Origin of the sequence: Polyangium sp. 15x6 (assembly GCF_029960785.1) — a bacterium.
GTDB lineage: Bacteria > Myxococcota_A > Polyangia > Polyangiales > Polyangiaceae > Polyangium.
The window spans coordinates 1-57,671 of record NZ_JASBQE010000031.1 but is presented as its reverse complement, the minus strand read 5'-3'; the positions used below and the strand labels follow the sequence as shown (position 1 = coordinate 57,671).

Below are 57,671 nucleotides of genomic sequence, written 5' to 3'. Positions count from 1 at the left end.
CGCAAGCCGGCCTTTTTCCACGACCTCTTCCGGCGCCACGGGATCCGTCGGGTCCTCGAGTGTGGTTCGAACCTCGGCCTCAACCTGACCGACTGCGTCCGTGATGCGGACATGGACGTCTGGGGGATCGACATCCAGCGCGGCGCCATCCGCGACGCGTGGGCCTCGCATGCCGGCGGCAACTTCGTCGTGGGCAGCCTCTTCGACCTGCCCTTCCGGGACGGGCGCTTCGACCTCGCGTTCACGTGCGGCGTGCTCATCCACGTCCCGCCGGCGGGCATCCGGGACGCGATCCGCGAGATGCACCGCGTGAGCGGCCGCTTCTTGCTCTGCGCGGAGTACCACGACGATCAGGACGAGGTCGCCGTGCCCTGGCGGGGCCAGGCCGCGGCCCTGTTTCGGCGCAACTACAGGAAGCTCTTCCTCGAGATGTTCCCCGACCTCGTGGTGGTCGAGGAGGGCTACAAGGGGCTCGAGGAAGGGTTCGATCGCATCACGTGGCACCTCTTCCGCAAGCCCTGATCCTCACGCGGCGGCGCGCTCATGTTCGTTAGCAACGCCCACTACGGTCATCGGACGATCCTCAACCGGTACGGCGGGGTCCCCGACGGTACGCCCATCCCCGGCATGGTGGAGCACGGCTGGAACTACGACCTCGGGGCCACCCACGAAGACATCCTCCACCCGCTGCCGGACCCGTTTTACGTGTGGTCGGAGCGCAACCTGCGCAATTGCCGCAAGGCCGGGGGGCTCGATCACGTGGTGCCCCTCGGCGCGCCGTTTCTGTATCTGCCTCCGCTCGAAGAGAAGATCGAGGCCGAGCCCGGCTCGCTCCTGGTGATGCCCATCCACGGCTGGGAGAAGGCGCGGCTGCTCTGCGACTTCGATCAGTACGTGCAGGATCTCGCCGAGATCGAGCGCCACTTTCGGTCGATCACCATCTGCCTTTACTGGATCGAGCATCGGGAGGAGCGCTACCGGAAGCCCTTCGAGGCGCGCGGCTACCGGGTCGTCACCTCGGGGCCGCGCGACGATAACCCGAGCTTCCTCTACGACCTGCGCCGCTTGCTCCTGCGCCACGAGTACGTGTCGTCGAACCGCGCGCAGACGGCCACGTTTTACGCGCTGCACCTCGGCCGCAAGGTCTTCCTCCACGGGCCCACGGCCGGCGTCGAGCAGCGCCTCGATCCCTCGGGGCAGCTCTTTCACGCGTGGCAGAGCCTCGAGTTTCCCATGCTGATCTGGAAGAACTTCAAGGACGAGCCGTACCCCCAGATCGGCGCCGAGGAGCTCGGTGTCCCCTTCGTGCGCACGCGGCAGGAGCTCTGCGAGCTCTTCCTGTGGCAGCCCGAGCAACGGAGCTCCCTCGATGGGCACATGAGCGCCGTGAAGGAGCGGAACCGCGTGCGCATCCGCGCGCAGCGCATCCACGCCTGGCGGAGCGCGCTCGTCGCGCTCCCGTACATCGGACGTCACTTCGCGCGGGGGAAGAAATGAGCGAGACGAGCTCGTCGCCGAGCGACGCCGCCATCGAGGAGGATCTCGACCGGATCCGGCGCTTCTACCGGGACAAGTTCCTCCCCGCGAACGCGTGGTCGACGCTCCTGCCGCGCCCTTACCTCTACCTCCGTCAGCGCCAGCGAAGGCTGCGCGATACGCTCATCGCCTGCGGCATCGACACGCCCGAGCGGCTGCGCTCGATCGACGTGCTCGACGTCGGCGCGGGCACGGGGACGAACCTCGCGTGGCTCGTCGAGCTCGGCGTGGATCCCGCGCGCTGCACGGGCATCGATCTCATGCCCGAGAGCGTGGCCGTCGCGCGCGAGCGGCTGCCGCAGCTCCGCTGGCTCGCGGGGGATTTCTCCTCGGTCGACGTGGGCGGGCCGTTCGACGTCATCCTGCTCGTCGCGGTCCTCACGTCGATCAAGGACCCGGAGCTCAAGCAGCGGATCGTGGACAAGTGCCTCTCGCTCTTGCGGCCGGGCGGCGTGTTCTTCTTCTACGACTACATGAGCCGCAAGGACGAGCGCGGCTCGGACAACTACAAGCGCCTCTCGTACGCCGAGCTCGAGGGCTACCTCCGCGGCCGCAAGGCGCGCTGGTTCAAGCGGGACTACCTGCGCGCGTCGCTGGCCGAGTCCATCGTCACGCGCTTCGGCGTCACCGCCGCCGAACTCGTGCAGGCGCTCGGCGTCTTCAACATCGAGGCCTCGTTCGCCTACGTGCGCGTCTGATCCGCGTCCTCGCGGCGCGGCTTCTTGCACATGAGGAACTTGCGCGGGTGGATGCCGTAGCGCGTCCGCGTTGCTTCGTCGAACGTGCGCTCGACGTCGACGATCTCGATCTCGAAGCCGAGCTTGCGTAGTCGATCCGGCAGATCGTGGCCGTACCGGCGGCGATGCAGCGAGTCCTCGGGCCGCACCCTGCCGTACTCCTCGGTCGGCGCGTTCCAGTTCATCGCGTTGTCGAGCAGGCCGATCCCGCCCGGCGCGAGGATGCGGTAAAGCTCGCGCATCGCGCGCTCGTCGTCCTCGATGAGGTCGAGCACGTGGAAGCAGACCCAGAGGTCGAAGGTGTCATCCGCGAACGGCGCGGCGACGAGGTCCCCGCGCACCATCGCGTGCTTCGCGTAGAGGTCGAACGAGACGTAGTCGACGTCGTCCGGGAAGAAGCGGCGCGAGTTCGAGAGGGGCCCGATGTCGAGCACGCGGCGGCGCTTCTCGCCGAAGAAACCGCCGAGCGCGTCCCGGCAGAAGAGGGGCAAGAGGCGGACGCGATCGGTCGAGCCGCACGCGTAGCAGAGCGTGTCCTCGCGGTAGTTGTCGACGTAGTAGATCGGCCCGAAGCGCTCGCCGGTCCAGCCGCAGAGCGTGCAGACCCGATCGCCCTCGCGGCCCCGGAGCGCGCCGCCGATCTCGCGGCCGAGCGCGCGGAAGGCGCGGACGCCGTTCTCGACGCCGTCCTTGCGCCCGAGCTTGGCGAAGCGAGCCATCGCGACGCCGATCGAGGCGGCGCGGCCGAGGTAGGCGCGCGCGCGCACGAGCGGGCCCGGATCGGGGAGGGAAGTAGTCACGGAGCGCCGTCTACCCAATCGCGCGCCGCGCGTCGACGCGTTTTCTCGCGCCTCAGGGCTCGCTCTTCCGCCGCTCGTCGTAGAGACGCCGCGCCGCAGCGAGCAGCCGATCGCGCTCGTTCTCGGCCGGATCGTCGGTCACGAGCTCCACGAGCGCCGCGAGGATCTCCCCGACCACGGGCCCCGGCGGGATGGCGAGCTCCCGCATGAGCTCGTTTCCCCGGATCTTCAGGTCCTTCGTGCCGAGCGCCGTGCCCGCCGCGAGCAGGCTCGTCGCGCGCGCCCGCAGCTGCTCGATCGCCTGCACCTCGTCCGTCGCGTCGCGCCCCTTGCCGCGCACGTCCGAGAGCGCGAGCGCGTACAGATCCGGCGCGAGATCCGGCGTGACGCGCCGGATCCAGCGCCGCACGGCCGCGTCGGTCCAGCCCTCGTCGTAACAGATGAGGTGATGCCGGACGAGCGCGGCGATCCGGTCGCGCTCCTCGTTCGAGAAGCGCAGGCGGCCCAGGATCTCCGTCGCCATCTCCGCGCCGATCTTTTCGTGATCGTAGAACGTGTAGTCCTCGGTCTTCTCGGAGAACGCGCGCGTGCGCGGCTTGGCCACGTCGTGCAGGAGCGCCGCCACGCGGAGCAGCGGCACGGGCTCGCTCGCGTCGAGGCAAGCCATCACGTGGCCCCAGACGTCGAACGCGTGCCACTTGTTCTGCACGCACCCGACGCCTTCGAGCAGCTCGGGGCAGGTGATCTCGAGGACGCCCGTGCGCCGCATGGCCTCGAACGCCACGCTCGGCCGCCGCGCGCGCATGCTCTTCAGCCACTCGTCGCGCACCCGCTCGGCGCTCACGCGGCGGAAGGTCACGAGCGATCGCGGCTCACCCATCGCGCGCTCGGTGTCGGGATCGATCGTGAACTCGAGCGTCGCCGAGAAGCGCGCGGCGCGCAGGATCCGGAGCCCGTCCTCGCCGAAGCGCTCGCGCGGCTCGCCCACCGCGCGCACCACGCGGGCGTCGAGATCACGCTTGCCGCCGAACGGATCGATCAGGTGGCCGTCCACGGGATCGAGGGCAATCGCATTCACCGTGAAGTCGCGCCGCGCGAGATCCGCGCTGATGTCATCGACGAACTCGACCGAGTCGGGCCTTCGCCCGTCGCTGTAGGCGCCTTCTCCGCGCAGCGTCGTCACCTCGTAGTGCACGCCGCGCAGGAGCACCGTGACCGTGCCGTGCTGCAGGCCCGTGGGGATGACCTTGCGGAACATCCGCATGACCTCCTCCGGCCGCGCATCGGTCGCGACGTCCCAGTCCTTCGCGGGCTCGCCGCGCAGGAGATCCCGCACGCAGCCGCCCACGATCCAGCCCCGCTTGCCGTTGTCGCGCAGGCGGCGGCAGATCCCGAGCACGTCTTCGGGGACCTTCTCGATGAGGTGAGCGACGCCTTCCACGGCGCTCGGCTTTACCACGCTTCGGGCGCGGCGATACCCCTCACGGCTTGTTGCTGCCGCCGTGGTAGATGTCCACGATGTCGCCGCCGCTGTTGCCCCCGGAGCTGCCCTTCTTGTTCGTGGGCAGCGGGCCGACGTGCGAGCCGCCGGCCTTCGTGGTGAGCGGGCGCGCGGTCCCGGCGTCGGCGGTGGCCGGCGTCGTCCCCGCGATCGCGACGAGCTTGACGGTCTGCTTGTCCTGCGAGCCGTCGAGCGTGATCGTCTGCGAATCGTAGCCCTTGGCCTTCACCTCGAGGGTCACGGGTTTGCCCGGCTCGACCTCGAAGTTCGCGGGGAACGTGAGCAGCTTGCCTGCGTACGTCGTCGACGCGTTGGCTTCGCGCGGATCCACGTCGACGAGCACGATCTTCTTCGCAGCGCTGGTGGCCGTGGGCGCGGGCGGAGCCGCGGCGGACTGCGACGTGACCGCGCCGGGATCGGTCTTCTGCGCCGGGCCGCTGAGCAGGATGAGCACCGTGCCGAGCGTCGCGCCCATGACCGCCGCGCCCACCGCGACGAACCGGAGCCAGGGCGATTTCTTGGGTTTGTCCGCGACCCCGTCGGGCACGGAGGCCGAGAGCCCGTCGGGACGCGAGGCCATCTCCGCGACGGCCTCGGGCACGTGGCCCTGCTGGAAGCGCTGCAGATCGTGCGCGAGCGCGGCCATGTCGGGGTACCGATCGTCGGGCACCTTCGAGAGGCACTTGAAGATGATCGCCTCGAGATCGGCCGGGCACGGGGGATCGAGGCCGAGCTTCGCCAGCGGCGTGGGCGGCTGGTACATGTGCTGGCTCAGGATGCCCATGAAGTTGTCCGCGACGAACGGGAGCTGACCGCTCACCATCTCGTAGAGCATGATCCCGAGCGAGTAGATGTCGGTGCGGTGATCGAGCGGCGCGCCCGCGGCCTGCTCGGGCGACATGTAGTGCGGCGTGCCGAACACCGCGCCTGCGCGCGTGAGCTTGTTGTCGCCGCTCGTCGCGACCTTCGCGATGCCGAAGTCGAGGATCTTGACGAACTCTTTGTCGATCCCGCGCTGGATGATGAAGATGTTCTCGGGCTTGAGATCGCGGTGGATGATGCCGCGCTCGTGCGCCGCCGCGAGGCCGTTCGCCATCTGGATCGCGATCTTCGCGATGAGATCGGTCTCGAGGCGCTTGGCCTTGTCCTCGTTCAGCTGGATCAGGCTCTTGCCGTCGAGGAACTCCATCACGAAGTACGTCGAGCCGTCCGGCAGATCCCCGAAGTCGGAGATGTCGATGATGTGCGGGTTGCCGATGCTCGACGCGGCGCGCGCCTCCTGCAGGAAGCGCTCGAGGATCTCGCGATCGCGCGCCATGTCGGAGCGCAAGACCTTCACCGCGACCTTCTTGTCGATGACCTTGTGGCGGGCGAGGTAGACGAACCCCATGCCGCCTTCACCGAGCAATTTCTCGATCTTGTAGCGGTGATCGAAGGTCGTGCCGATGTACGGATCCTTCGAGCCGGGCGCGCGCTCCGCGTCGACGTGCGTGGGCGGCGGGATGTCGGGGTCCTGATCGCCGCGGCGCGACGCAGGCAAGAGATCTTCGTACGATCGGCGCGAGATCGGCTGCGGATCGTCCGGGTTCGAGCTGAGCCTCTTGCGCGGGGCTTCGCCGTCGGGCACCGAAATGCGGCTCCGACGCGCGCCGGTGTCGATCTCGATCTGCGACCTCGCGAGCATCGCGAGATCCGCATCGAGCGTCTCCTCTTCGATCTGGATCACCGGCGGCGGCGCGGGGATCGAAGGCGACTTCGGCATCGCAGGCGGCGGCACGCTGGCCTTCGGCGGCGGCGGCACGCTCGCAGGGTTTTTCGCGGCCGCGGGCGGCGCGGGCGGCGCGGCGGACGGCTTCTTCAGCGATGGCAGCGTCGCCGGGCGCGGGATGCCAGGCGCCGGGGGGCGCGCCGATCCTGCCGGGATCGGCGGCACCGGAGGCGGCGGCTTCGTCCCAGCGGCGGGCGCGGGCGGAGCGGCGGGTTTCCCGCCCCCAGGCTGGGGCGAGCTCCCCGCTGCGACTTTGGGAACCGCAGGCGGCTTGGGCAAGGCAGGGGGCTCGTTGTCCGGAGGAGACATGCAGGAGATCGCAGATAGATCGGGAAGCTAGGGGCCATCGTAGCAGGACGCGGCGAGCACGAGAAGAGCGTGGAGGACGTCTGTCCGGTCCAGGCAGGATTGGCTTTCAGGGACGATGTTCGGGCATCCCCCGAAGCCCCCTCACCGTCACCCCGACGCGCTCCCGTGTCCGCCCCGAAGCTCCCACGTGCTGCACCGCGCCCGTTCTGCTAGAGGCTCCGCCAGATGGGCTACCCTATCGAGGTTGCGCTCCGATACCTGGGGAGCAAGAAGCGCGCGTTCATTTCGGTCGGCACGGCCTTCGCGATCCTGGGCGTCACGCTCGGCGTGGCTGCGCTCGCCACCGTCATGAGCGTGACGGGCGGCTTCCAGGCGCAGTTCCGCGAGAAGGTCCTCGGCGTGAACGCCCACGTGCTCGTGCTGAAGTACTCCACGGATTTCCGCGAGTATCGCTCGATCATGGAGCAGGTCGGGAAGGTCCCCGGCGTGCTCGCGGTGGCGCCGTTCAGCATCAACCCGATGATGCTGACGCACGGCGACGCGACGGCCACGGGCGTGCTGCTCAAGGGCGTCGATCCCGCGACGAGCCTCGGCGTGGGCATGCCGGAGGGGTCGTCGTTCGTCCTGGACTTGCCGAAGCAGGTGAAGTTCGGCTCCCTCAACGGCCTGCGCCTGCCCGGCGCAAAGCCGCCCGAGCGTAGGAGCAGCGGGCCCGAGCTGCCTCCCGTGCCCATTCTGCCGGACAAACGGGCGCTCGATCAGGACGCGGGCGCAGACGGCGGCTCGGGCACGCAGGGGTTGCTCCGCGCGATCGAGGAGGATCTGCGCAAGGCCGAGAAGGCGCCCGCACCCGACAAGGAGAAGCTCGAGCCGAGCGGCGGGGGCATCGAGGAGATCCTCGCGATCGAGGCCGGCAAGCTCGGCGGCGCGGACAAACCGGCGGACGACAAACCCGGCGCGGACAAACCGGCGGACGACAAGGCCGCCGCGGCGGACGACAAGCTCGCCGCCAACGCGCCCGTCGGCTCGGTCGAGCCCGAGGGCGGCTACGCGAGCAAGCTGCCGGACGACGACGACGTGCCCAAGGAGGTCGATCCCGACCTCTGCGCCGATCCGGCCGAGGTCGCGAAGCTCCCCGGCATCGTCGTCGGCATGTCGCTCTCGAAGACCTTGAAGCTCGAACTCGGCGATTGCGTCACGGTCACCTCGCCGACGATCGGCTACTCGTACTCGGGCGGGTCGCTGAAGCCGCCCGTGGCCAAGCGCTTCCGCGTCATCGCGCAGTTCGAGGCCGGCTTCGATCAGTACGACTCGAAGCTCGTCTACACCGACCTCTACGAGGCGCAGGCCTTCTACGACCAGGGCGACACGGTCACCGGCGTGGAGATGAAGGTCGACGACATCGACCAGGCCAAGCCCATCGCCAAGCAGATCAGCCAGAACCTCGCCAGCGGCCTCTACCACACGATGGACTGGGAGGAGCTGAACCACGGCCTGTTCACGGCCCTGCTCATCCAGCAGATCCTCATGAGCGGCGTGCTCGCGCTGATCATCGTCGTCGCCGCGTTCACCGTCGTGGCCACGCTGATCATGGTCGTGCTCGACAAGACGAAGGAGATCTCGGTCCTCAAGGCGATGGGCGCGACGGACGGGGAGATCCTGCGCATCTTCCTCTACCAGGGCGGGATCATCGGCCTGCTCGGCACGACGTTCGGGCTCCTGCTCGGCGTCGCCGTCTGCAAGGGCCTGCTCGTCTACGGCTTCCCGCTGGATCCGAAGGTCTACTTCATCTCGGAGCTGCCGGTGCAGGTGCGTCCGCTCGAGTTCATCATCACGGGCGCCATCGCCATCGTGATCTGCCTCGTCGCCACCATCGTGCCGAGCCTCTACGCCGCCCGCCTCCGCCCCGCCGAGGGCTTCCGCGCCCAGTAGCGATCACGCGCCGAGCGGCAGCGTGAACGAGAACGTCGTCGTCTTGAAAGGCTCGCTCTCGACCCGGAGGACGCCGCCGTGCGCCTCGACGAGGCCGCGGCAGATGTAGAGGCCGAGCCCGAGCCCCTTGATCCGGGACGTGCTCGCCATCCCCCGCTGAAAACGCGAGAAGAGCCGCGGCATGAGCTCGGGGTCGATCCCCGGCCCCTCGTTGCACACGCTGAGCGCGACCTCCGCCGACTGCACCCGCAGCCGGATCGCGATTGGCGTCCCGGGCTTGCCGTACTTCACCGCGTTCGAGACCAGGTTCTCCACCACCTGCTGGATGCGCCCCGCGTCGACGTGCACGAGCGGCACGTCCCGATCGATCGAGAGCCAGACGCGCGCGCGCGCGTCCTCGTCGGCCATGTCCTCGACGATCTGCCGGAGCAGGGCCGGCAGGTTCGTCGGGGCGCGGACGAGCTCGAGCTTGTGCGTGTCGAGGCGCGACAGGTCCGAGAGATCGTCGGTCATGCGGACGAGCCGCTCGGCGCTCGCCCGGATCCGCTCGATCTTGAGCTTCACGGAAGGATCGGTGACGCAGCGGACGAGGTGCGCCGCGGTCGCGAGGATCGTGGTGATGGGCTGCCTGAGATCGTGCGCGACGATGCTCGTCCACTCCTCGCGCAGGCGCGCGAGCTCCTTCATCGCCGTGATGTCGTTGAAGAGGACCACCGCCCCCTGGATCGCGCCGCTCTCGTCGCGCACGGGCGAGGCGTTGACCAGCGAGTGCATGCAGGTTCCGTCGGGCCGCTTCAGGATGAGCTCGCGGCCGACGATCACCTCGCCCGCCATCGCGCGCTCGACGCTCAGTTCGCCGGGCTCGATCGGCGTGCCGTCCGGGCGCGTGACGAGCTTCCGCAGGTCGTCGAGGTTCGGCGTGGCGTCGACGAGCTCCCCGAGGATCTGGTCCGCCATGCGATTGCGCGTGACCCGCGGCGACGTCACGCCCTCCCAGAGCTGGATGCCGATCGGCGAGCTCTCGATGACGGCTCGGAGCCAGCGGCGCTCGTCCCCGAGGGCCTTGAGCAGCGCCTCGCGCTCGCGCTCCGCGCGGCGTAGCTCCGTGATGTCCTGCACCACGCCGAGCACGCTGAGCGGCTTGCCCGCCTCGTCCCGCGTGAGCTCGGCCTCCATCCGGACGATCCGGAGCTCGCCGTTCGGCCGGACGACCCGGTGCTCGCACGCGAAGCGCTCGCCGTCCTCGACGAGCGAGCGGAAGCCGAGGAGGACCCGCATCCGGTCCTCGGGCAGGAGCACGCTCGCGAGCGTCTGCGGCGGCTCGGGGCCGGCGCGCGGCGGCAGGCCGAAGATGCGGTAAACCTCTTCGGACCAGGACGACACGCCCGCCTTCGCGTCCCACTCCCAGTGGCCGACGTGCGCGACGCGTTGCGCCTGCGCGAGGCTCTCGCGGCTCCTCCGGAGCGCCTGCTCGGCACGGCGCTGCTCGGTCACGTCCTGGAGCGTGCCGACGACCCGCGCGGTCTTGCCCGCGGCGTCGCGCTCGATGTCGGCCTCCTGGTGGAGGAGCCGCTCCGCGCCGTCCGGGCGACGGATGTGGATGTCGACCGACAAGCTCCCGCCAGTCTCGAGCGCCGCCTCGTAGGCCGCGCGCAGGCGCGCTTGTTCCTCGGGGGTCATCCGCGCCGCGAAGATCGCGTTCGCCTCCGCGAGCGTGCGCGGGGTAGGGGAGGGTTCGAGCCCGAGCAGGCGGTAGTACTCGTCCGACCAGACGACCTGGTTCTCTTTGATGTTCCAGTCGAGGCTGCCGACACGCGCGACCCGCTGCGCGCGCGCCAGGCTCTCGTGGTTCCTTCGGAGCTGCTCCGCGGCGCGGTTTCGCGCCGTCACGTCGTGGAAGCCCGCGACGTGGCAGCCGGGGACCACGTTCGCCCGCGCGTGGCACGCGACGTCGATCGTGCTGCCGTCGCCCCGGACGAACGTGAAATCGCCGGTCAGGATGCCTTCGACCAGGAACTCGCGCCAGAGCTCCTCGAAACGCGTGGTGCCGTGGGCGGGCGTGATTTCGTGGATCGTGAGGCCCAGGATCTCCTCGCGGGTCCGGCCGAGCAGGCTGCAGGCCGCGGGGTTCGCCTCGACGAACCGGCCGTCGTCGTTCGCCACGAGGATGCTGTCGAACGCGGCGTCGAAGAAGCTTTGAAACGCATTCTGCCAGGCCTCGGCATTCGCTTCGGCCTCGGCTCGCGCGAGCTTCTCTTCGAGGACGCTCGCCGCGAGGATGGCCAGGGCTTCGAGCGCGCCGCGGGACCTTGGGCTGTTTGGTCCCGACAAACCCGCCACGAGCGCGCCGGCGCGTCCGCCGGGGAGGGCGACGGGCGCGGCAATGAAATGGCGCGCCCCGCTCGCCGCGTGGGCCATGCGGACGTCCTCGGGAGCGGCGGGCGCCTCGGCGTCGACGTCCTCGGTCGTGCCGTCGCGAGCGACCCGAGCGACGAGGCTCGACGCGCCGGGGGCGATGCGGTGGAGCGGAGGGGGCCATTCCGGCGGTCCGCCGCGATGGGCGACGAGCTCGAGCGCGCGCCTCGCGTTCGGCAGGTAAAGCAAGAGAACATTGGCGTCGAGCGCGCGGAGCGCCGCCGTGTACAGGCGCTCGAAGGGCTCTGCCACGGATTCGCGGGTCCAATCACGCGCGGCAGAGCCCTCCATGGCGTGCGGCCCGAAGGCTTTGCCCATCCACGCTGGCCCCGTTGTTCCCCTCCACTTGCTCACGTGAGCGCCGCTAGTTTGCTGAACGAACCACGAACCTAACACAAGCGGAATCGTTCGAGAACGACGCGGTCGAACGGGCTTGTCGAAGGTTTGGACCGCGTCCATCGCCGGGGACGGCGGCTCGGCGGGCGCGCGGAAAGGCGCTTCAGCCGGGTCGGTTGTAGTTCGTGTCTTCGAGCAGGATGACGTTCGTCTTCGAGCGGGTCTCGCCAACGTTCGTCACGTAGACGGCGGGCTTGTCCTGGACAGGGCAGACCTTTTCGCAGGCACCACAGCCGATGCAGAGCGAGGGGTCGACGTGCGGGCGCTGCACGTGCACGGTGGTCATCCCGGGCTCCTTGCCGTCCTCGCCCGCCATGGGCAGGCGCTTCGGGATGTCGACCTCCTCGACCCAGATGGCCTTGGGCGAGGTGGGGCAGAACTCTTCACAAACGATGCACGGCGTGGCCATGGCCCAGGGCAGGCAGCGGCCCTGGTCGTAGAACGCGGTGCCGATCGAGATGGCCTTCTGGTTGATGCCGAGCTTCTGGTCCTCGGTGATCTTCTGGATTGCGCCGGTGGGACAAACCTGGCCGCAGAGGACGCAGGAGTGCTCGCAATAGCCGATGCGCGGGATGAGGATCGGGGTCCAGATGCCCTCGACGCCGGCCTCGAAGAACGCGGGGTGCAGGGCGTTGTTCGGGCAAACCTTCATGCATTCGGCGCAGCGGATGCAGCGCTCGAGGAACTCGCGCTCCTCGACCGAGCCCGGCGGCCGGATGACGCGGTGGTCGTAGTTCGCGTCGATGACGTCGGCGATGCGCATCGCCGGGATGACCACGGCGCCCGCCGCGGCCGAGGCAATGGCGGTGCGGCGGCCCGTGTCCGGCTTCGAGATCGTGCTCTTGCGGGTCGGGAGGAAGCGGAACTTGATCACGTCCTCCGGGCAGGCATTCTCGCAATTGAGGCACATGTGGCACTCGTCCTGGCGCCACTTCACGCCTCCCTGCGGCGAATCCGCGCCCTGGCAATGCACGAGGCAGAGATTGCAATCGGTGCACTTCGCGTGGTCCTTCTCCATGCCGAAGAGCGCGAAGCGGGCGAAGACGCCGAGGAACGCGCCGAGCGGGCAGAGGACGCGGCACCAGAACCGCGGGATCACGCGGTTCATGAACAGGATCGCGACGAGCAGGATCCCGATGAACCAGGTCTGGTGGAAATAGAACTGCTTCGATTGCCAGACGGTCTGCGCCAGGAAATCCTGGGCGCTGTCGGCGGCGGCCTGCACGGGGCGAATGCCGGTCTGGCCCGTGGCCATGCTGGCGACGCCGGTGATGTATTGGAGGGCCGGGACGACGGCGAGGCCGATCGCGCGGACCGCGACGCAGATCGGATCGAAGAGGCCGCCGATCGCGCTGCCGGCGACGCTCGCCGCGAGGAAGGCGTAGAGCAGGTAATACTTCACCTGCTGGCGCGGCGCGGTCTTGTTCGATTCGACGCGCTTGTTGCCGCGCAAATAACGGGAGGGGAAGATCCAGCCGAAGAAATGGTGGAGCGTGCCGAACGGGCAGATCCACCCGCAAAAGACGCGGCCGAAGACGAGCGTGACGCCGAGGAGCCCCACGGACCAGGCGAGCCCGCGGTAGACCGTGTGCGTCGAGAGCAGCGTCATCGCCGCGACGAACGGGTCGGCGAGGAGGAACGCCTCGACGGGCAGGGGCAGGCGCACCGCCGTCTCGGCGGACGCGAACGAGCCGCGGAACGCGGTCTGGAAGAGGAAATAAAGAAACAGCGCGAGGAAGCCGGCCTGCGAGACGCGACGCACCCAGACGAGGATGCGGATCGACAAACGCGCCTCGATGCCCGAGCCGGCGCGCCCTTTCACCTTGGCGGGTTTTGCAGGCGGCGCCTTGGCCGTTCCGACGACAGCGGGAGCGGCCATCGTCAGACCTCCACCCAGCGCAGGTCTTTCCAGTGCATCGTGCCGAGCCCGCGTTCGTGGGCCATGCGCAGGTACGGGATCTCCTCGGGCGAGCGGCCGACGAGCTGGCAGCCGTACGCGTCGACGGCGACCTGATCCGTCGAGGCGAGCAGCGTGCGCATCTCCTTCGCGTCGGCGATGTTGCCGCCCTGCGGGCCGTTGCGCACGAGGACGCGCCAGGCGTCGACGATGGTGAGCGTCGGCTGCATGAACGTCGCGAGATCCGCGATGGAGACGTCGATGTTCTGGTGCAGCCGGTTTCTGCGTCCGCCGAGCGAGCCGTACCAGTTTTTCATCGCCGCCGTGTACTTCGAGAGGTTGTGGTGCTTGGCGATCGGGACGTTGATGACCTTGTCCGCGTTGATGAGCGGCGTGTAGACGGGCCACTCGTCGAGGACCTCGCCCTTGAGCCGCATGCCGCGGAACCGATGCGCCGCGGGGAGCACGACCTCGGCGCCGACGTCGTACGCCGCCTTCCAGATGCCGGAGCGCTGGAAGCAGCGGTTCGGCTCGTTGCACGAGGCGTCCGTGACCACGACGCGCTTGGCGCCCGCGTCGTAGGCGAGCTTGACCACCTCGGCGACGACGCGCGGGTTCGTGTTCGCCGCGTGGATGGGGGTGCGATCCCAGCCGATGTTCGGCTTCACGACGACGATGTCGCCGCGCGAGATGAAGCGGTTCATGCCGCCGAGCGCGGCGACCGCCTTGCGCACGAGCGCCTCGGGCTCGGCCTCGTTCTTCGCGATGACGAGCTTCGGGAGCTCCGCCGGGGCGTCCTTGAGCCGATAATCCCGCGTCTGGGGCCGATCCTTCGAGGGGCCCTCGGTGATCGAGCCGCGATCGAAGCGCATCTTCGCGAGGGCCCCGGCCCCGCCGAGCACGAGCCCCACGGCGGCGAGGCGCTCGATCATCTCACGGCGCGAAATGTTACGCATCGGAAGCTTTCCTACGGATAGCAAGGCCGCGCCGGTGGAACAAGCGGGCCGCGCTGCGGAGAAGCTAGTGGGGGGAGCAAGGGTCGTCGATGAGGATCGACCGCGGGAGAGTGGCTACGGCGCAGGCGGCGCAGGCGGCGCAGGTGGAGGCGGCGGAGGCGCTGGAGGCGGCGGAGGGGGAGGGGGCGGTCCCACCGAGGCGATCGACGTGACGGCCGGCGAAGGCGAGACGGAGGCGGAGCTCGCGGGGCTCGCCGCGCCTGCCCCGGAAGATTTCACCTCGGCGCGGAGTTTGTCCCGTTCGTCGCTGCACGCCTTCTGCTCGGCGACAGCGCGATCCCGCTCCTCGGTGAGCTTCTTCAGCTCCTCGGCCTTCTTTTCGGCGAGGGTGCGCTGCTCGTCGCGTTCGCCACTGAGGGCGACGCGCTGTTTGTCCCACTCGGCCTCGCGGCGCTTCCACTCGGCCTCGGCCTTCTCGGCGGTCTCCTCGCAGGTCTGCAGGCGCGCGGCGCCCTGATCGCGGACCTTCTTGATCTCGATGGCGCAATCGAGCTCGCTGCCCGACTCGCAGAGCTTCATCTGCGCGTCGAGCTGCTCCTCGAAGAGTTTTTTGTCCTTGCTCGCGGACGCCTTGCACTTGTCGACGTCCGACATCGCCGTCTTGTAGGAGGCGTTGCAGATCTCGATCTGATCGAACCGCCGCGCGCCTTCGGCCCGCGCGCGTTCGAGCTCCGTCGCGAGCTTCAAGGTTTCACGCTTGGAGAAGGCGACGACGGCGCCGGCGGCGGCGAGCAGCAGGAGCGCGCCCGCCGAGACGCGGAAGGCCTGGAGCGAGGCGCGTTGCTTCTGGCGCTGTCGCTCCTCGGCGCGGGCGATCTCGCGCTCCGGTTCGAGCAGGACGTCGAGCTCCTCCGCGAGCTCGCTCATGGTCGGACGTTCGCGTGGATCGTGCGCGAGCCACCGCGCGAGCGCCCGATCGATGAGCTCGCGCGCCTCGCCCCGCACCTCGGCGAGCGTGCCGTCGGGCAGCGGATGCTTCGCGCGGACCTCGAGCGCCTGTTCGAGGTCGTCCATCGTGTTCGCCGTGGAACCCGGGTACCGATCCTCGCCGACGAGCGAGACGAGGAGCGTCGCGGCGAGGCAGTACGTGTCCATCTTCTCGCTGATGGGCAGAGCCGCGAGGTTGCCCCTCATCGCGGCGAGCTGCTCGGGCGAGGCGTAGAGCGCCGTGCCCGCGACGAACGTGCCCTCGCGCTCCGCCGCGACGCCGAGGTCGAGCAGGATCGGGTGCACGCGCCCGCCGAACGTGGCCAGGAAGATGTTGTCCGGCTTGATGTCCTGATGCCGAAGGCCAGCCCCGTGCAGCGCTTCGAGGCCGCGGGCGATCGCCAGAAAAACGTCGTGCGCCTCGCGCAGCCCGAGCGGACCCCGTTCGAGCCGCTCGGCGAGGGTCTCGCCGCGGTAGACGGGCATCGTGAGCCACACGTACTCGGGCGTCGTGCCGTGGTCCTTCATCTGGACGACGTTCGGGTGGCCGACCGTCGCCAGCATGACGAGCTCACGCTCGACGTTGCGCCCGGCGAAGTGCGAGCGCGGCAGGATCTTCAGCGCGACCTGGTGCTCGGGGACGTCCTCGCGCTGGGCGACGTAGACCTTGCCGAACATGCCGGCGCCGAGCAGGCGCTTCAGCCGGTAGACACCGCCCACGACGTCGTCGATGGTCGGCATGACGACCACCGAAGGAGGGCTTTGGCTCTCGTGCGGGGGGGCCCCGGCCCGCTGGGAGTCGTCCACGACGGTCACGGCGTAGGCGTGCACGGTGACGGTGGCGCGGAGGTTCGAGCTCTTCACGGCGAGGACGAGCGTACCGCGAGGCCTCCCCGCGCCGCGAGAAAGCAGCAGCGCGCCCCGCCCTGGCTCGGCGCGTGCAAGTCCCTCGGGCAGGCCCCGGCGGCCGAGCAAGGAGGTGCCGCCGAGGGGCGAGATCTCCCTGGTTGCGCGGCTCGGGGTGAGCTTGCAACCTGCGCTCCCCAGGGAAAAGGAGCATTCATGACGACGGGAGCGAACGAGAAACTGCTGGTCCCCATCGACTTCGAAGCCGCCTCGGCCAAGGCGCTCGCGCTGGCGAAGGATCTCGCCGCGCGCCTCGGAGCCGAGGTCGTGCTGGTGCACGCCTACCAGCTCCCGGTCTACACGTACCCGGGCCTCGAACCGACGCTCTTGCCCGGCTTCCACACGGAGGTGGCCGCGGCGGCGCAACGCGCGGTGGATCAACTCGCGAAGCAGGAAGGCGTGGCCGCGGTGCTGCGCGAGGGCGATCCCGCGACGGAGGTGCTCGCGGCGGCGGAAGAGCTCGGCGCCACGATGATCGTCATGGGCACGCACGGGCGCACCGGCGTCGCACACCTGATCCTCGGCAGCGTGGCGGAGAAGATCGTACGGAAGAGCCCGGTCCCCGTGGTGACCGTGCGGGCGGACTGAAAGACCCGGGGGGGCCTTCATGCCGCAGTACCGTGTCGCGGATCTCGGTCTCTTGCCGAACGTCCTCAGCGCGCTGCGCCTTCCGCTCGCGGCGGTCTTCCCGTTCGTCGTCGACGACGTGCGGGCCGCGCTCGCCGTGCTGTTCGCGGCCGCGCTGACGGACGTGCTCGACGGCTGGCTCGCGCGGCGCCGGGGTCAACTCACGGCGGTCGGCGCGGTCGTGGATCCGATCGCGGACAAGGTCTTCGCGGTGACCGTCGTGGGCACCTTGCTCTACACGCGGCGTATGCCCGTGTGGGCGCCTCTGGCCTTGCTCTCGCGGGAGATCCTGGAGGCGCCGCTGCTCGTGTGGGTGCTCGTGAGCCCGAGGTTCCGCGGGGCGCGGCGGGCGGGGGCGCGGTCGAACGTGCCTGGCAAGCTCGCGACCTGCGTGCAGTTCGTCGCGGTGGTCACGGCGATCACGGCGCCTGATCTCGTGGAAGGGATGCTCGTCGCTTCGGCGTGCGCGGGGACCTTGGCGGGCGTGTCGTACTGGACGCGCGAGATCGATCGGGCGCGGAAGCTCGCGGGCGGGGCGCCGCGCGGCCCCTGAGGCGAACGAGCCCCTTCGCTCGCGACGCGGGCGCATGTAACGTGCTGGTCGCCACACCAAGGTGCCTCCTCGACCAGGACGAACGATGCGACCGAAAGTGCTCCTCGCGCTCTCCAGCGTGATTCTCGGGCTCCTGCCGGCTTGTTACGCGGGCGCGCAAGCGCGGTCGTACGCGCCTTCGCGATCCATGGCCGACGCGAGCGTGGCCGAGGAGATCACGGTCGCCGGCGCCGTCGAAGGCGCGGGGGAGGCGCTCACGGCCAGCGGCGGCGATGAGGATGGCATCTCGTACGCGAGCACGACGCCGGGCAGCCTCGCGCTGGGCCTGCGCGCGGCGGAGGCGAACACGGCCCCCGCGGCGCCGCCGCCCCCGCCGCCCCCGCCGTCGGGGGGCAAGAAGGACGAGGCGCCCGCGAAAGAGTCGCCCGTGGGGGGTGAAACAAAGCCGCGCGCGGAGAATACCGGCAAGCAGCTCGAAGGCGACGGCACCGTGGCCGTCATGCGCGCGCCGATGCTCGTCTACACGGCCCGCGTGAACATGGCCGTCTACGAGGTGAAGAGCTCGCTCGGCGAGGTCGAGTCGCTCGCGCGGAGCCTCGGCGGCTTCCTCGCGCGGAGGAACGATCAGTCGATCACGATCCGCGTGCCGGCCGCCCGCTTCGACGAGGCGATCCGGCGCATCGAGAAGCTCGGCGACATGCTCTCGCGCGACGTGCAGGTCGAGGACGTGACCGAGGAGTACCACGACACCGAGATCCGCCTGAAGAACGCGCGCGCCGTGCGCGAGCGGCTCGAGCAGCTCCTCGCGAAGGCGACGAAGGTCGAGGAGTCGATCCAGATCGAGAAGGAGCTCGAGCGCGTGGCCGAGACCATCGACCGGCTCGAAGGGCGCATGAAGTTCCTCCGCGATCGCGCGGCGTTCTCGACCATCACCGTGACGTTCCAGCCGCAGAGCTCGGCCGAGCTCGGCAAGCGTCGCTTCAACCTGCCCGTGCCCTGGATCTACGAGCTCGGCCTCGGCCGGCTGCTCAGCCTGTGACGGAGTATTTCGTGCGAGCTCGATTTGACTCCATCGCTCTGTTCGCTCTGCTGTTCGTCTCGGCCTGCCGTCCCTTCGAGCCGGCCACGCCGCCCGGCTTCGTCGAGCTCGAAGATCGGTATGGCCGCGCCGAGTACCGCGCCACGACGGCCGACGGCGTGGTGCTCGGGGTCCGCGCGTTCGACAACGATCCCAAGGGCGAGCGCGCCTTCTGGGTGCGCGCCCTGGAGAACCGCGTGCGCGACATGGGCGGCTACGCGCTGCTCGAGAAGCGCGAGGTCAAGGATCGCGCCGGCCTCGCGGGGACGCAGCTCCGCTTCGGCCACGACGAGGGGGACGAGCCGTACCTCTACTACCTCACGATCTTCGTGACCGACGATCGCGTGTTCGTCCTCGAAGCGGGCGGGGCTCGGCCGCAGATGCAGCGGCTCGCCGAGCAGATCGACTGGTCGGTGAAGAATTTCCTCCATCACTGATGGGCCCCCGAGCGCGGACAGTCGCCTTGCTTGCGCTCGGCCCCTTTGCTACCCCGCGTCTGGTGCGTCACCTCCTCCCGTCCGGCCATAGGCTCGATCGCCCGCGGCCAAGGTCGCTCGCCGGCGTCGCGTTCCTCTTGCCCGCGCTCCTCCTGCCCGCGCCCGCGAACGCGCACGGCGGAGGCGTGGCGAGCCCGCCGATCGAGGTCCCGCCGCCGCCGCCGGGCGACGGCGCGACGGCGCTCCAGATCCTCAAGGACGTCGAAGCCAAGGCCCAGGATCCACGCTCGAAGAAGGCGGTCGCGGACGCGGTCACGCGCTCGAAGAAGGCGCTCGAACGGGCGCACGGCGCGCGCGCGTCGGGGGACGCTCCGCACGCGCGGCTCCTCGACGGGCTCGCGCTCGAATGGGCGGAGACGGCGAGGGATTTGCTCCGCGCGGCGGAGGCCGAGCAGGCGGCCGCGGCCGTCGCCGACAAGGCGAAGGAAGCCTCGACGCAGGCCGAGCGCGCGCGCGCGCTCCTCGAAGAGACGCAGGCCCGAAGAGGCCGCGCCGAGGCCGAGCTCGAGCGCGCGACGGCCGAGGAGAAAGAGGCCCGCGAGGCCGCCGGGAAGGCCGAGGACGCGCGCATCGCCGCGGGCAAGGGCAAGGACAAACCGGCCAAGAAGGACGACGCCAAGGCCCCGAAGAAGGCCGGCGGCGGCGCGGCCGCGGTCCCCAAGAAGGGGAAGGGGAAGTGATGAAGCGAATGCTCCTCGCGGCGCTCGTCGCGCTCGCCTCGGCGTGCGCTCCGGTGCCGCGCCCGCCGATCCTCTCGGAGGTCGATGCCGTGCAGCAGGGCGCAGCGGCGAAGGAGGCGCGTGATCTTGCGCCGCTCGCGTATGCGCGCGCCGAAAAGCACCGGAAAGAAGCGCACGCCGCATACGAGGCCGGCGACGTCGCGGGCGCGCAGCTTCACGCCGAGTGGGCGCTCGCCGCGTACGCCCACGCTCACACGCTTGCCCGCGTTGCGCGCGCGGAGACGGACGCAAAGAGCGCCGAGGCCGAGCTTGCCTCGCGACAGGCCGAGCTCTCGTCGCTCGACGGTGAGCAGAGCCGCGCGACCGCCGAGGTCGCGGCGCTCGAAGCCCGCATCAAGGTCGCCCGCGACGCGCAGCCCGTCGCGCCGTCCGGCCCCGCGGATGCGGCGCGCGAGAAGGCCCGCGTCGCCGCGGCGCGCTCGCTCGCCCTCGAAGCGCGCATGCTCTGCACGGCGGCGCGCCTGCTCTTGCCCGAGGTCCCGGCACCGAAGGCGGATACGCCCGCGCCCATCGGCGCGCCGACCCGCGAGGCGCTCGTCGCCGAGCTCGACGAGGCAGAGCTCATCGTGAAGAAGCTCGACGAGTCGCTCGCACAGGCGGGCCCTGCGCCGATCGATCTCGCCACGCGCGGCCGCTCGACCTGCCTCTCCGCGCTCACGGGCATGCGCCGCGCCATGACCCCGGTCACGCGCGCGCCCGGCGCGGGGGACGCGCTCCTCGGCGAGATCTCCGCCACGCGGGCGTTTTCGCCGTCGCGCGACGATCGCGGCATCGTGATCACGCTGCGCAACCTCTTCGCCGGCGACAAGCTCACGCCCGCCGCGACCGAGCAGATCACGCGGCTCGGCAAGCTCGCCGCGCAAAACCCGCGCTTCCCGCTCGCGGTCGTCGTGCATCAGGACAAGGAGCCCTCCGCGAAGGAGCAGGCGGCCGTGAAGGCGCGCGCCGATGCCGTCGCGACGGCGCTCCGGGGGGCGAACGCGCCGCGCGTCGACGTCGTCCTCGCGGGCGCGGCCTCGCCCGTCGTGGATCCTGCGGGCAGCGATCGGGCGCGCAACGCGCGCGTCGAGATCGTCTTCGTCACTCCCGAGACATTCTAGTAGCATGCACCCGCGCGCGCGTTTTTGCGCATGAGGTCCCGATGCGTTCGAGCTGGCTCGCTTCTCTGATCGTCCCTGCCGCCCTCGTGGCGACGCTCTCCGGGTGTGAGGACAACAGCAAGGAGCAGGAGCAGGCCGCTGGCTACGTGCTCGACAAGCTCGTGCCCGTCGCGAACGAGGACGCCGCGCAGGTGCGCCGCGGCTTGCCCGAGGGAGCGAAGAAGCTCGGCGAGATCGTCGACAGCGATCCCGGCGCCAACCTCGTCGCCCTGCAGAAGGCCATCCGTGGGGCGCGCGCGTCGGTGAAGGACCTCGACATCGCGAAGAGCACGTTCTTCACCTTCGTCGATACCACGGGCATCGCGCTGCGCAGCGAGGCCGACCCCGATCTGCTCGCGCAGAAGTCGGTCCTCTCCTCGTTCCCTTCGCTGAAGAAGGCGCTCGAGCCGAGCGCGGGCCTCGTCGAGGCGTGGGGCGAGATGCAGGAGATGCGCGGCGTGCGCACGGGTCCCGACACGCAGTGGGTCGCGGCGCATCCCGTGAAGGACAAGGAAGGCCAGGTGAAGGGCATGTTCGTCACCGGCTGGTCCTTCCGCCGCTTCGCGCTTCACCTCGAGGAGATGGCGAAGCGCGAGCTCCTCGATCGCGCCGCGCGCGAGAAGCAGAAGAAGGTCCCCATCGTGTACGTCTTCCTCGTCCGCGACGGGAAGGCCTACGGCGCGCCCGTCACGCCCGACATCAACGCGCAGGCCGTCGAGGGACTGGATCTCGCGAACAAGACGCAGAGCGGCCCCTTCCGCGGCACCATCGAGATCACGAACCGCTCGTACGGCGTCGCGGCCCAGCGCATGCCCGATCTCGGCGAGGGCACGATCCTCTCCGTGATCGCCTCCTCGGTCTGAAGCGTGGTTCGTCGTGGCGAGCGATCCCCCGCCCGCGCCTCCGGCCCGTGATCCCGCGGCGAAAGCGCCGCGCAAGCCTCGCTCGCGTCGTCGTCGCATCGCCGCGCTCGTCGTCCTCGCCGTCGCGCTCCTCCTCGTCCTCGATCAAGTCGGCGTGCGTGAGCTCTCGGGCCGCGATTTTCCGCAGACCGACCCGCTCTCGCCCACGCTCCGCGCGCACGTCGAGACGCTCGCCGCGCCCGCGTGGGGCGGCCGCGTTCCCGGCACCGAGGGCAACGCCGCATCCGCGCGTTACCTCGCCGACGCGCTCGCCGCGGCCGGCGTAAAACCTTTCCCGTCGCTCGGCGGCTACCTCGCGCCGCTCGCCGAGCCAAGCTCGCCGCTCGGGCACAACGTGCTCGGATGGATCCCGCCCGAAGGCCCCGGCGAGCCGCGCGGCACCATCGTCCTCGGCGCGCACTTCGATCACCTCGGCCAGACCGACGAAGGCCTCCTCCTCGGCGCCGACGACAACGCTGCGGCCGTCGCCGTCCTCCTCGGCGTGATCCCCTCGCTCCTCACGCAGAGCCCGCGCCCGTACGGCATCGCGGTCGCCTTCTTCAACACCGAAGAGTCGCCCTACTTCAACACCCCGCGCCAGGGCTCGCAGCGCTTCGTCGCCACGCTCCCCAAGGAGATCGGCGGCTTTGCCTCGATTCGCCTCGCCCTCGTCATGGACCTCATCGGCGGCGTCGTCTGGCGCCGCACGGCCGACACCATCTTCGCGTGTGGCGCCGAGAAGACCCGCGGCCTCCCGGCGATCGTCGACGCTGTCCGCGAGCCTCGGCTCGACGTTCGCCGCCTCGGCATCCACGCGGTCGAGAACATCCCCGGCTACGCGCCGCAGCCTTTCTCCGACTACGACGTCTTCCGCGACCACGGCGTCCCGTTCCTCTTCCTCTCGAGCGGCCGCACACCTCGTTACCACCGCGCCTCGGACCTACCGGACACGCTCTACTACGACCGCATGGCGCGCACCTCGCGCTGGATCGCCGCGCTCGTCGCCGCGCTCGCCGCGTCGCCGCCCGCGTTCTCCTTCGACCCGCGCGGCGAGGACTTCGCGGCCGATCGCGACACCCTCCGGTTCGCCTTCGACGCGGCCGCCAAGCCGTGGAGCTCGATCCCTGGCACGAGCCCGATCTCCGCGGTGCGCATCCTCGGTGATCGGGGTCGCCTCGATGCCATGGCCGAGCCGGGCCACGTGTGGACCCCCGAGGACGCCCGGGCGATCGAGCGCGCGAGCTTCCGCCTGCAATGCTTGCTCTATCGTTTTCCGGTGTGCTTCACGCTCTGATCGCTTCGTGGTACGTTCGGCCCCGGAGATAACTCGAGACGATGCCCGCGAACATCGACCAGATGCTCAAGGTTTGCCGTGAGGTGATCGCTCCGCTCGTGCGTGCGGATCAAGGCGAGCTGTACCTCGTGGCGGTGGAGCCCGACCAGATCACGCTCCACCTCGCTGGGATGTGCGCGGGTTGCCCTGGCGCGAACCTCACCACGAAGGGCGTCATCGAGCCGGCCGTGCATGCGGTCGCGCCCTCGGCGCGTGTCGTCGTGACGAGCGGCATCCGCATCCCCGAAGGCGCGTCGCTCGTCACCTGAGCGACGCGCCTGCGGAGGTGACGCTGATCCCCCTGAAAAGCGAAGGGCCCCGCGTTTGGCGGGGCCCTCGTCGGCTCACTTCTTCTTCTTGTTGTCGGCGGGCGGCGGAGGCGCAGGCTCGGGGTCGGGCCCGCGGATCGCGGCAGCGACGGCAGGATCGATGGCGTCCTCCTGCTTCGGCTTGTTCGGACGCAGCGACTCGATGTTCTGCAGCGTCGCGTTGTCCTCGTACGCGATCGCGATCGCCGTCTCACCGCGCTCGATGAGGCGCACGTGCGTCGTCGCGTCCTTCCAGTCGATGACGGTCGCGAACCATCCGAGGTCCGGGTTCGGCGGGATGATCCGGCCCGGCGTGCCGTACGTCGTGGAGAGCTTGACCGCGGACTCCTGGAAGTTCGCGCCGAGCGGCCCGCCCTTGGAGAGCTTGATCTCGTCGATGATCTTCCAGAGCTTGTCCTGGATGAAGAAGAAGTGACGCGTCGGCTTGTCTTTGCGCGAGAGCGTCAGGATCCACTCTTTGTTGAGGTAGCTGTATTCACCGCGGAGCGCCGTCGAGTCGAGCGCCGTGGGCAGCTTGCCGAACTCGATCTTGCTGCGGCGGAAGGCGTTTTTCTCTTCCAGGAGCGCCGCGTCGAGCTCCCGCATCTTCACGCCGGGCGAGACCTTCTGGTAGAGCGGCTTGTATTCCTCGTCGAGCTGCTTGTCGATCGCCTCGCCGACCTGCTTCGTGTTCATGCCCCACTTCAGCGAAGTGGGGTCGAGCGCGATGGGCTTCTTGGCGACGGCCGGGCCCGTCATGGCGGGCGCAGCCGCCGCTTTCTTCTTCGCCTGCGCCTCGACCACCACCGGGGTTGCCGTCGCCGCGAGGCCGAACGTGGTCGCGAGGAGCGCTGCCCAAAGCTTGTTCACCTTCATCTCCAATCCTCCGCCCCGCCGGCCCGCGGCCGGCAACCGGGATCTACCAGATTCTGCGGGAAAAGGGGCCCGCCGAGGTCTTCGGGGGGTTGGACGGAGCCCGCGCCGGATCGATGGAAAAGGATCCGATCGAGGCAGGAGCCTGCCAGCACTGACAGATCGGAGGGGACGTGCTACGTGCAGGCCCAATGGCGCAGCCCTCGACGCGAACGGCCAGGCGGGCCAGAGCGGTCGCGTTCGGCGCGGCCCTCGGGGGGCTCGTGTCCGGGTGCGGCGCCGCCGGCGTCCAGGGCGATACGACCACCCCCGCGCATCCCGCCTGGCTCGGGCACGACCGGGTCCTCTTCGACGACGTCGTCGACGCGGCCGCCCTCGGCCTCGGCGCCGACGTCTCGAACGCGCAGAAGGATCCTCTCCTGAAAGAGCGGGCGCGTGGTTCCGAGCTCGTCTCGCGGGTGCGCGTGAGCACGGTGACCGTGGAGTCGCTGGCCGAGGTCCGCACCTACCGCCTCGTCCTCCAGGTCGTCGCGCCGCCGTTCGGCACGCCGGCCTTCGAGCAGACGGCGTTCGAGCTCGTCATTGGCCCAACGGCCCCGTCCTACGGGGTCGCGCAGGCGTTCGACATGCGCCTTCGTGGCGCGTCGTTCATTGGCTTTCTCCGTCGCTTCGCCGGCGAGGGGGACGAGCCGAGCAGGCTTCACTGGCACCTGTCGCCGGACACCGCCGAGGTGGCGGCTGCCGTGACGGATGCCCTCGCCCTCGCGGAGCTGTCGGGATCGTGAGCAACGTCGGCATCAAAACGTTGAAGGAAGTCGAAGGGATGCGAGCCGCGTGCCAGATGGCCGCGGAGACGCTGCTCGACGTCGGGGAGATGATCCGCCCGGGGATCACCACGGAGGACATCAACCGCTTCGTCCACGACGACACGGTTCGGCGCGGCGGCTGGCCCGCGCCGCTGAACTACCACGGGTTCCCGAAGAGCGTGTGCACCTCGGTGAACGAGGTCGTCTGCCACGGCATCCCGGGCGCGCGGGTCCTCGAGCCCGGCGACATCATCAACGTCGACGTCACCACGATCTACAACGGGTTTTACGGCGACACGTCGGCGACGTTCTACGTAGGCAAACCCTCGTCCGCGGCCAAGCACGTGACCGAGGTGTCGCGGCGCTCGCTCGAGCTCGCGATCGCGCAGGTGCGCGAGGGCGCGCGGCTCGGGGACATCGGCGCGGCGATCCAGGAGTTTGCCGAGGGCGAGGGCTGCTCGGTGGTGCGCGCGTTCGTGGGGCACGGCATCGGCCGGGTGTTCCACGAGGCGCCGCAGGTCTCGCACGTCGGCAAGCGCGGCACGGGCATGCGCTTGCGCGCCGGGATGTGCTTCACGATCGAGCCGATGATCAACCTCGGCCACCACGACGTGGAGGTCCTCTCGGACAAGTGGACGGCCGTCACCGCGGATGGATCGCTCTCCGCGCAGTTCGAGCACACGCTGGTCGTGACGAAGAACGGCTGCGAGGTGCTCACGCGTCGGAGCAGGAAGCTCGCGAACAGCGAGATCTTCGGGGACGTGTTTTCGGTCGCCGCCGCGGCCACGACGCGCTAACGGACCTTCGGTCCCATGTCCCTCGATGAAGCTGCGCGTGGCCGCATTGCGCCGTACGTCTCCAGCCTGACCGACGACGTTTTCGCACTCTCGGGTTTGCCCGAGGAGGTGATCGCCGTCCTCTTCGCCTACTACTCGCGCAGCCGCGACGACCTGCGGACGAACCTCGCGCGCCTGCTCGCGGATCAGGAGCTCGACGTCGAGGAGGGCGTGACGACGCGCCCCTCGTTCGGGCTCGCGACCGAGAAGGCGCGCGCGTTCCACGAAAAGTGGGTCGTTGGCTACGGGCACGCGTCGGTCGCGGAGCACGCGGTCGTGCACCTCGCGATCGAGAACGTGAGCATCGTGGCCTCGAAGGTGATCGAGGACCTCAGGCTCGGCTCGTACACCGAGAAGAGCACGCGCTACGTGGTCTTCGATCGGAACAGTTTCGTGAACCTGCCCGAGCTCGAAGGGTCATTGGGCCAGACGTACCGCGCGAGCGCAGAGCGCCTTTTCACGACGTACGTCGATCTCATGGCGCGTGTGATGGATGCGCTGCGCGTGCGCGTGCTGCGTCCGCCGGGCGCGTCGGAGGCAGCGCATGCAGCGGCGATCCGCGCGCATGCCTGTGATCTGTTGCGCGGGCTCCTGCCGGCCGGGACGCGGACGAACCTCGGTCTCACCGCGAACGCGCGCGCGCTCGAAGCGCTGCTCACGAAGATGCTCTCGCATCCGCTCGCGGAGGTCCGGAAGATCGCGACAGGCATGCACGCGGCCGCGCGCACCGTGACGCCGACCCTCGTCAAGTACGCTGCGCGGAGCGAGCACCGATCCGCGCAGCGGGCCGACGTGGGGGACAAGCTGCGCTCGATCTACGATCCCGGCCCCTGGGACGCCGGCGCGACGAACGTGGTCGGGCAGCCAGTGCGGCTCGTGCGTCACGATAAGGACGCGCTCGAACGGATCGTGCTCGCACTCGCGTACGACAGCAGCGAGCCGAACGTGCACGCCCGCGGGCTCACGGAGGCGATGCGGCACGCGACGTCGCGCGAGCTCGAAGACGTCGTGCGCGCGTCGCTCGCGCGTCGCGGCGCGTACGATCCTGTGCCGCGTGGCTTCGAGGCGACGACGATGACGTTCGAGCTGATGCTCGATTACGGCGCGTACCGAGATCTGCAGAGGCATCGCATGCTCCTGCCGGCGACGCAGCGGCTCACGTGCCGGCTCGGCTTCGAGACGCCCGCGGAGCTCGAGGAGCTCGAGCTCGCTCGGGCCTACACGGACGCGATGGTCGCAGCGTGCGACGCGTGGGAGGTGCTCGAGAGCCAACGGCCGCTCGAAGCGCAGTACGCGGTGCCGCTCGGCTTCCGGATCCGCACGCTCTGGACGCTCAACCTGCGCGAGCTTTTCCACGTGATCGAGCTGCGATCGGCGCGGCAAGGGCACGCGAGCTACCGGCGCATCGCGCAGGGGCTCTTCCGCGCGGCGATCGCGGTGCACCCCTGGCTCGAAGGTCTCGTCCGCGTGGATCTCGGCGACTACACGCTCTCGCGCGCCTGACCCCCACGGGATGCGCGGGGCGTTGCCCCGCACCCCAGCAGGGGGCTGTCCGCCCCCTGCACCCCGGACCAGCGCAAGCGCTGGACTCGGGGTCGATGAACTGCGCGATGCGCAGTTCATCGAACAGAGGCCGTGGCAAGACCACAAAGGCCTTGCCCATCGAGACAACAGCGCTGCCGTACGTGCTGGGGACGCCTTCCCTGTCGACAGCGCGCATCGCGCGCTGTCGCCCCGGGTCCAGCGCTTGCGCTGGTCCGGGTCCAGGGGCGGATAGCCCCTGGTCGGGTCCGGGGTGAAACCCCGGCGCTACGCTGTAGAAGAAGCGCGGCCCTTGCCGCCGCGCTTCGGACTCGCGGCGGCGGCCGCCGAACGCGCCTTCGCCTCGTCCAGCATCTCGGAGGCCGCCTTCAGCGCGCTCGGGCCGACCTTCGCGCCCGCAAGCATGCGCGCGACCTCCGCGACGCGATCTTTGCCTTCGACGCGCTTGACCGTGCTCTTCGTGATCGGCCCGTCGACCTGCTTCGACACCACGAAATGCGCGTCCGCGAACGCCGCGATCGTGGCGAGGTGCGTGATGCAGAGGACCTGGTGGTGCCGCGCCACGTCCGCGATCGCGCGGCCGATCTTGTCCGCCACCGCGCCGCCGACGCCGGCGTCGACCTCGTCGAACACGTAAAGTCCCGCCGGCCCCGACTCCGCGAGCGTGCGCTTGAGCGCCAGCAGCGCGCGCGAGAGCTCGCCGCCCGAGGCGATCTTGCGCAGCGGGCGCGGCTCGATGCCCTTGTTCGGCGCGATGAGGAACTCCACGCGGTCGATGCCGTCGCGACCGAGACGCGCGCCGTCGACGACGAGCTCCGATCGGTCACCCGAGAGCGGCGCGACGTCGACGATCACGCGCGCGCCGCCCATGCCGAGATCGGCGAGCTCTCCGCCGATCGACGCGCCGAGCTTCTCGCCGGCCTCGCGCCGCTTCTGCGAGAGCTGCCGTGCGCGCTCGCCTGCCGCGCGCAAGAGCCGATCGCGCTCGTGCTCCAGCGCTTCGAGCTTCGTCTCCACGTTGCCGAGCCCTTCGAGCTCCGCCGCGATCCGCGATCGCGCCGCGAGCACGTCGTCGACCGTGGGCCCGTGCTGCCGGAGCAGGCCTTCGAGCCGGTACATGCGGTCCTCGATCTCCGAGAGCCGCGACGGGTTCGCCTCGGCGCGCTCGGCGTATCGATCGACCTCGCGGGCGATCTCGCGAAGCTCGGAGAACAAACCATCGAGCGAGTTCGCCGTCGCCTCGAGGGATGGATCGAGATCCGCGGCGGCGCGCAGATCCTTCGAGAGCTTCGCGAGCTCGTCGCAGATCGCGTGCTCGCCCTGATCGAGCCGCGCGGCGGCGTGCTCGGTCAGCTCGCGCAGCCGGCCGGCGTGGCGCAACCTCTGCCGGTCGGCCGCGAGCTCTTCGAGCTCGCCGGGCCGCGGGGACACCGCGTCGATGCCCTGGAGCTGGAAGCCGAGGAACGCCTCGCGCTCGGCCCGCCCGCGCTCGGCTTCGCGCACCTCGCGGATCTCGGCGACGACCTTCTCGAGCTTCTCGACCTCCGCGGCGAGCGCCTCGCGTGCGGTCGAGAGACGGCCGAAACGATCGAGGTAACCGAGGTGCGTCGAGGGATCGGTCAGCGCGACGCTCTCGTGTTGCGAGGCCACGTCGCAGAGCTCCGACGCGAGCGCTTGCAGCTCGCCCGCGGTGCAGAGACGCCCGTTCAGGTACGCGCGCGATCGGCCGTTTTGCTGCACCACGCGGCGGATGACGAGCTCGCCGCCGGAGGACACGCCGGCTGCTTCGAGGGCCGTCGCGAGCCGCTCGCTGCCCGTCACATCGAAGAGCGCTTCGACCTCGGCCTCGTCGGCGCCGGGCCGCACTTGCTCGGCGTTGCCGCGGCCGCCGAGCACGAGCGAGAGCGCGCCGACGACGATCGACTTGCCCGCGCCGGTCTCGCCGGTGAGCACGTTGAAGCCAGGCTCGAGGCGGAGCTCGAGCGAATCCATGAGGACGAAGTTCTTGACGCGGAGGGCGACCAGCACGGGGCCGGGAGGATAAAGAACGCGGCGAGAAACGTCGACGCGTTCCGCGCGACGATCAGCGGATCGTGACCGACTTGCTCACCGTCACGGGATCGCCGGAGAACGGCGGGACCGAGGCGCTGCGGAACGCCGCGGCGATGCAGCCGCCGGTCGGCGTGCCGGCGAACGGCGGACCGTTCACCTGCGCCTTCGTGGCGCGGCCGGACGGGGCGAACGTGACGCTCACGCGGGCGGTGCCGCTCGGATCCGTGGGCGCCCTGCAGCCCGCGGCCCTGCCGGCGGCGGCGCCGAGCGCGGACGACGCGGCGCCCCTGTTGAACTCGTTCCCGCCGCCCGAAGGCGCCTCGGGCGCAGCGGGCTTGCTGTTCGCCGCGGCCATCGCGGCCGCGAGATCTTGCGCCTTGTTCCCCGATGCCGCCTCGTTCGGCTTCGTCTCCGGCGTCTTCTCGGCCGGTTTGTCGCCGCCCGCCGCGGGTTTGTCGCGACCATCGCCCTTCGCCGCCGCCTCTGTCGAAGAAGGGGCGCGTTTGTCCGCGGGCGCCTCGGTGCCAGCCTTCGACGTCGGGGTGTTCGTGGTCGGCGTGGGCGCCTGGTTCGTGTTCGCCGTCTGCAGCGCGGGCACCGTGTCGTTCGCCGGGCTCGGCGAGGTCGTCGACTCGATCCCCACCGCGGCCGTCGGCTCCTCGGTCGTCGTCGACGCCTGTTGCACCGCGAAAAACACAAGACCCGCGAGGGCCGCGACCACCACGACGCCGATCCCGAGGCGCTTGCGATCGAGCTTCCCGCTCGCGGCCGCGACATCGACGTCGAGATCGATCGCGTCCATCGACGACTTCGTCGCAGGCGCCGGCGGCGCCGTGATCGGCGGCGCGGCCAGGTAGAGCGCTCCTCCGCTGTTCGCCGCGTCGGCTTTTCCTGCGGCGGCCTCGGCCGGCTTCGGCGCGGTCGTGAGATCCTTGCCGAGTGCGGACACGCCGAGCGCCGACACGTCGGGCGCCACGAGCGGCGTGAGCGACTGGTTGTTGAAGAGGCTGCTGCTCAGGTTGAACAGATCCTCGTCGACGATCTTCCGGCTGCGGCTGATCTCGCGCGGATCGGGTTTCGAGCCGCGCTGTGCCGCCTTGTCCGCGGGTTTTTCCGGGGCGGCTTCGGGCTGCGCGTGCTTGGCCTCGTGCTTCTCGACGTCGAAGACCTCGAAGAACGAGGGCCTGTCGTCGTCGTCCTTCGACGTCGTCGTGCTCTTCGTCGTGGTCGGGACCGGCTCCGAGGTCTTCGCGAGCGCGGGCTGCGAGGCCGCCTTCGCGCGCGGCGCCGGCGGCGGAGGTGGGATCTTCGGGTTGTCGGCGCCTGCGAGCGCGGGCGGCGGCACCGTCACGACCTCGGCCGACACGTCGAGGTCGAAGACGCTCGTCCGCTCGGGGATCGACTTCATCGTCTCTGGCGGAATCTCCACGTTGCCCGCCGCCGTCGTCGTGTCGTTTTTCTTGTTGCTCATCGTGGAAGAACCTCGTCGCCGTCGGGTCCGGCCCCCGAGACCCCGGAGATCCAGTGCTTTTCGAGCCAATCGAGCGCGACGTCCGCGCTGCGGAGCGCCGCGTCGACGGCCATCACTTGCGGATCCGGCGCGCCCAGATCCTTGGCGTAGGCGCGCGCGTAGAGGATCCACGTCGAGAGCTCGTAGTGGTGCAGGAGCGGCCCGAAACGATGCGTGTCGAAACGCGCGATCCTCTCGGCGGCTTCCTCGACGGAAGGCGCGCGCACGAGCGCGGTGCTCGCGTCGAAGAGCAGCTCGCGCAGATCCTCGAACGCCTTGTCCGGGTCCTGCGACACCTCGTCGAGCATCGCCTCGAACGCGTCTTCCGGCATGCCGGCTTGCTGCGCGACCTCGGCCATCGCGGGCACCTGCGTCTCGAGAAACGCGGCGTCCGGCGCGTGGCCGAGCAAGCGACCGACGAGGTAGAGATCGAACGCGCTCGCGATCGACTCGCCGAGCAGGAGCGCCTCGGGGCTCTGACTCGCCGTCGTGCCGAGCGCCTCGAGCGCGCGACGCGTGACGTGATGCCAGCCCGCGTGCATCACCACGTCGGCGTGGATCGCGTCGCCGTCGAGGACGTCGCCGGGCTGGTCGGGCGACCAGAACGTGAGGTTCAAGAAGAGCGCGCGATCCCACCGCGCTTCCGGCGTGCCGGGCTTCGGCACGAGAAAAGCGACGTGGTCACGCACGAGCGCGCGCTTGAGCTCGGCGTACAGGCCGATGTGTCGATACGAGCGCTCGTCCTCGATGCGGAGATTGTCGAGCGTGAAACGTTGAAGTCGCACGGGAACCCGCGTTCAGGCTACGCGGACATCGGCTCCGGATCGAGGCCCACGCACGTCTGCCACGATTTCCTCTCGGGGCTCGTGGTACCGGCCGAGTTGCCGGTGGAGGATCAGCCGGAAGAGGAGCACCACGCCCACATCGTCGATCCAGGTGATGAAAGGCACGGCGTCGGGCACGAGATCGAGGGGCCAGACGCAGTAAACGACCGAAAGGACGACCAGCGCCTTCGCCCAGAGCGCGGCTTCCCGGTCGCGGAGCAGCCGCCAAGCCGCTGGCGCATCCCGGAGAAGGGGCACGAGCGCGAGCCCGCGAGCTTTTCCGGAGACCTTCTTGCCTTCGAGCTTCTGCGGGCGCAGGTCGGTGGTCTTTTTCACGACGGCCAACATGATTCCGCTGCGCGCGGCCGCAAGGGGCGGGCGCAGGATCGCCACGGGGCCACGCTTGAAAGTCCGTGCTGGTCGGGCATGATGCCGGTCCGACCTCGCCGGGGCCAATGCCCTGACATAGGTCGTCTTCGAGGAGGCATGTCTTCATGATCCGGCTGCGGTCTTTTCTTCCGTTCGTGCTCGCGCTCGCTCCCCTGGCCGTAGGCTGTAAGAAGGACGAGCCGCCCGCGCCCGCGCCGGAGGCGAAGCCGTCGACGGCGGCGCTGCCGAGCGGGAAGGGCAAGCTGCCGCTGCGCAGTCCGATCGCGCCCGTCCCGAAGTTCGACCCGCAGGCGATGAAGGACTACCGCCTCGAGGTTTGTTACTTCGGTACGCTCACCCTGCGCCAAGCGCGTGACGCTTACCTCACGAGCCTCGGGAAGGACGAACCGAGCGAGAAGAAGATCCCGAGCTTCGGCATCCCCGGCTCTTCCATGCCGCCGGCCCCGCCCACGCTTGCGGCTCCGCCGAAGCCCGGCGGCTCCGCGGCGCCCTCGGCCGGCCCCGCGCCCTCGGCCGGCCCCGGCCCCTCCGGCGCGCCGAGCGTCCACGCGGGCCGTAAGATGGCGGAGATGGGCATGCGCGCGCCGCACGAGCGCAACGCGCGGGCTTGCACCGTCGCCGCCGGCCTGAAGGAGCCGCCGATGCCCGACGTCGACGCGGCGCTCGCGACGTTCGCCCCGTTCTCCCTGGAGCTCAGCCGCAACATCGCCGCGGCCAGCGTGTACTACCAGCGCGAGGAGTACTCGAAGGACAAGTTCGAGCGCGGCAAGGAGCTGCACAAGAAGCTCGTCGCCGACTTCGCCAAGCTCGACGAGACCGCCGACAAACTCGGGAGCACGATCGCCGCGTGGCGCAAGGATCACCCCGTCGACATGGCGAAGCTCGACGAGGGCGAGCGGCTCGTGCTCACGGCCTACGAAAAGGCGCGCACGCTCGTCCTGTCGGTGCTCGCGAAGAAGATCGACGCGGCCGCCTACAAGGAGGGCGTCGCGGCGCTCGCGAAGGACATCGAGGCCATCAAGACGTTCGGCACGAACAACCCGAACGATCCGTGGGCGAAGATCACGGTCCCGCCGCTGAGCGCGTTCCAGAAGGCAGCCGAGGAGGCCCAGGCGAAGATCAGCGACAAGGGGATCGAGCCCGACGCGTTCCTCTCGCTCGTCAACGGGTTCACGTCGGTGATCGAGGCGAAGCACCGCGCGCTCTCCCGCTCGCTCACCGCGAAGGGTCAGGTCGTCGAGCCGAAGGCGGGCCCGCCCATGCGGCAGATCCCGACGCCGGGGCAGCAGGTCGAGCATCCCGACGATCACGCCGGCCACGCGCATTGAGGCGAGGGTCGCGGGGGCGGGCTCTCGGGCCCGCCTCAGCGCTCGCCGCGATGCCTCGAGATCGCGAGCCGATAAAGCGCCTCGTACTGGCGGCTCGCGTAATCCCAGCCAAACGGTTTTTTCATGGCCCGTCGCTGCATCGAGCGGAAATGCTCGGGGTGCTCGCGGTAGATCCATACCGCTTCGAGCACCGTGTCCGCGAGCACCGAGGGCGAGAGGTCGAGGAACTTGAAGCCCGTCGCCATGTGCTCGACCGTATCGTCGAGCCCGCCCACCGCGCGTACGACGGGCAGCGTGCCGTATCGCTGGCTGTAGAGCTGATTCAGCCCGCAAGGCTCGTACCGCGACGGCATGACGAACAGATCCACGCCCGCCTCGATGCGGTGCGCGAGCGCGTCGTTCATGCCGATGTATGCGCGGAATCGATCCGTCGAGTGGCTGAGCCGCTTGAAGAGATCCTCCGCCCAGCCTTCGCCCGATCCGAGCACCACGACCTGCACGTCGTGGTTCAGTAGCGTGCCCAGCGCGCCCGCGAAGATGTCGATGCCCTTCTGGTGCACGAGCCGGCTGATGAGGCCGATGATCGGTACGTCGGGACGAACCGGGAGCCCCATCTCGCGCTGGAGCTCCGCCTTGCAGAAGGCCTTCCCTTGTAGATCGTCGGCGTCGAAATGCGCGGCGAGGTGCCGATCCGTCGCGGGGTTCCAGATCTCGTCGTCGATCCCGTTCAGGATGCCGAGCACGTCGCCGCCGCGCTCGCGCAAGGAGCCTTCGAGCCCGTGGCCTCCCTCGCTCGTCTGGATCTCCAGCGCGTACCGCGGCGACACGGTCGAGAGCATCGTCGAGAAGTTGATGCCGCCTTTCAGCAGGTTCAGCCGATCGTAGGACTCGAGCGCGCGGTGGTGGAAGACGTCCCAGCCGAGGCCGGTCTGGTAGAGCTCGTTTTTGCCGAACCAGCCCTGATAGCCCATGTTGTGGATCGTCAGGACCGACGCGGCGCCGCCGAGCGGGGAGCGGGCGTCGAGCGTCTTCATGTAAATCGGCACGAGGCACGTCGGCCAGTCGTGCACGTGCACGACGTCGGGGATGAACCCGAGCGCGAGCGCGAGCCGGAGCGCCCCGCGCGAGAGGAACGTGAAGCGCGCGAGGTTGTCGCGGTAGTCCCCGTTCGAATCGTTGTAGATGCCGCTGCGATCGTAGAGCTCGTCGTGCTCGAGCAGGTACACGCGCGACGTGCTCTCGCCGAGCCGCGCCTCCCACACCGCGCCCCACGCTTCGCCGCCGCCCACGGGCACGCCGAGCGAGATCGGCAGCCGTTTGGCCGGGTGTTTCTTCGCCACGCGGTAGCGCGGCATCACCGTGCGGACGTCGTGTCCGCGCGCCGCGAGCGCGATGGGGAGCGCGCCGGCTACGTCCGCCAGGCCTCCCGTCTTGGCGAAAGGGACGCACTCGGAGACGACGTTGAGGATGCGGAGGCGGGGCATGCGTTCAACCGACCGACGGTGCCGGCAGCCTACCACGGCTCGCCGCGTTGACGATCTTCACGAGCCTGTCGATCGAGCGTTCGAGTCCGAGCGCCGAGGTGTCGATGATGTGGGCCGCGCGCTCGTAGAGAGCCCTTCGCGCGCGCAGGATCGCGCGGAGCTCCTCCATCGCCGCCGGCCGGCTCGCCATCGGCCTCGCGTCCCCCTGATCGATCACGCGCTGAAAATGGTCTTCCGGGCGCGCGCGCAGCCACACGGTCACGGCCTCGCGGCAGAGCAGCTCGAACGTCTCGTGATCGGTCACGAGGCTGCCGCTCGTCGCGACGATCCCGCGCACGCCGCGCGCCACGAGCCGCTCGAGCTCCTCGCGTTCGAGCCTGCGGAAGTACGCGGTCCCGTGCATCTCGAAGATTTCAGTGAGGCTCATACCGGCCCGCGTCACGACGAGGCTGTCGAGCTCCACGAAGGGCAAACCGAGCCGGGCGGCCGCGCGGCTCCCGAGCGTGGTTTTTCCCGCCCCACGCAGGCCGAGCAGCGCCACGAGCGGGCCCTTCTCCGCCGCGCGCGGCGGCTCCGTGGGAGCACTCGCGAGCAGCGTCGAGGCGGTCGTATCGAGCGCGCGCGCGATCGCGTCGAGGCGAACCACGGACACGTTCGCCTTGCCGCCCTCGACGAGCACCAGAAAGCGCTCGCTCACGCCCGACGCGGCCCCGAGATCCCGCAGCGTCAAACCCGCCGCGCGCCGCCGCTCGCGCACCCGCTCGCCGAGCGCCTGCAAGAGGGGCGAGCCTGTGCCTTCCGCTTCCTCTGCACCCGCGTCGGGCTTCTTTCGGGCCGCCACGTCATGCACTATATTTCATGAACCAAGATCCAACAAGCAGTATATTGCTTGACACTCCATCGCCCCGGTGGTGGAGTTTTCGGCGATGGGCATCGAGAGTGAAAGCAGCGGGGCCAAGGCGCCCGCCATCCGTTTCGAGACACATCCGAGCCGGTACAAGCACTGGAAGCTGTCGTTCGACGGCGCGATCGCGCGGCTCGTGATGGATGTGGTCGAGGAGGCGCCGATGCGCCCCGGCTACACGCTCAAGCTGAACAGCTACGACCTCGGCGTGGACATCGAGCTCGCGGACGCGGTGGAGCGGCTGCGCTTCGAGCATCCCGAGGTGAAGGTCGTGATCGTCACGAGCGGTCAGCCGCGCATCTTCTGCGCCGGCGCGAACATCTACATGCTCGGTTCGTCGACGCACGCCTTCAAGGTCAACTTCTGCAAGTACACGAACGAGACGCGCCTCTCGCTCGAAGAGGCGTGCAGCGAGAGCGACCAGCACTACGTGGCCGCGCTGAACGGCGTGGCCTCGGGCGGTGGTTACGAGCTGGCACTCGCGTGTGAGAAGATCCTGCTCTGCGACGATGGATCGAGCGCGGTCTCGTTCCCAGAGACACCGCTGCTCGCCGTGCTCCCGGGCACGGGCGGGCTCACGCGCCTCGTCGACAAACGCAAGGTCCGCCGCGATCTCGCCGACGTGTTCAGCACACTCGCCGAGGGCGTTCGCGGCAAGCGCGCCGAGGAGTGGCGTCTCGTCGATCGTTCGATCCCGAAGAGCCGCTTCGATCAGGGAGTGATCGAGGAGGCAAACGCGATCGCCGCGCGCACGAAGGACAAGCAGGGCCCGGGCGTGACGCTGGTCCCGCTCGAGGTGAAGCGCTCCGAGGACGGCAGCAAGTCGAAGGCCGAATACAAGTACGTCACGCTCGTCGTCGACAGCCAGACGCGCGTCGCCGAGCTCGAGGTGCGCGCGCCCGAGGGCGCGCCGGAGACCACCGCGGAGGCGCTGCACAAGAGCGGCTCCGACGTGTGGGCGCTCCGCGTGTTCCGCGAGATCGACGATGCGCTGCTCGATCTGCGCTTCAACCATCCGGAGGCAGGCCTCGTGCTGCTCCGGACGAAGGGTGATCCCGAGGCCGTGCGCGCCGCGGACAAGGCGCTCCACGCGCTGCGCGACGACTGGTTCGCCCGCGAGATCCTGCTCAAGATGCGCCGCACCCTGAAGCGCCTGGATCTCACGGCGCGTAGCGTGTTCTCGCTGGTCGAGCCCGGCTCGTGCTTCGCGGGCAGCCTGTTCGAGCTGGCCCTCGCCGGCGACCGGACGTACATGCTCGACGGCGGGGACGAGCCGCCCGTGATCGGCCTCTCGCCGCTGAACTTCGGCCCGTTCCCGATGCCGAACGGCCTCACGCGCCTCGAGACGCGATTCCTCCACGATCCTTCGGCCGTGAAGCGTCTGGAAGGACAAACGTCCTTGGTGGACGCAGAGAGCGCGGCAAAGCTCGGGCTCGTGACGTTCACGCCCGACGAGATGGACTGGGACGACGAGGTGCGGATCGCGGTCGAGGAGCGCGCGAGCCTGTCGCCCGACGCGCTGACCGGGATGGAGGCTTCGCTGCGCTTCGCCGGGCCCGAGACGCTGGAGACGAAGATCTTCGGGCGTCTCTCGGCCTGGCAAAACTGGATCTTCCAGCGCCCGAATGCGGTCGGCGAGCGGGGCGCGCTCACGATGTACGGCCGGCCCGAGCGACCCGAATTCGACTGGAGGCGAACGTGAGCTCTGTCGTCAATTCCGAGCGTATTCCGAACAACGTCGATCTCGCGTCCGACAAGAAGCTTCAGCGGGCGCTCGAAGCCTGGCAGCCGCGGTTCATCGACTGGTGGAAGGAGATGGGTCCCGAGGGCTTTCAGGAGGACCAGATCTATCTCCGCACGGCCGTGAGCGTCGATCACGAGGGCTGGGCCCATTTCGACTACGTGAAGATGCCCGACTACCGCTGGGGCATCTTCCTCACGGATCCCGTGTCCGATCGAAAGATTGGCTTCGGCGATCACATGGGCGAGCCCGTCTGGCAGAGCGTGCCCGGCGAGTTCCGCAACGTGTTGCGCAGGCTCGTCGTGACGCAAGGAGACACCGAGCCCGCGAGCGTCGAGCAGCAACGTCTGCTCGGCCAGTCGTGCCCGAGCCTCTACGATCTGCGCAACCTGTTCCAGGTGAACGTGGAGGAGGGCCGGCACCTCTGGGCAATGGTGTACCTGCTCCACAGCTACTTCGGCCGCGACGGCCGCGAGGAGGCCGAAGCACTTCTCGAGCGCAGGAGCGGCAACCCCGACAAACCGCGGATCCTCGGGGCGTTCAACGAGCCGTGTCAGAACTGGCTGTCGTTCTTCATGTTCACGTACTTCACGGACCGCGACGGGAAGTACCAGCTCCTCGCGCTCGCCGAGAGCGGCTTCGATCCGCTCGCGCGCACGACGCGGTTCATGCTGACCGAGGAGGCGCATCACATGTTCGTCGGCGAGACGGGCATCCTGCGCATCGTGCAGCGGACCGCGGAGCTGATGAAGAAGAACAAGAACGAGGACGCGCGCGCCGAGGGCGGGATCGATCTGCCGACGATGCAGAAGTACCTGAACTTCTGGTACTCGGTGTCGCTCGACCTGTTCGGCGGCGAGATCTCGTCGAACGCGGCAAACTTCTTCGCGTCGAGCCTGAAAGGGCGCGCGAAGGAGGAGAGCTACGAGGATCACCGCGCAGTCGACGGCGTCTATCCGATGGACGTGCCCGTGACCGCGGGGCCCGGCGTGGTGACGAGCTTCCGGCGCGAAGAGGTGCCGCTGCGCAACGCGATGAACGAGGTGCTGCGCGACGAGTACATCGAGGACGCGCAGCGCGGAGTCGACAAGTGGAACCGCGCGCTCGCCGAGGCGGGGATCTCGTACCGGCTGACGCTGCCGAGCCGAAGGTTCCATCGGCGCACGGGGATCTACGGCGGGCTCTACTTCGACGTGCAGGGCAACGTCCTCACGAAGGAAGACTGGGAGCGTCGTCGCGACGAGTGGCTGCCGAGCGAGGCAGACGAGGCCTACGTGAAGAGCCTCATGACGGCGCCAATCTACGATCCGAAGCAGATGGCGAACTGGATCGCGCCGCCGAAGCACGGCATCAAAGGGCGGCCGGTCGATTTCGAGTACGTGAAGCGCACGGCTTGAGGCTCGGGTTGAGGCCGCGTCGCTGGGGCTTTGCCCCAGGCCCCACCCGGGGCTGTCCGCCCCGGGACCCGGACCAGCGCAAGCGCTGGACTCGGGGTCGATGAACTGCGCGATGCGCAGTTCATCGAACAGCCGCTGACAAGACCACCAACGATCCTGCTCTCCCTCGTCGACGTGTGGACAAGACCTTCGTGGTCTTGTCACGGGCCCGTGGGAAGAACTGCGCATCGCGCAGTTCTTCCCCCCTCGGTCCAGGCCGTGCCTGGTCCGGGTGCAGGGGCGGATAGCCCCTGCCGGGGTCCGGGGCAGCGCCCCGGCGCGGCGCCCCACCGCTCGGCCTACGACGTGTACGGCGCGACGCCTTGTGCTTCGAAGAGCTCGGCGCGGGCTTCGGAGAGCTCGGTGTTCACCGTGCGCAGACGCTGCGAGAGGCCCTGCACGAAGCTCCAGAGCAGCTTCACGGCGAGCACTGGCTCGCGTCGCATGACGTTCATCATGTCCGTTCGTGTGATGACCATCGTGCGCACCGACTCGAGTGCCCGCACCGTGGCCGAGCGCCGTGAGTCGTCGACGAGGCCCATCTCGCCGAAATAACCACCCGTCATGATCGTCGTGATTGCGACGTTGTCCTTCTCGACGGCCACGCGCCCGCGCAGGATCACGTACAGGTCCTCGCCGGGCTCGCCCTCGGTCACGATGGCTGCGCCGAGGGGGTAGCTCTTCACCTCCGAGATCGCGAGGATCTCGGCTTGCTCGCGGTAGGTGAGGTGCATGAACAGCGGGATGCCGCGCAGCGCCTCGTGCTTCGTGAGCGCTTCGGGCTCCTCCGCCGTCGCGCCGTGGAACGAGAGCACGATTGCCGTGATGTTGTCCCGGCCGCCACGCTCGTTCGCGAAGTCGATGAGCTGCTCCGCGAGGTTGTCCGGTACGCTCGCGCAGAGCAAGGGGACCTCTTCGTCCTCGATGTAACCGTGCAGGCCGTCGCTGCAGATCAGGAAGAGGTCGCCCGGCGTGATCTCCACGAGCAGCGTGTCGACCTGCACCGACTCCTGCGTCCCCACGGCCCGCGTGAGCACGCTGCGCAGGGCGCTGATCTTCGCCTGCTCCTTCGTCATCGTCCCGTTTTTGATCGAGGCCGCGACGATCGTGTGATCCTCGGTGAGCCGGTTCGCCACGTCCTGCCGCAGGAGGTAGGCGCGGCTGTCGCCCACGTGCCCGACCACGGCGCGATCCCCTGCGACGGCGAAGAGCACCATCGTCGTGCCCATGCCGCGGAGCTTCGGGTCGTTCTCGGCCATGCTCCAGAGATCGGCGCAGGCAGCCTGGATTGCCGCTGCGACGAGCTCTTGCGCGGCGACGCGGTTCTCCTGCGACGGGTTCTCCGCAAAGCGCGTCAGCACCTCGACTCGGTCGGCCACGTAGGCCCGCGCGACGTCGACCGCGCGGCGCGAGGCGACATCACCGGCCGCCTGACCACCCATGCCGTCGGCCACGATGTACAGGCCGAGGTCGGGGTCCACGAGGTGACTGTCCTCGTTGCGCTTGCGCTTGCGACCGACGTGCGTCGCGGCCTGCGACGTGACCGTGAGAGGCATGCCCCGCATCCTAGTCGAGGCGAAGGCCGCTTCGGAAGGCGCTACGCGTCAAACCGTGGGCGCGCGTCGTTGGAACGGGAGAAACCCGATTGCGAGCGCGAGCCCGAAGATCACGTGTTCGAGGATCGCCGGACCCACGGGCACGCGCTCCGCGATCGCGCCGAGGCCTACCGCGGGCAACACCGCCTTGTACATGACGAACCAGATGATCACGCCGTACGCCGCGCCGAACACGAGCGTTCGGAACACGTTCGCGCCGAAGACGAGCAGACCGAACAGCGCGCCCCAGGCGATCGACACGGCGAAATGCACGAGGATGCCGAGCACCACGGCGCCCGCGTCGAAGCCGGGCGCGAATGCGCGATCGTCGAGGAACGGCGCCGAAGCCCACTTGAACACGACCCACGGATCGCCGCCGCGCGCGACCGTCGAGAGGAGCCCGTACAGGCTCGCCACGATTCCCGCGAAAATGCCCGCGATCACGCCGCCCGAGAGCGCGATGATCGATCGCTGTCTCCCCCTCGCCGCCATGTAGGTCCCGTGGCGCTGGGCGAGCGCGTGTCAACCGCGGGAATCCTGTCGCAATCGGGCGGGCTCTGCGCCCGAGCCTTGACGCCGGCCGGTGGCTCCCGATCATCCCACCATGAAAACCAAACTTCGGCGCGATATCGCGCTCTTCTTGGCCTTGGCCTCGGCCGCCTCGCTCGGCGCAGCTGGGGTCTCGTGCTCCTCGAACGGCGGTGGTGGCTCGTCTGCGACCCAGGGAACGGGCGGAGCCGGCGCCTCGGGCTCGGGCGGCTCGGCCGGCTCGGCCGGCGCGGGCGGGGAAGGCGGCGACTTCATCGGCAGCGGCCCCAATCCGAACGGACCGTTCCTCGATTTCCCCGCCGGCCCTCAAATCGACATGGGCGTGCCTGCGCAGGCACCCGAGCTCTTCCAGGGCACGCCCGCGCAGCCGCAGGGCGGCCCTTGCGTCGCGGAGCCGCCGATGGAGGCGCTCGTCCCGACGAACTGGACGCCGCTGCGATTCGAATGGATCGCGCCGGCGGGGCACAACGTCTTCGAGCTCCGGCTCGGGGTCGACAACCAGGTGAACGAGCTCGTGGTCTACACGACGACCACCTCGTACACGATTCCCGCGGACATCTGGTCCGGGCTCGCGGGGCACAGCGCGGGCCGGGACATCAAGATGGCCGTGCGCAGCGCGCAGATCGACGGCGGTCAGCTCGTCGCTGGACCGTTCGTCGGCACCGAGGGCGTCGTGCACGTGGCGCCCGTCGCCGCGCCGGGATCGATCGTCTACTGGACGACGGGCGCGCCGGGCTCGGGCAAGACCGCATTGAAGGGTTTTTCCATCGGCGACACCCAGGTCACGACGGTGCTCTCGCCCGAGATCGTGGGTGGCGACACGACGTGCGTGGCTTGCCACGCCTCGTCGCCGGACGGCGCGCTCTCGTTTTTCACGCGCGACGCGTCGATCGGGACGCGGACCGTCTCGGCGCGGAAAGTGGACGGGACGGCGGCTTTGCCCACGGAGATGCAGGTCTCGGCCGTGGCGCTCGGGCTGCTCGGCCGGAACAAGCAAACGGCGCCGACGCTCTCCGGGGCCCATTACACGGCGCAGGACGCCGTGGCCATCACGGTGATGTTCGATCCCGCGCTCACGGGGAACAGGTACGAGCTCGCCTGGACCGACCTCCATGCGCAGGATCCCGCGACTGGCTGGGGTATCTTGCCGCGCGTGGGGGACGGACGCGCGGTGGTCGCGTCGCCGACGTGGTGGCACGACGGGACGACGATCGCTTACACGACGGCGCCCGCCGGCGGCGAAGGCGTCATCACGGGGATCTCGGACGCCGACACCACGATGGACATCTACACGGTGCCCTTCAACAACCGGCAAGGCGGCAATGCGACGCCGCTGCCCGGCGCGAGTGATCCGGCGTTCGTGGAGTTTTACCCGGTCATCTCGCCGGGCGACACGCTGCTCGCGTTCAATCGATTCGCGCCATACAAGGCCGACGGCGTGAACTGGGCGGATTCGTACGACGAGCCGATGGCCGAGGTCCTCGTGGTCCCTGCGAAAGGCGGCGAGGCCGTGCGCGTGGCGGGCAACGATCCGCCGGCCTGCGTGGATCGGAAGAGCCCGGGCCTCACGAACTCCTGGCCGCGCTGGGCCCCGAGCGCCGAGGGGTTCAACGGGAAAAAGTATTACTGGCTGACGTTCAGCTCGAAGCGGCGCGATCTGAACAATCCGCAGCTCTTCGTGAGCGGCGTCGTGACGACCGTGCAGGCCGACGGCTCCGAGGTGATCGACAAGACGTACCCCGCGCTTTACGTGACGTCGCAGGTCCCGGAAGAGAACAACCACACGCCCGCGTGGGACGTGTTCCAGATCGAGCCGCCGCAATGACGCGACGCGACTAAGGCCCGCCCGCCGCTTCCAGCTCGCCCTCCGCCTCCTTCACGTTCTTCGTGAACTCCTTGATGTGGCGGTCGCGCTCCTCGCTCTGCCATTCCGCATCGGAAAACACGCTCTCCGGATAGGCCTTCGTCGTGTGGAAAGGCCCGTCGCGCCCCGGGACGAGCTCGCGGTCGGGGTAGGTGTCTTCCTTGAGCAGGTACGCCTCCACGTCGCGCAGCACGAATGGCGATTTCGCTCGCTCGTCGAGGACGAGTTTGCCGAAAATGCACATTTTCGCCTCCTGCGCGCCCGCGCCGAGCGGATCGTTGTGCTCGAGGTACGCGAATCCGTCTCCCTCGGCGTCGTCCACGCGGCCCACGACCACGTAACGGCCCGGTTTGTCCACCGCGAGGCGCAGGTACAAGCAGAGCGAGCCGTTCTCGATGACCTCGCGCACGTCGCCCGTGAAGCGCGCCGGCGGCGCGGGCGTGTAGACGAGGTTGAATTGCGCGGCGCCTTCCTCGCCCTCGATACGCAGATCGAGGTTCACCGCGATGGGGCCGTGATACCCGCCGAACCCTTCCTTCGCCGGGGCGAAGAGCGCGGCGATCGCGGAGCCGCCCGCGCCTTCGTCGGCGAACGCGACGCGGGCCGGGGGCATCGTGCTCGCTTGCGGCATCGTCTCCGGGACGCGGGCCTCGGCCCGGAGGACCTCGCAACGCGCGGGGCCGTCGCTCGTCGTGCACGAGACCACGAGGCGCGCGGCCTCGTCGCCCACGAGATACATGCGATCCTGCTCCAGCGTCACGCGGGCGTCCGTGAGCTTGTGATCCGGGCGCGCGAGCGGCAGCGTGTTTTTCGCGACGGAATGCGGCTTTTGGAGGTCGGGTTTTTCCGAAAGCGGGCGCGCGCCGGGTGGGTAACGTGTCGCCTGCACATACCCTTCGAGCGTATGCCGTGCTCGCTCCAGGCGTTTTTCGGCGATTTTACGCGCGCTTTCCTCCGCCCCGTCCTCGCCCGCGGCGGGCATCCAGCGTGGCTTCGGGCCGTTCTGGTCGCGGCCAGGCGCGGACCCTGCGGAGTGCGCCGGGGCCGCGGCGAGGATCTCGTCTTCGGAGGGCGCGCGCCGCGGCGAGAGGCGGTCGCGTTGCCAGAAGAGCAGCAGGCCCGCGGCGAGGACGGCCGCCCCGATGACGAGGCGCCGCCGTCCCGGCCGCGGGGAGGCCGTCGTTCCTGCCGAGCGTTTCGTCACGCGGCGGGCTTACTTGGCGAAGTTGACCATGTCGGTGCGCACCGGGGCGATGATACCTGCCCAGGCGCCGTTCGCGTAATGGTTGTACTGCTCCGACGTGTCGACGAGCTCGACGTTGTGGTACGACCATTTCGCCTTGCCGTTGCTCGTCGCGCCCGAGCCCGTCGTGAGCGTACCGTCGCAGAAGAGGTCGCCCGCGTTGCAGAAGCCGCCCGTCACGGAGACGCCGCCGGTCGAGTGGTAGCCGACCGCCTCGTCGTCCTGGCCGGCCAGCGTGGCCGAGTAGAGCGTGCCCTTCGCGCCCGCGAACATGTAAAACCATTTTCCGCGGGTCTGGTTGTGGTCGTAGAGGGCGCGCATCGTGGCCGTTTTCAGGTCGTCCGTGAGCGCGTCGCTCACCGCCCAGGCGCCGATGTTCGCGAGCTCGCTGCCGCCGCCGGCGCCGCTCGCGACGTCGACCCAGTGGATGTTCCAGCCGGTCTGCGTGCCGCCCGCATTGCCGCACGTGCCATTCGAGGACGGGGTCGCGTTCTTGATGCTGCGCGTCGAGCCGCCGAATTTGTCGAGCGCATACCCGATCTGGGCGTCGCCGGCGCTGTGGGCGGCGATGTAACACCAGTTCGCGCCCGTACAGTAGCAATCGAGGGCGTCGCGGATGCGGAAGTTCTGCTCGGAGATGTGGCTCTTGCCGTCCCAGTTGACGGCCTTCTTGTTGATGCCGGCCGCGGTCGCCGACGAACCCCAGTAGGAGAAATCGGTGTACGTGCCCGCCTTGGTCGCCGTGCCGGTGTTCCGGCCGTGAATCCAGAGCGAGTAGTTCGTTGCCGACGCGTCCGGAGCGACGAGGAGCGCGGCGGCAGCCAGAGGTGCGAATGCGAGGAGGAGAGAGGCGCGGGACATCCTTCGAGGAGAATCGAGGGGGCCTTGGGTGTCAAGCAGGAACCCGGCCCGCGACATTCGAACGAATTGCAGAATGGTGGAGCTTTTCCGCGTGGGGTGGAAGGAGCCGTGAGCAGGGGTGGTCCAAATGGTGATCAGGTGGCGCGCATGCAGAGGTCGGTGACCGGGAGCCACACGTAAGGATCTTTCAACGGTCGGGGCGTGGCGGGTAGCATGGACGGTCATGGGACTCCTCACCCGCCGCCGCGCGTCATGCGCGCTCTCGATGTCGGCGCTCCTCGCCTTGCTCCCGGCCTGCGAGCCGCTCTCGGACGACATGGATTTCGTCCGTCAGGAGGTGCAGGTCACGACGCGCAGCACGCTCGTGCCGCCTGCCGATGCGGCGCCCGCCACGCTCAAGGTCATGGCCTGGAACGTGAAATACGGCGCCGCGCGGATCGACTTCTGGTTCGATTATTGGGGCGATCGCGTGCAGATGACGAAGCAGGAGGTCGTGGAGAACATGGCCGACCTCTACCGCCTCGTGAACGAGTACGACCCCGATATCCTCATGACCGAGGAGATCGAGGTGAACTCCCGGCGCAGCGCCTATTACGACATGGTGCAGGGCATGCTGGAGGGCACGAGCCTCAACTACGCGGCCTACATCCAGACCTGGAACAGCCGCTACATCCCCTCCGAGGGCGTCGGCCGGATGGATCTCGGCAACGCGATCTTCTCGAAATACCCCATCAAGTTCGCCGAACGGATCCGGCAGGAGGATCGGACCGATCAGGACGCGCTCACTGCGAAGTTCTACATTCACCGCATGATCGGGCGCGCCGTGATCGACGTGGGCGCGGGGAGGGACGTGGCCGCGTACGTGGTGCACACCGAGGCCTACGACGTCGACGGCACGAAAGGACGGCAGATCCAGCAGATCTACGACGAGATCAAGAAAGAGACGCTCCCGTTCGTGATCGGCGGCGATTGGAACGAGCTGCCGCCGACCGCGATCAAGCTCGTGGGTTTCCCCGACGAACACCCGAGCTCGATCGGCACCGAGTATGAGCAGCCCCCGTACACGCCGGAGATCATGCAGAAGTTCTACGACGATTTCGTCCCCTGGGTGAGCCTCGAAGCCTACGGCACCACCGAGGCCGACCAGAAGCGTTATTTCACGCATACCGTGGCCGGGCCGCTGCGGAACGACGAGCAGGGCAATCCCCAGTTCTGGAACCGCACCCTCGATTACCTCTTCGTCACGAAGGCCGACGCCTGGGCCCCGGGCGGGGCGGACGTGCTCCAGGAGCCGGGGAGGCAAGGGATCCAGAGTGATCCGCAGCTCCTCAGTGATCACGCGCCCGTCGTGGGGACCTGGGTGCTCGGGGGAGGGACGCCGTGAAGCGAGCGTGGTTTGCCGTGATCGGGCTCTTCGCCCTGCTCTCGCCGGCCCTCGCCGAGGCCGAGCCCATGGATGCGCGCGAGACGGCGCGGGTCCTCGACAAGGGAAAACTCTCCGGCGGGCTGATGTCGCCATTCGAGCTCGGGCTCGGGGGCGGCTGGGAGGTCACCACGATGATCGTGCCGTGGCTCTTGCTCTCGCCGAACTTCACGCTCCGCGGCGAGCTCGGCCATCTCGGCAAGGGCGTCGTGGTGACGGGCGAATACGGACTTTCCGTGCCGACGGGCGCAATGCGCTTGACGCAGGGGTATCTGTTCCCGACGTGGGAGACGTCGGGGCAGCGGCCCGGCTGGGTGGTCGCGCCGACGGCGGGGCTCTGGATCTCGGGCGGCGAGCGCGGCGTGCTGACGGGGCGGCTGGAGACGACGGTGGGCTTTTCGCTCGGAGAGAATCCCGCGACGCCTCTCGAGACGTACGCGCCGCTCGAGCTGCTCTTCGCGCCGGCCTTGAACGGTTTCCGGGTCCGGACCGGCCTGGCCTACGATTACGCGATCCTCGATTGGCTGCGGGCGCGCGCCGCCGTGAACGGATATGCGATCGGGCGGAGCCCGCACCCGCCGCGCTCGCCGTTCTACGCGAGCGCGGAGATCGGGCTCGAGATCGGGCTCGGCAAGACGCTGCGCGTGGCGGTCGGGGGGATCTGGTACAATTACGATCAACGCGAAAAGGTCCTTCAAAGAGGGGACGACGGGCGGTGGCGCAGGGCTCCCGTACGAACGAACGATTTTTTTCCGACGTTCGACTTGATTCTGCGACCCCGGTGAAGCGAGGCTAGGGATCTCTGGGGAGGAGCGACCCGTGGAACATCGCGCGCAATTGCCGTCGGTCTCCGAGGAGCTCAGCCGGCGCTTCCTGATCCGCCGCTGCCTCGGGCAGGGCGGCTTCGGCGTGGTGTACGAGGCGTTCGATCGATCCCTCGGCTCGGACGTCGCCCTGAAGGCGCTGCTCACCATGGATCCGGCGGCGCTTTATGCCTTCAAGCAGGAGTTTCGCGCGCTCGCCGACGTCGCGCACGAGAACCTCGTCGGGCTGCACGAGCTCTTCTTCGATGACGGCCGTTTTTACCTGACGATGGAGCTCGTGCGCGGCGTGAGCTTCCTCCGCCACGTGCGCCCGAGCCGCGAAGCTCGCAGCGACGCGTCGGCGATCACGCTCCCGCCCTTGCCCACGGCCCAGCGCGCGATGGCCGCCGAGCTCGCGACGGCCGTCACCATGGACCTCCCCGTCGTCGCGGGGCCGCACGGGACGATCGCCATGGCGACCTTGCCCCTCGACGGACATCAGCCGCCCGGCCCGCCGATCACGCAGCCCGACGCGCAAGGCGAGCTCGACGTGGATCGGCTTCGCCAGAGCCTCGTGGGGCTCGCGAAGGGCGTCGCCGCCATTCACCGCACGGGCCGCGTGCACCGCGATCTCAAGCCCTCGAACGTGCTCGTGACGCAGGAGGGGCACCTGAAAATCCTCGATTTCGGGCTCGTGGGGTCGTTCGAGTCGCTCGCGCGGGATCGCGTGCTCGTGGTGGGCACGCCCGCGTACATGTCGCCCGAGCAAGCGACGGGCGCGTCGGGCCATGGAAGCTCGGACTGGTACTCGGTCGGCGTGATGCTGTACGAGGCGCTCACGGGCATCGTGCCGCACCTCTTCGAAGGGACGAGCATCGAGGATCTGCTCTACGCGAAGCACCTCGTCGATCCGCCCGATCCGCGGGAGATCGCGCCCGGGGCGCCGGCCGATCTGTCGGAGCTCGCGCTGCGCCTGCTCGCTCGGGATCCGAGCGCGCGCGTGGGCGCCGAGGATATCGTGCGGTCTGTCCGCGCCGCGCGGGCGAGCGCTCCGCCCGCGGCGCCGGCGACGCGCTGCGCGAAGCCGAGCTTCGTGGGACGCGCGCGCGAGATCGCGGCGATGCGCGAGGCGTGGAGCGCGTGCGTTCGGGAAAACCAGCCCGTGGTGCTGCACGTGCACGGTACGTCCGGGATGGGCAAATCGGATCTCGTGCGGTATTTCCTGGATGCGCTCGCCGAGGAGCGGGCGCCGATCTTGCTCGAAGGCCGCTGCCACGAGCGCGAATGGGTGCCCTACAAGGCGTTCGACGGCGCGATCGACGCGCTCGCGCGGTTTCTCGGGGAGATCGATTCCGAGGATCGCGGGGCGTTTTTGCCGGCCGGTTTTTCCTCGCTCGCGCGCCTGTTCCCCGTGCTCGGGAGGCTCGCGGAGGAGGGGAGCGAGCCGGAGGCGCCCGATCCGCACGAGCTCCGGCGGCGCGCGTTCGAGGCCCTGCGCAGGCTCTTCGCGAACCTCGCGGAAGAGCGGCCGGTGGTGCTCTACCTCGACGATCTGCAATGGGCCGACGCGGATAGCGCGGCCCTGCTCGAAGCCTTGCTCGCGGCGCCCGCGCCGAAGCTCTTCCTCGTCGCGAGTTATCGCACCGAAGAGGCGCGCGGGTGCGAGCTCGTCGGGCGTTTGCCCTCGGCCGAGGCGCCTGCGTCGTGCCTCCTTTCGCGTGAGGTCGTCGTGGGGCGGCTCGCGACCGAGGATGCCGAGGCGCTCGCGCTGTCGATCCTCGGCGAGGACGGCGAGGAGGCGCGGCGGATGGCCGCGCGGATCGCGCGGGAATCCGCGGGGAGCCCGTTTTTCGTGCAGGAGCTCTCGAGGTACCTGCTCGCCGGGCACACGAGCGAGGGGCTCGACATGCGCGGGGTCGTGGCGGCGCGCGTGGCGCTCTTGCCGGCGCAGGCGCGGCTCGTGCTCGAGATCGTGAGCACGGCGGGCAGGCCGATCGAGCCCGTGCTGATCAAGGAGGCCGCGGCGCTCGGGGACGAGGAAAACAGCCGCGCGCTCGCGGTGCTGCGGGCCGAGGGCCTGCTCCGCGCGAAGGGCGGGCGCGACGAGGCGCGCGTCGAGACGTACCACGACAAGATCCGCGAGTCCGTGGTGCAGGGGCTCGCCGAGGCCGATCTGCGCGCGCGGCACCGCGCGCTCGGCGACGCGATGGAGCTGATGAGCAACGCCGATCCGGAGGCGATCGCCATACACTTCCGGACGGCCGGCGAGCCTTCGCGCGCACGGGCCTACATGGAGCGCGCGGCGCAGCGGGCCGAGCACGTGCTCGCGTTCGACCGGGCCGCGACGTTGTATCGGCTGGCGCTGGAGCACGCGGAGCCCGCGGATGTGGGGGCGCTCGAGCTCGAGCTGGCGAGCGCGCTGGCGAAGGCCGGGCGCGGGGCGGAGGCGGCGAACGTGTTCCTCTCCGCGGCGACGAAGCTCGACGCGCGGCCGGCCCTCGTGGCGAGGCAGCGGGCCGTCGAGCATTTTTTACGCGCGGGGCATCTGGACGAAGGCCTCGCCGCGGCCCGGGAGCTCCTGCCGGCCGTGGGCCTGGATGATCCCGCGACGCCGCGGCGCGCGTTCGTCAACGTCGCCGTGGCCCGCGTGAAGCAGAGGCTCCGCGGCTACCATTTCCAGGAAAAACCCGAGCACGCGATCGACCCCGCTGCGCTCCACCGCATCGATCTTTGCTGGTCGCTCGGCAACGGGCTCGGCGGTGTCGACGCGATCCGCGGCGCCGATTTCCAGGCGCGGCACCTCGCGCTCTCGCTCGAGGCCGGCGAGCCCTACCGCATCGCGCGGGCCTTCTCCTGGGAGGCCGTGCTGCGCAGCCTCGGCGGCGGCGAGAAGAACATCGCCGATGCGCGGGATCTCGCGGCGCGGGCCGAGGCGATCGCGCTCCGCATCGGCCACCCGCACGCGCTCGCGTGGTCGTGCGCGGGCAAGGCGCTCGCGGCGCACAACGCCTACGAGTTCCGCGAGGCCGTGGTGCTCTGCGAGCGCACGATCGCCCTCTTCCGCGAGGCTTGCAGCAACATCGCCTGGGAGATCGCCTCCATGTACGCCTGGTGGCTGCTCACGGCGCTTTTCTACGTCGGCGACGTCCGCTCCCTGCTCGACCTCTTGCCGCGGTGCCGGAGCGAGGCCGAGGCGCTCGGCGATCGGTACATGGAGACCGCGCTCGGCGTGTTCATGACGCCGATGAGCCTGATCCTCGAGGACCGGCCCGAGGAGGCCCTCGCGTCGAGCAAACACGCCCTCGCGCGCTGGACCACGCGCGGCTTCCACACGATGCACTGGGGCGCGTTTTATGCGAGCACCCAGGCCCTGCTCTACCAGGGCGAAGGAAGCCGCGCGTACGCGGCCGTGCATGGGCAAATCGGAGCCATTCACGCGGCGATGATGCCGCGCACGATCAAATCGATCCGGCTGCGGCTCCTCGACCTCCAGGCGCGAACGGCGCTCGCACGGGCGCGCGAGGTCGCGAATCCCGAGCCCCTCGTCCGCGAGGCCCTCTCCCTCGCCGAGCGCCTCGACGCGGAGCGGTCCCACTGGTCCGACGCGTGCGCGCTCGGCATCCGCGCGGCCGTGCTCGCGCGGCGCGGCGACGTGGATCGCGCCCTCGTTTACCTCGCGCGCGCGCGCTCCTCGTTCCGCCGCTCGGACATCGAGCTCTTCGCGCGCCTCTGCGAGCGCCGCATGGGCGAGCTCGAAGGCGGCGACGCGGGGCGGGCGCGTATCGCCGAGGTCGACGCGTGGCTCGGCGCGCAGGGCGTGCCGCGGCCGGATCTGCTCGCCCGGGCCTTGCTCGCCTTCTGACCGCGCTTTACGAGACGCGGAGCATGCAGAATCGCGCGGTCGTCATCGGTGCGGGCATGGCGGGCCTCTCGGCGGCGCGGGTGCTCGAGCGATTCTTCGAGAAAATCACGATTCTCGATCGTGACGAGCTCCCGGAGGGGCCCACCGCGCGCGCCGGAGTGCCGCAGGCGAGGCACGTGCATGCGCTCCTCACGCGAGGAGCCAAGGAGCTCGAGGCCATGTTCCCGGGCTTCCTCGCGGAGTACGAGGCGAAGGGCGCGCACGAGCTCGACGTCGCCCACGAGGGCGCGATTCTGCGATATTCGGGCTGGCAGCAGCCGATGCGGAGCGGCTGCACGGCCTATCTCGCGACGCGGGATCTGACGGAATCGATCGTACGCCGGCGGCTCCGGGAGGGCGGCCGCGTGGAGATCCTTCCGCGCACCGACGCGACGGGCCTGTACGTTCGTCCGGACGCGCCCGGCCGCGTCGCGGGTGTGCTCGCGGTGCAGCGGGGCGGCGGGACGAACCTCACGCTCCCGGCCGATCTCGTGGTCGACGCGAGCGGCCGCTCGTCGAAGGCGCCTTCGTGGCTCGCGTCGCTCGGCGCCGAGGTGCCGCGCGAGGAGGTGGTCGATTGTTACTCGGGGTATAGCTCCCGCTGGTACGAGGCCCCCGAGCAATTGCCGCCCGACTTCTGGTGGAAGATGGTCTGGCTCGACCCTTCGCCCGCGGAGAACCATTTCATCAGCGGCGTGCTCTTCCCGGTCGAAGGGCGCCGCTGGATCATCACGCTCGCCGGGTACGCCAAGCATTACCCGCCGAGCGACGAGGAGGATTTTGTTCGCGCGCTCGGCGAATTGCGCTCGCCGGTCCTCGCGCGTATGGCGGAGCTCGGGAGGCCCATCTCGCCGATCTATTCGAGCCGCGCGAACCAGAACCGCCTGCGCCGGTTCGACGAGCTCGCCCAGCCATTGCCGGGGTTCGTCGCCGTCTGCGACAGCGTGTGTGCGTTCAACCCGGTGTATGGCCAGGGGATGACGGTGGCCACCCTCTCGGCGCGCGCCCTCGAATCCACGCTCTCGCGGGTTTCACTCGGGGATCCGGGCTTCGAGCGGGTCTTCTTCGGCCATCAGCTCCGCGCGATCGAGGACGCGTGGAACCTCGCCACGCGCGCCGACATGCGGTTCCCGGGCGCGAAGAGTGATTTGCCGAGGCCGTCGAGGTTCGCGTCGTTCTTCGACGATTCCATCCAGCACACGATGATCTACGACGCCGCGGTGCTCCGGCGCGTGATGCCCGTGTATTACATGATGAAACCGGCGCGCTCGCTCTTCGAGCCGGAGCTCGTCGCGCGGATCCTGCTCGGCGGCGCGGCGAGCATGGCCGCGTCGCGCCTCCACCCGAGGCCGCTCGCGAAAAACCCTCCGCCGCGCCCGGAACGCTAGGCCGCAGGCTCGTTCGCCCAGTACTTGTCCCGGATCCGCTCGCAGAACGCGACGAGGTTCGCCTTCTCGAGCACGCGCGCCTTCACCGGGTTCTCGGGGGGCGTGAAGACGAGCGGCGCGAGCAGCCCGTACGCCGTCGTGTCGAGCGTCGAGGGCGCGTCGTCCAGGAAAAACGGCTTGTCTCCGAGCAGCTCGGAAGCGGCATCCACGAGCGAGCGGCCCATGGCGTAGACCTCTTCACGCGTGTGCCGCCCGATCCCCTGCGCCTTGAGCATGCTGCGCGTCTGCCGCTGCGCGAACGCGAGGAGCGGGGACACGGCGAAGCGCGGGACCCCGCCGGCCGTCATGCCCTGCGCGATCACGGAGCGGAAGCAGGCGAAATCCTCGTCGCGCCACCAGCGCAGGTACACGAAGACGAAATAAAAGTCGGCCTCGAACATCGATTTCATGGCGAGCCCGAGCGCCCGCTCCTTCGGGCCGAACCGGCCGTCGTTCAAGAGATCGCCGTGCTTCTCGATGAGGTAATCGATGATCTGGCTCGAATCGGGGATCAGCCGGTCGCCGTCCGCCGCGTAGGGGATTTTTCCCTTCGGCGCCTTGCGAAAATCACCGAGCTCGCTGCGATAGGGAAGGCCCGCCATGCGGAGCCACGTCTCGAGCTTGATGACGAATGGACCGAGGTCGGGCATGCCAAACGCGGGGCCGAATTTGTAGACCGTCAGCATGATCGTTCCTTCAGTAAGGGGATTCGTCCTTGCCGTCCTTGCGACCGTCCTTCTCGGGCGGCGGCGGCGGGGGCGGGGGATCGGGCTTCCGCGGCGGATCGCCGTACTCGACGGAGAGCTTCTTCGCGAGCGCGTCGACGATCATCCGCTCGTGGTAGCTCGGCATCGTGGCGAGCTGCACCGTCACGCGCACGACGTCCTTGCCGCTCTTCACGATCTCGATCGAGCCCGCGTGCACGCGTTTTCCGCTCTCGGGGCTCGTGTACTTGAAGAGCAGGTAGCCGTGCTCGGGATCCTTCTCGGTGATCTCGAGCCCGAGATCCACGCGGACGAGGCGCACCGCGGTGCCCCAGGTCTGCTCGAAGGTGTAGGGCGACTCGTAGGCCGTGGCCGCGAGCGCTTCGGGTTCGAAGGCGGGCACGAGGACCACGCCCCCGAGGAGGAACGCACAAAGAGCCATGCCCCGGAGCCTTCGCATGTCCAGCATTTACCCCAAGGCTTCGGCCTTGGAAAAGCTTTCCGGAGCCCGCCGGAGCATCCACAGCCCGAGCCCGAGCGCGAGGAGGTGGAATCCCACCTGCGACGCGTACAGCACGAACACGAACGCGGCGCCGGGGCCCCGGAGCGCGTGCTCGGGGAAGTACATCGCGAGGGCCATGTACGTGGAGAGCTGGAACGCGCCGAAATAGCCGGGCCCGGAGGGGACGAGGATCCCGATGCCGACGCAGCCCATGGTCACACACGCCTCGGCCAGCGTGATCCCCGAGAGCCCCGACCCCCACGCGAGCAGCCACACCCCCGCGGCATTCACGCTCCAGTACGCGGCCGTCTCCAGGAGAAACGGCAAGAGGTGGCGGGGCGAGGGCAAGAAGCGGATGCCCTGCGCGACGCGGTCGACGATGTCCGCGACGCGCTCGCCGAGGCGCGCGGAGACGAGGCCGAGGATGTTCTGGGTCGCGCGGCGGGCGAAATCGCGGGCGAAGAAGAAGACGGCCATCGCGACGAAGGCCGAGAAGAAGACGAAAAGCGTGATGTTGGCGGCGCGGGGGACGGCCGCGACGGGGACGGGGAGATCGCCGATGTGATCGGGGAGGGGATCGAGCGGCGTGGCGCGGCGGAGGGCGACGAAGAGGATGGTGCTCAGCGTGAGGCCGTCGATGACACGCTCGGCCCCGACGGTGCCGGTGGCCTCCCACATGCGGACGGAGCTGCGGCGGGTGATGAGGTACGGCCGGACGATCTCGCCGCTGCGAAGAGGCGAGAGGAGGATGGCGCCGAAGCCGACCCAGGAGACGGACATGACGTCGCGAAGGGAAACCCGGCCGAGCGGGCGGAGGAGGTGGCGCCAGCGAGCCGCGCGGAACCAGTGGACGGCGGCGAGGGAGGCCACGTAGGCGACGACGGTCCAGGGGCGGAGGAGGTCGAAGGAGCCGTCCGGCGGGAGGAGGGGGAGGCCGCCACGAAAAAGGATCCAGGCGAGGCCGAGGCCGCAGAGGAGGGAGATGGCGAGGCGGCCGCGCCAGGGGGTTTGGGGGCGTAGCCCGGCTTGTCCGGGCGTAGCCCCCGAGCGCAGACCGGGCGTTTGGGGGCGTAGCCCGGCTTGTCCGGGCGTAGCCCCCGAGCGCAGACCGGGCGTTTGGGGGCGTAGCCCGGCTTGTCCGGGCGTAGCCCCCAAGGGTTGATCGGGGGAAGGCGCGTCGCTCGGCACGGGCGTCGTCTCGGGCTGAAGAGGCTCGTCCGCGGCGGACACGGCGCGCAGGGTGGCAGGACGAACGGGCGGGGGCAAGGAAGAGCGGCGGTGGCCTTCTTCCAGGCTTCGGCGAAGAATCAGGCGTCGGAAGCGGGCGCGGCCGTCACGCCGTGATCGGCTGGAGCCCAGGGATCGGCGCGGCGTGCTCGGCGCTGCTCGTGGCCGTCACGGAGGGCTCTGTCGTCGCGACGCCCGTGAACAGGCGCGCGGTGAAGTCGTTGACGAACTTTCCCGTGGGATCGGCCTCGCGCCGCGCCCTCTGGAAGCGGGTGAAGCGCTCCCCGTACATCGCCGCCATCTCCCTCGCGCCGGCGCGTGTCGCCTTTCCCAGGTGGAGTTGCCCGCCGTACTTCCAGAGAATCTTCTCCACGTCGGCGAAGACCTCCGTGGAATCGATCGAGAGGCTCGGCGCGAGCTCGATGAAGCAGGTTCGACGGCCCACGCCGGGGCCGAGGAGGCTCTCCGACGTGTTCGGCGTGAAGCGTACCTCGATGATCGTCAAAAACCTCTTCTCTTCGAGGTACGCGAACACCTCGTCGAGGCAGGCCTGGTGCGTGTCGTACGGGACGCCGTATTCGAGCTCGTCGTGGCGATAAAAGAGTTTGCGCGGAAAACCCTCGCGCGCGGGGTAGACGGTGGAGTGCCCATTCATCGTGAGCCACATGAAGGCGAGGCCGAGGTTCGCCACGAGGTCCGACAGGTCGAGGAGCTTCGCGAGGCCGAGCGCGTAGCCGGAGACCAGCATGTCCGTGAGCTCGAGCCGCATCTTGTGCAGCCGGTAGAGCGGAGTCGGGGGCGCCACGGTGCGATCCCAGACGTTCATGCGGACGCTCTCCGTGAAGACGCCGCCGACGTAATAGAAGCTGACGTGCTTGTGCTCCTCGAGGATCGCATCGATGTTCTTCGTGACCCAGTCGCGCTTGACGATCTCGACTGATTTGCGAAGGTTGTACGCCCGCTCGCACTGGATCTCGACCTCGGTGATCACCCCGCACGCGCCGAGCCCGCCGAGCGCCGCGTGGAACATCTCATCCCTCGGGTGGAGCGTCCGCGCGCGACCGTCGGCATCGACGAGGCGGAGAGAGAGGACGTTCGAGGACAAGAACCCCACGTCGCGTCCGGTCCCATGAATGTCGGTCGAGAGGAGCCCAGCGATGCTCTGCGCGTCGGTCGACCCCTGCACCGCGAGCGCGAGGCCATGTTCGAGCAGCGCAGCCGTCAAATCACGCAGGCGAATGCCGGTTTGCACGCGGACCCTGCCAGTCGCTTGGTCGACCGAAAGGATTTTCGTGTACCGGTCGAGCGAGAGCATGGTCCCGTTCGTCAGCGGAGAAGCATTGAAGGTGTGCCCGCCGCCGACCGCCCGGAGCCGCGTCGCCTCCTTGACGATACGGCAGATCTCCGCCTCGGTCTCCGGCGTCTCGAAGGACGCCGGCTGGCTCTCGAAGCTACGGTTCCAGTTCGACCAGATGCCCCGAAGGCTCGCATGACGCCCTTCATGGAGGACGCGCTCGCCGAACGAGGCAATGTAAACGGCCGTATTGGCAGTGTTGATGGCCCAGGTGCGAGCGATCCTTTCGATACGATCGGCCACGCGTCTCCATTCAGGCGCCAAAAAATCGAACTCGAAAACTCCCATGACTCCCCTCCAGGCGGCAAGGCCGTGCCTCGCGCCGTTTCACCGTCGATCACCGGCACCGACCAACGTCGATGCCCTCGAGCGTCGAACCACCCACCCCGACGCCCGGGCCCCCCAAGGCGATGTTGCGACGATAACTGCCGTGCTTCACGGAGGTCAAGCAGTATTGCAGGGCAGTGTGGTGTGCTCCTCCGGGCAGGGGTGTCATCCAGAAGCCGGTTCGCTGGGGCGTTGCCCCAGGCCCCACCGGGGCTATCCGCCCCTGGACCCGGACCAGCGCAAGCGCTGGACCCGGGGTCGATGAACTGCGCGATGCGCAGTTCATCGAACAGGCCGAGCCTGGTGGGGAACGGGTCGGGCGACCCTCTCCAACAGGTCCACGACCAGGTCGAGGAGGTCCACGACCAGGTCGAGGAGGTCCACGACCGGGTCGAGGAGGTCCACGATCGGGTCGAGGAGGTCCACGACCGGGTCGAGGCGGTCCGCGACCGGGTCGAGAAGGTCGAGCGACCGGGTCGAGGAGGTCCGCGACCGGGTCGAGAAGGTCGAGTGACCGGGTCGAGGAGGTCGAGCGACCGGGTTTGCGTGAGGGGATCGACGCGGGGCGGAGGAGATCCGCCCCGGTCCTGATCAGGCCGCGCGCCGCGGACGGCGACGCAGGGCAATCAGCGCTGCGCCGAAGACGAGCACGAAGCCCGTGTGCGTGTCGCCGGTCGAGCCGACGGTGCGGCAGCCGCAGGCGCCGCCGTCCTCGCCCGCCGTGCCAGCGCCAGACCCGCCGCCACCAGCGCCGCCCGCGCCGCCAGCGCCACCGGCACCACCAGCACCGCCCGCGCCGCCCTCGCCACCGGCACCACCAGCGCCGCCAGCACCACCCGCGCCACCCG

Annotated in this window: 48 protein-coding genes (1 of these 48 running past the window's edge); 24 read left to right on the top strand and 24 right to left on the bottom strand. The window is 69.4% G+C overall.

Going from position 1 to position 57,671, the window contains the following annotated elements:
- The 3 genes in view from QHF83_RS23275 to QHF83_RS23265 are tightly spaced (at most 21 nt apart) and all read left to right on the top strand, a layout consistent with a single transcriptional unit that may run on beyond the window.
- A protein-coding gene (locus QHF83_RS23275) for a pseudaminic acid biosynthesis-associated methylase (protein WP_282420107.1) crosses the window boundary here: on the top strand, positions 1–522 show its 3' portion. The gene continues 99 nt to the left of window position 1, outside the view; 522 of the gene's 621 nt are visible here — the last part of the coding sequence; the start codon falls outside the window, past its left edge; it ends in the stop codon at positions 520–522.
- A 21-nt stretch (positions 523–543) separates the two neighbouring features.
- Positions 544–1,497 carry a hypothetical protein gene (locus tag QHF83_RS23270; RefSeq protein ID WP_282420106.1) on the top strand — a complete coding sequence of 318 codons (954 nt, stop codon included), beginning with the start codon at positions 544–546 and terminating at the stop codon, positions 1,495–1,497.
- A complete protein-coding gene (locus QHF83_RS23265) occupies positions 1,494–2,234 on the top strand; it encodes a class I SAM-dependent methyltransferase (protein WP_282420105.1) in 741 nt (246 codons plus the stop codon). The genes QHF83_RS23270 and QHF83_RS23265 overlap by 4 nt, the downstream gene beginning before the upstream one ends.
- On the opposite strand, the gene QHF83_RS23260 is transcribed toward QHF83_RS23265, so the two are convergent.
- Genes QHF83_RS23260 through QHF83_RS23250 form a run of 3 tightly spaced genes read right to left on the bottom strand, consistent with a single transcriptional unit; the run spans position 2,219 to position 6,651 of the window.
- Positions 2,219–3,073 (bottom strand): class I SAM-dependent methyltransferase, encoded by an 855-nt coding sequence (locus tag QHF83_RS23260; protein ID WP_282420104.1) that lies wholly within the window; start codon positions 3,071–3,073, stop codon positions 2,219–2,221. The two genes, QHF83_RS23265 and QHF83_RS23260, sit on opposite strands and share 16 nt — an antisense overlap.
- Before the next feature lie 52 nt (positions 3,074–3,125).
- On the bottom strand, positions 3,126–4,514 hold the full coding sequence (locus QHF83_RS23255) for a CCA tRNA nucleotidyltransferase (RefSeq protein ID WP_282420103.1): 1,389 nt from the start codon (positions 4,512–4,514) through the stop codon (positions 3,126–3,128).
- 40 nt (positions 4,515–4,554) lie between these two features.
- Positions 4,555–6,651 (bottom strand): serine/threonine-protein kinase, encoded by a 2,097-nt coding sequence (locus tag QHF83_RS23250; protein ID WP_282420102.1) that lies wholly within the window; start codon positions 6,649–6,651, stop codon positions 4,555–4,557.
- Between the two features lie 225 nt (positions 6,652–6,876).
- Between QHF83_RS23250 and QHF83_RS23245 the strand changes: the two genes are divergently transcribed.
- Positions 6,877–8,583 (top strand): ABC transporter permease, encoded by a 1,707-nt coding sequence (locus QHF83_RS23245; protein ID WP_282420101.1) that lies wholly within the window; start codon positions 6,877–6,879, stop codon positions 8,581–8,583.
- Between the two features lie 3 nt (positions 8,584–8,586).
- Here the strand turns inward: QHF83_RS23245 and QHF83_RS23240 are convergent, their stop codons facing one another.
- The 4 genes from QHF83_RS23240 to QHF83_RS23225 all read right to left on the bottom strand — a co-directional run bounded on the left by QHF83_RS23240 (position 8,587) and on the right by QHF83_RS23225 (position 16,098).
- Entirely contained in the window at positions 8,587–11,250 is a 2,664-nt protein-coding gene (locus QHF83_RS23240) for a PAS domain S-box protein (RefSeq protein ID WP_282420100.1), read from the bottom strand.
- 247 nt (positions 11,251–11,497) lie between these two features.
- Positions 11,498–13,273 (bottom strand): 4Fe-4S binding protein, encoded by a 1,776-nt coding sequence (locus QHF83_RS23235; RefSeq protein ID WP_282420099.1) that lies wholly within the window; start codon positions 13,271–13,273, stop codon positions 11,498–11,500.
- 2 nt (positions 13,274–13,275) lie between these two features.
- Positions 13,276–14,247 (bottom strand): DUF362 domain-containing protein, encoded by a 972-nt coding sequence (locus QHF83_RS23230; protein WP_282420098.1) that lies wholly within the window; start codon positions 14,245–14,247, stop codon positions 13,276–13,278.
- Between the two features lie 114 nt (positions 14,248–14,361).
- Positions 14,362–16,098 (bottom strand): serine/threonine protein kinase, encoded by a 1,737-nt coding sequence (locus QHF83_RS23225; protein WP_282420097.1) that lies wholly within the window; start codon positions 16,096–16,098, stop codon positions 14,362–14,364.
- A 198-nt stretch (positions 16,099–16,296) separates the two neighbouring features.
- On the opposite strand from QHF83_RS23225, the gene QHF83_RS23220 reads away from it, so the two are divergent.
- The 9 genes from QHF83_RS23220 (at position 16,297) to QHF83_RS23180 (ending at position 23,278) form a co-directional block, all read left to right on the top strand.
- Positions 16,297–16,728: a universal stress protein gene (locus QHF83_RS23220; RefSeq protein ID WP_282420096.1), complete on the top strand. Its 432-nt coding sequence runs from the start codon at positions 16,297–16,299 to the stop codon at positions 16,726–16,728.
- A 19-nt stretch (positions 16,729–16,747) separates the two neighbouring features.
- Positions 16,748–17,320, top strand: a complete 573-nt coding sequence (locus QHF83_RS23215) for a CDP-alcohol phosphatidyltransferase family protein (RefSeq protein ID WP_282420095.1) — start codon at positions 16,748–16,750, stop codon at positions 17,318–17,320.
- Positions 17,321–17,405: 85 nt separating this feature from the next.
- Positions 17,406–18,359 (top strand): DUF4349 domain-containing protein, encoded by a 954-nt coding sequence (locus tag QHF83_RS23210; protein ID WP_282420094.1) that lies wholly within the window; start codon positions 17,406–17,408, stop codon positions 18,357–18,359.
- 11 nt (positions 18,360–18,370) lie between these two features.
- The gene (locus QHF83_RS23205; protein WP_282420093.1) at positions 18,371–18,835 is read left to right on the top strand and encodes a serine/threonine protein kinase; all 465 of its coding nucleotides are present in this window, start codon (positions 18,371–18,373) and stop codon (positions 18,833–18,835) included.
- A 62-nt stretch (positions 18,836–18,897) separates the two neighbouring features.
- Entirely contained in the window at positions 18,898–19,575 is a 678-nt protein-coding gene (locus QHF83_RS23200) for a hypothetical protein (protein WP_282420092.1), read from the top strand.
- Positions 19,575–20,735 (top strand): hypothetical protein, encoded by a 1,161-nt coding sequence (locus QHF83_RS23195; protein ID WP_282420091.1) that lies wholly within the window; start codon positions 19,575–19,577, stop codon positions 20,733–20,735. Before QHF83_RS23200 ends, QHF83_RS23195 begins: the two co-directional genes overlap by 1 nt.
- A gap of 41 nt (positions 20,736–20,776) precedes the next feature.
- A complete protein-coding gene (locus QHF83_RS23190) occupies positions 20,777–21,637 on the top strand; it encodes a hypothetical protein (protein WP_282420090.1) in 861 nt (286 codons plus the stop codon).
- Positions 21,638–21,650: 13 nt separating this feature from the next.
- Positions 21,651–22,970, top strand: a complete 1,320-nt coding sequence (locus tag QHF83_RS23185; protein ID WP_282420089.1) for a M28 family peptidase — start codon at positions 21,651–21,653, stop codon at positions 22,968–22,970.
- A 41-nt stretch (positions 22,971–23,011) separates the two neighbouring features.
- A complete protein-coding gene (locus QHF83_RS23180; RefSeq protein WP_271919358.1) occupies positions 23,012–23,278 on the top strand; it encodes a NifU family protein in 267 nt (88 codons plus the stop codon).
- A 75-nt stretch (positions 23,279–23,353) separates the two neighbouring features.
- On the opposite strand, the gene QHF83_RS23175 is transcribed toward QHF83_RS23180, so the two are convergent.
- Positions 23,354–24,193, bottom strand: coding sequence for a hypothetical protein (locus QHF83_RS23175; protein ID WP_282420088.1), 840 nt, complete (start codon positions 24,191–24,193; stop codon positions 23,354–23,356).
- 188 nt (positions 24,194–24,381) lie between these two features.
- Between QHF83_RS23175 and QHF83_RS23170 the strand changes: the two genes are divergently transcribed.
- From QHF83_RS23170 to QHF83_RS23160, 3 genes are read left to right on the top strand one after another with little or no spacing between them, the layout of a single operon-like run.
- Positions 24,382–24,975 (top strand): cobalamin ABC transporter substrate-binding protein, encoded by a 594-nt coding sequence (locus QHF83_RS23170; protein ID WP_282420087.1) that lies wholly within the window; start codon positions 24,382–24,384, stop codon positions 24,973–24,975.
- Positions 24,972–25,793: a type I methionyl aminopeptidase gene (map, locus tag QHF83_RS23165; protein WP_282420086.1), complete on the top strand. Its 822-nt coding sequence runs from the start codon at positions 24,972–24,974 to the stop codon at positions 25,791–25,793. The genes QHF83_RS23170 and map overlap by 4 nt, the downstream gene beginning before the upstream one ends.
- 15 nt (positions 25,794–25,808) lie before the next feature.
- Positions 25,809–27,335 (top strand): FAD-dependent thymidylate synthase, encoded by a 1,527-nt coding sequence (locus QHF83_RS23160; RefSeq protein ID WP_282420085.1) that lies wholly within the window; start codon positions 25,809–25,811, stop codon positions 27,333–27,335.
- 306 nt (positions 27,336–27,641) lie between these two features.
- Here the strand turns inward: QHF83_RS23160 and recN are convergent, their stop codons facing one another.
- The 4 genes from recN to QHF83_RS23140 are packed head-to-tail and all read right to left on the bottom strand — an operon-like array spanning position 27,642 to position 32,096.
- Positions 27,642–29,402 carry a DNA repair protein RecN gene (gene recN / locus QHF83_RS23155; RefSeq protein WP_282420084.1) on the bottom strand — a complete coding sequence of 587 codons (1,761 nt, stop codon included), beginning with the start codon at positions 29,400–29,402 and terminating at the stop codon, positions 27,642–27,644.
- Positions 29,403–29,457: 55 nt separating this feature from the next.
- Complete coding sequence (locus QHF83_RS23150) at positions 29,458–30,897, bottom strand: hypothetical protein (protein ID WP_282420083.1); 1,440 nt, start codon at positions 30,895–30,897, stop codon at positions 29,458–29,460.
- Positions 30,894–31,721: a hypothetical protein gene (locus tag QHF83_RS23145; RefSeq protein ID WP_282420082.1), complete on the bottom strand. Its 828-nt coding sequence runs from the start codon at positions 31,719–31,721 to the stop codon at positions 30,894–30,896. Before QHF83_RS23145 ends, QHF83_RS23150 begins: the two co-directional genes overlap by 4 nt.
- 12 nt (positions 31,722–31,733) lie before the next feature.
- Complete coding sequence (locus tag QHF83_RS23140; RefSeq protein ID WP_282420081.1) at positions 31,734–32,096, bottom strand: DUF1232 domain-containing protein; 363 nt, start codon at positions 32,094–32,096, stop codon at positions 31,734–31,736.
- Positions 32,097–32,254: 158 nt separating this feature from the next.
- On the opposite strand from QHF83_RS23140, the gene QHF83_RS23135 reads away from it, so the two are divergent.
- Positions 32,255–33,478: a DUF3829 domain-containing protein gene (locus tag QHF83_RS23135; RefSeq protein ID WP_282420080.1), complete on the top strand. Its 1,224-nt coding sequence runs from the start codon at positions 32,255–32,257 to the stop codon at positions 33,476–33,478.
- Positions 33,479–33,513: 35 nt separating this feature from the next.
- On the opposite strand, the gene glgA is transcribed toward QHF83_RS23135, so the two are convergent.
- Both glgA and QHF83_RS23125 read right to left on the bottom strand, forming a co-directional pair.
- Complete coding sequence (glgA, locus tag QHF83_RS23130) at positions 33,514–34,962, bottom strand: glycogen synthase GlgA (RefSeq protein WP_282420079.1); 1,449 nt, start codon at positions 34,960–34,962, stop codon at positions 33,514–33,516.
- A gap of 4 nt (positions 34,963–34,966) precedes the next feature.
- Positions 34,967–35,803: a shikimate kinase gene (locus QHF83_RS23125; protein WP_282420078.1), complete on the bottom strand. Its 837-nt coding sequence runs from the start codon at positions 35,801–35,803 to the stop codon at positions 34,967–34,969.
- Positions 35,804–35,888: 85 nt separating this feature from the next.
- Here QHF83_RS23125 and boxC point away from each other — a divergent pair, with 85 nt between their 5' ends.
- Complete coding sequence (gene boxC, locus QHF83_RS23120) at positions 35,889–37,568, top strand: 2,3-epoxybenzoyl-CoA dihydrolase (RefSeq protein WP_282420077.1); 1,680 nt, start codon at positions 35,889–35,891, stop codon at positions 37,566–37,568.
- Complete coding sequence (gene boxB / locus QHF83_RS23115) at positions 37,565–39,004, top strand: benzoyl-CoA 2,3-epoxidase subunit BoxB (RefSeq protein WP_282420076.1); 1,440 nt, start codon at positions 37,565–37,567, stop codon at positions 39,002–39,004. Before boxC ends, boxB begins: the two co-directional genes overlap by 4 nt.
- Positions 39,005–39,342: 338 nt before the next feature.
- Here boxB and QHF83_RS23110 read toward each other — a convergent pair whose 3' ends face one another.
- Both QHF83_RS23110 and QHF83_RS23105 read right to left on the bottom strand, forming a co-directional pair.
- A complete protein-coding gene (locus QHF83_RS23110; protein WP_282420075.1) occupies positions 39,343–40,599 on the bottom strand; it encodes a cyclic nucleotide-binding domain-containing protein in 1,257 nt (418 codons plus the stop codon).
- A 48-nt stretch (positions 40,600–40,647) separates the two neighbouring features.
- Positions 40,648–41,130, bottom strand: coding sequence for a hypothetical protein (locus QHF83_RS23105; RefSeq protein ID WP_282420074.1), 483 nt, complete (start codon positions 41,128–41,130; stop codon positions 40,648–40,650).
- Positions 41,131–41,242: 112 nt separating this feature from the next.
- On the opposite strand from QHF83_RS23105, the gene QHF83_RS23100 reads away from it, so the two are divergent.
- Positions 41,243–43,012 (top strand): hypothetical protein, encoded by a 1,770-nt coding sequence (locus QHF83_RS23100; protein ID WP_282420073.1) that lies wholly within the window; start codon positions 41,243–41,245, stop codon positions 43,010–43,012.
- A gap of 10 nt (positions 43,013–43,022) precedes the next feature.
- Here the strand turns inward: QHF83_RS23100 and QHF83_RS23095 are convergent, their stop codons facing one another.
- Positions 43,023–44,255, bottom strand: a complete 1,233-nt coding sequence (locus QHF83_RS23095; protein WP_282420072.1) for a hypothetical protein — start codon at positions 44,253–44,255, stop codon at positions 43,023–43,025.
- A gap of 9 nt (positions 44,256–44,264) precedes the next feature.
- The gene (locus QHF83_RS23090; RefSeq protein ID WP_282420071.1) at positions 44,265–45,155 is read right to left on the bottom strand and encodes a hypothetical protein; all 891 of its coding nucleotides are present in this window, start codon (positions 45,153–45,155) and stop codon (positions 44,265–44,267) included.
- 223 nt (positions 45,156–45,378) lie between these two features.
- On the opposite strand from QHF83_RS23090, the gene QHF83_RS23085 reads away from it, so the two are divergent.
- The 4 genes from QHF83_RS23085 to QHF83_RS23070 are packed head-to-tail and all read left to right on the top strand — an operon-like array spanning position 45,379 to position 52,670.
- On the top strand, positions 45,379–46,539 hold the full coding sequence (locus QHF83_RS23085; RefSeq protein ID WP_282420070.1) for an endonuclease/exonuclease/phosphatase family protein: 1,161 nt from the start codon (positions 45,379–45,381) through the stop codon (positions 46,537–46,539).
- A complete protein-coding gene (locus tag QHF83_RS23080; protein ID WP_282420069.1) occupies positions 46,536–47,363 on the top strand; it encodes a hypothetical protein in 828 nt (275 codons plus the stop codon). The genes QHF83_RS23085 and QHF83_RS23080 overlap by 4 nt, the downstream gene beginning before the upstream one ends.
- Positions 47,364–47,397: 34 nt before the next feature.
- Entirely contained in the window at positions 47,398–51,243 is a 3,846-nt protein-coding gene (locus QHF83_RS23075) for a serine/threonine-protein kinase (RefSeq protein ID WP_282420068.1), read from the top strand.
- 23 nt (positions 51,244–51,266) lie between these two features.
- Complete coding sequence (locus tag QHF83_RS23070) at positions 51,267–52,670, top strand: hypothetical protein (protein ID WP_282420067.1); 1,404 nt, start codon at positions 51,267–51,269, stop codon at positions 52,668–52,670.
- On the opposite strand, the gene QHF83_RS23065 is transcribed toward QHF83_RS23070, so the two are convergent.
- The 6 genes from QHF83_RS23065 to QHF83_RS23040 all read right to left on the bottom strand — a co-directional run.
- On the bottom strand, positions 52,667–53,395 hold the full coding sequence (locus tag QHF83_RS23065) for a glutathione S-transferase family protein (protein ID WP_282420066.1): 729 nt from the start codon (positions 53,393–53,395) through the stop codon (positions 52,667–52,669). The genes QHF83_RS23070 and QHF83_RS23065 overlap by 4 nt on opposite strands.
- A gap of 10 nt (positions 53,396–53,405) precedes the next feature.
- Positions 53,406–53,855: a hypothetical protein gene (locus QHF83_RS23060; RefSeq protein WP_282420065.1), complete on the bottom strand. Its 450-nt coding sequence runs from the start codon at positions 53,853–53,855 to the stop codon at positions 53,406–53,408.
- Positions 53,856–53,882: 27 nt separating this feature from the next.
- Positions 53,883–55,145, bottom strand: coding sequence for a lysylphosphatidylglycerol synthase transmembrane domain-containing protein (locus QHF83_RS23055; protein WP_282420064.1), 1,263 nt, complete (start codon positions 55,143–55,145; stop codon positions 53,883–53,885).
- 103 nt (positions 55,146–55,248) lie between these two features.
- A complete protein-coding gene (locus tag QHF83_RS23050; RefSeq protein ID WP_282420063.1) occupies positions 55,249–56,739 on the bottom strand; it encodes a D-arabinono-1,4-lactone oxidase in 1,491 nt (496 codons plus the stop codon).
- Positions 56,740–57,105: 366 nt separating this feature from the next.
- Complete coding sequence (locus tag QHF83_RS23045; RefSeq protein ID WP_282420062.1) at positions 57,106–57,249, bottom strand: hypothetical protein; 144 nt, start codon at positions 57,247–57,249, stop codon at positions 57,106–57,108.
- Between the two features lie 165 nt (positions 57,250–57,414).
- Positions 57,415–57,671: MYXO-CTERM sorting domain-containing protein (locus QHF83_RS23040; RefSeq protein ID WP_282420061.1), on the bottom strand; the 257-nt coding region annotated here is incomplete at its 5' end.

Coding starts and splice junctions, on each gene's coding strand:
- QHF83_RS23215 (WP_282420095.1), top strand. CDS start 16,748: ATGCCGCAGTACCGTGTCGCGGATCTCGGTCTCTTGCCGAACGTCCTC.
- QHF83_RS23235 (WP_282420099.1), bottom strand. CDS start 13,273: ATGGCCGCTCCCGCTGTCGTCGGAACGGCCAAGGCGCCGCCTGCAAAA.
- QHF83_RS23265 (WP_282420105.1), top strand. CDS start 1,494: ATGAGCGAGACGAGCTCGTCGCCGAGCGACGCCGCCATCGAGGAGGAT.
- QHF83_RS23190 (WP_282420090.1), top strand. CDS start 20,777: ATGCGTTCGAGCTGGCTCGCTTCTCTGATCGTCCCTGCCGCCCTCGTG.
- QHF83_RS23250 (WP_282420102.1), bottom strand. CDS start 6,651: ATGTCTCCTCCGGACAACGAGCCCCCTGCCTTGCCCAAGCCGCCTGCG.
- QHF83_RS23065 (WP_282420066.1), bottom strand. CDS start 53,395: ATGCTGACGGTCTACAAATTCGGCCCCGCGTTTGGCATGCCCGACCTC.
- QHF83_RS23070 (WP_282420067.1), top strand. CDS start 51,267: ATGCAGAATCGCGCGGTCGTCATCGGTGCGGGCATGGCGGGCCTCTCG.
- QHF83_RS23060 (WP_282420065.1), bottom strand. CDS start 53,855: ATGGCTCTTTGTGCGTTCCTCCTCGGGGGCGTGGTCCTCGTGCCCGCC.
- QHF83_RS23110 (WP_282420075.1), bottom strand. CDS start 40,599: ATGCCTCTCACGGTCACGTCGCAGGCCGCGACGCACGTCGGTCGCAAG.
- QHF83_RS23195 (WP_282420091.1), top strand. CDS start 19,575: ATGAAGCGAATGCTCCTCGCGGCGCTCGTCGCGCTCGCCTCGGCGTGC.
- QHF83_RS23100 (WP_282420073.1), top strand. CDS start 41,243: ATGAAAACCAAACTTCGGCGCGATATCGCGCTCTTCTTGGCCTTGGCC.
- boxC (WP_282420077.1), top strand. CDS start 35,889: ATGGGCATCGAGAGTGAAAGCAGCGGGGCCAAGGCGCCCGCCATCCGT.
- QHF83_RS23210 (WP_282420094.1), top strand. CDS start 17,406: ATGCGACCGAAAGTGCTCCTCGCGCTCTCCAGCGTGATTCTCGGGCTC.
- QHF83_RS23090 (WP_282420071.1), bottom strand. CDS start 45,155: ATGTCCCGCGCCTCTCTCCTCCTCGCATTCGCACCTCTGGCTGCCGCC.
- QHF83_RS23270 (WP_282420106.1), top strand. CDS start 544: ATGTTCGTTAGCAACGCCCACTACGGTCATCGGACGATCCTCAACCGG.
- QHF83_RS23135 (WP_282420080.1), top strand. CDS start 32,255: ATGATCCGGCTGCGGTCTTTTCTTCCGTTCGTGCTCGCGCTCGCTCCC.
- QHF83_RS23170 (WP_282420087.1), top strand. CDS start 24,382: ATGGCGCAGCCCTCGACGCGAACGGCCAGGCGGGCCAGAGCGGTCGCG.
- QHF83_RS23175 (WP_282420088.1), bottom strand. CDS start 24,193: ATGAAGGTGAACAAGCTTTGGGCAGCGCTCCTCGCGACCACGTTCGGC.
- QHF83_RS23245 (WP_282420101.1), top strand. CDS start 6,877: ATGGGCTACCCTATCGAGGTTGCGCTCCGATACCTGGGGAGCAAGAAG.
- QHF83_RS23180 (WP_271919358.1), top strand. CDS start 23,012: ATGCCCGCGAACATCGACCAGATGCTCAAGGTTTGCCGTGAGGTGATC.
- QHF83_RS23150 (WP_282420083.1), bottom strand. CDS start 30,897: ATGAGCAACAAGAAAAACGACACGACGACGGCGGCGGGCAACGTGGAG.
- QHF83_RS23160 (WP_282420085.1), top strand. CDS start 25,809: ATGTCCCTCGATGAAGCTGCGCGTGGCCGCATTGCGCCGTACGTCTCC.
- QHF83_RS23085 (WP_282420070.1), top strand. CDS start 45,379: ATGGGACTCCTCACCCGCCGCCGCGCGTCATGCGCGCTCTCGATGTCG.
- QHF83_RS23230 (WP_282420098.1), bottom strand. CDS start 14,247: ATGCGTAACATTTCGCGCCGTGAGATGATCGAGCGCCTCGCCGCCGTG.
- QHF83_RS23220 (WP_282420096.1), top strand. CDS start 16,297: ATGACGACGGGAGCGAACGAGAAACTGCTGGTCCCCATCGACTTCGAA.
- QHF83_RS23105 (WP_282420074.1), bottom strand. CDS start 41,130: ATGGCGGCGAGGGGGAGACAGCGATCGATCATCGCGCTCTCGGGCGGC.
- glgA (WP_282420079.1), bottom strand. CDS start 34,962: ATGCCCCGCCTCCGCATCCTCAACGTCGTCTCCGAGTGCGTCCCTTTC.